The following is a 50,332-nucleotide window of genomic DNA, read 5'->3' as shown; positions in this document are numbered from 1 at the left end:
CTTTATCGCACACGCACCACATTCATAGCGAAAGGAGAGAATGGATAACTTAAATATTATCAATTTGTGTCTTGACAAAGGGGTGCATTACAATAAAGGTATGAAAACGTTCTACAATTATTTACTATTCAGACAGAAATCCTATGTATATTACAAATTTAATAGATTAATTATTCCCTTTAAAACTCTTAAAGCAGTATTAATAGGGATATTCATTTTGTTGTTTATTGGTAGCATTTTTCTTTTCTATCAATTGAACACAAATATATTAAGTGATACATCAAAAACCTACTTAGTACTTGTATTAGTATTTACTTTTTTGTCATCTGGAATAAATACAGCATTGGTTAGTTCTAATAAAAAACAAAAAGTAAATAATGATTTAAATTTTTTACTAACTAAACCATTATCTCCAAAGCTAATATTGTTGTTAAAGTACTTTGAAAGAATTATACTCATTGAATTGTTCATAGCTATAACAGTTACAATTGGAATTGGAATGTATTTATATTCTATAGGAATTCGATCACTAATTAGTATTATTCTTTCTGTTAATCTAATTATAGGAATTCTTCTCTTGAAACTGATATTTTTTTACTATTCCTTTATAAAACAGACATTTGTAAATTTTATAATATTTTGTTTATCACTCATTAAAAATCTTTTTACTGTATTACTATTCTTACACTTTATTTTCGTTGAAAGTAATGCACTAAATAATATATCAATATCATCTACAGTCCAGAAATATCTATTATTGGTCCCAATTCAGAAAGTTACTTTAATTTTTGAGAACCAAGTATTCTTATATGTAATCTCACTTATTATTTTATTTATAACTCTTATAATTATATATAGCAGTGAGTACATTAAAAGAGATATTTTTTTAGATAATGTAAAGAAAAAAAAGAAATTTACTTATAAAACTAATCATTTTACAAACAAAAACAAAAAGATTAACATTATGAAAATAATCTGGCTATATATGATGAGGCAAAAAAAACAGGAGATCGCTATAACTTATATACCTCTTATTAGTACTATTGTTAGCATCACGATTATCACAATTATATTAATGTTTCAAATACCCGAAACAATATATGAATACTCATTGATTTTTTATTTGATTTTAACAGGTTATATCGTAAAGATGGTAATTGACACATATTGTTTTTTAGTATGTGTTGATTTTTATGGTGAAAGATTCTTCTTATTCAAATTGTCGGGAATAAAATATTCAGAGGTAATATTTAGTCAAATTTTTTTAACGAGCATATTTAATATAATTTTAATAATTTTCATAATACCGTTCTTTTTATTAATAGTCCCTATTGATTTCATCTATTTTATTTTTATACTAATCATCATTATCGGGCAAGTTATACTATTTAACTTAATTTACTACTTGAGTAGTGTTACTTATCCAAAATTTAAAAGACAACAAGTTACATTACTACCGTCTACAAAGGCTAAAATTTCAGCAAATATATTAACATTCATAAGTCTAGGGCTGGAAGTAGTATTATATCTATTGATAAAGAATATATACTTTTTCTTCACTATTACAATATTAATTAACCTAATCTATTCCCTATTAGTTTATAAATTAATCAAACTTAAATTACCTTACATTCGATTAAATGTTTTTAGAGTTGACGAAAGAGAGAGTGAGCAAGTTGTTAAAAGTTAGAGATATTAGCTTTTCAATTGATGGAAATCTGATTTTACATGATATTAATCTAACTGTAGATAGATATCAAATTGTAGGTTTAGTAGGTAAGAATGGTGCAGGGAAAACTACATTATTTAATATTATATGTGGACTAATAAATTTTTCTGAAGGTGAAGTTACTTTTAATGATAGAACTCCAAATGATGTAAAATATTTTAACGAATTATTTTTTATACCAGATACTATGTTAGTTCATGAATATTTAAAAGGAATAGAGTATATCGAATTTGTTTCATCTCTTTATTCTAAAGAAATCTCAAATGAAGAAATTCAATCAATGCTTAATTACTTTGATTTAAAAGATAATGCGGATATGTTAATTAGAGACTACTCTAAAGGGATGAAAATGAAAATTGCCATAATAGTAGCTTTATTATTAAAACCTAAATTAATTATTCTTGACGAACCATTTAATGGACTAGATCCTACTAGCTGTATTAAATTAATGGATGCTTTAAAATACTATTCCGAGAAATATGGTAGTGTTCTATTTTCTTCTCATACCTTAGACTTTGTAGAACAAATAAGCGATAAAATATATTTTCTAACAGATAAAACTTTAAGAGAAGTAACAGATAAAAACTTAATGGAGTTATTTAAAAATGAATAAAAGAATCCGAAACTATCTAACTAACATTTGGATATTTAAATGGCTGTTTTTAGTGTCGGCTTTTATTTTTAATTTTGGATTAATTGTAGGTTATATATTTACTGATTATTCAGTTACAGAAATTGAACGTATAAGTAATGATAGACCAAAAGAGTTCTATGATTATTTTTTTAATAATTTAATGATTAGCTATTTAAATGTTATTGGAATGATAAGTTTTGGGCTATCAAGTATTTATGTATTATTCATTAATGGAGTTGTTTTGGGCGGAGCTATAAAAGTTTCTATGAATTATTTAGGTGATTTTTGGAAGACTTTACTCTTAGTATTGCCACACGGAATTACTGAGTATTTAGCAATTATAATTTCGGGTGGATTAGGTTTTCTATTTCTAAGAAACGCAATTTTAATGTTTCGTCAAAAAAAGAAAAAGTTTATTAATATGCAGGAAATAAAAGGAGTACTTGTTGGGCTTATTTTAATTTTTATTTTACTTGGAGTTTCAGCTCTAATAGAGTTTTACATTACTCCAGATATTACAGATTTTTTAGTTTATAAAAAAATATGGAGATAGGAAGGATTTTTAAGAATATTTCACTAGCAAAAGAAAGATGTTTTGAGTTGAACGAAAACACAATCATAACGGAGGGTTTATCAATGGCTCAATTCCATTCTATCACAGTTAAACGTCGTTTTAAACATCTGACATCCTTTGACCACGGAAAGATCGCTGCGCTGCGTGCAGAGGGAAAGTCCATGCAAGCCATTGCTGATGCAGTAGGCTGCCATAAAAGCACGATCTCCCGGGAATTGAAGCGAGGCACGGTTGCCCAAATGAAAACAGATGGTAAAAAGTTTGAAGCTTATTTTCCAGATACAGGCCAGTAATCTACGAGAAAAATAGGAAATCCTTTGGTGCCAAGTATAAATTAGATAACGCTATGGAATTCATCCAGTTTGTCGAGGCAAAGATCCTTCAAGAAGGATGGTCACCCGATGGCGTCTCTGGTTATGCTAAACGCCATGGACTATTTGAAGGAAACAGCGTTTGCACCAAAACCCTTGACAACTATATTGATATGAACCTTCTGGGCGTTAAAAATATTGACTTGCCCATGAAAGTCCGGCTAAACACCAAGAAGCAGCGTTCCCGTCAAAACCAAAAGGTTCTAGGCAAGAGTATTGAAGAACGTCCCCGGCTGAAGTGGCTGATCGCCAGGAATTCGGTCACTGGGAGATCGATACAGTCATTGGCCAAAATTCAAATGATCAAGCCCTATTGACTCTTACGGAGCGCAAAACACGCCATGAGATCATCATAAGAGTCAATGCCAAAGACGCTCCATCCATCCGTGGGGCCGTTTACGATTTGAAGAAGAAGTATGGTGAGCAGTTCACAAAGATATTCAAAACCATTACGGATGACAATGGCTCTGAATTCGCCGACCTTAGTAAAATCGTTGAAAAAGATGAGACTAAAAATCTATTTCACCCACCCCATACCTCCTGTGAAAGGGGTGCGAATGAGCGCTACAATGGACTAATACGCCGTTTCATTCCAAAAGGGAAAGCCATTTCCGCTGTCTCCGATCAAACCATTTCCTATGCAGAAACATGGTGTAATCAACTTCCACGGTGGATTCTAGGATATAAAACACCTCAAGAATGCTTGGAGGAGGAGTTGGCTCTGTTGGCCTCTTGATATTTAAACAGGGGGATCCGATAGGAAAGTGGTTAGCAACTTGACATGGAGCCTCTGCGGGCATGATTCCTTAGCCGAGAAGCCAGATGTCACAACATCGGCATCGCCTAACAAGGCTATCATGCCCGCCACTCCAAGTGATGTTGCCCGAAGTTCCCCATTTTATTTAATCATAGGTTTTCTGGCTTTTTATTAAGTGTTGCATTTAATATTGCAATTTACGGAAATTTTGTTTTGAAAAATTTTTTTATAAAAAGTGTTGACATCGATATTGATAATCATTATCATTATAAATGTAAGACGAAGTAGTTCACAGACGTCTTGAAGTGAAACATCGCGGCTAAACCCCCGCTCCCCCTTTGTTACACATTCGGACGAGAAACCCGGCTTTGGAGGCCGGGTTTCTTCTTTCTCTAAAAAAAATGATAATTGACAAGGAGAATGGGTGGTATTATATTATATTTGTATAAGAAAATGATAATCATTATCAATTTGGAATAAATTGGAGGTTTTCCATGATCCGCCTATACACAGATCATTTACAAATTTCCTATGGCAATCGACTGATTGTGAAAGATATGAAAATTGAAATTCCTGATAAAAAAATTACAACGATAATCGGTTCCAACGGCTGTGGAAAATCCACTTTGTTGAAAGCGATAACTCGGATTATCCCGCACCAATCCGGTCGAATTATTCTTGATGGCGAGAGTATTTTAAAGCAGGATACGAAAGAACTGGCGAAAAAAATGGCCATACTTCCTCAATCACCAGAAAGTCCAGCCGGCCTTACCGTTGGAGAGCTTGTATCTTACGGCCGCTACCCATATCAAAAAGGCTTCGGCAGATTAACAAAAAAAGATCTTGAGGTCATAAACTGGGCTTTAGAAGTTACGAAAACGGCCGATTTTAAACACCAGCCAGTCAATGCGCTGTCAGGCGGTCAAAGACAGCGTGTCTGGATAGCGATGGCGCTCGCTCAAGAAACGGACATCATCTTTTTGGATGAACCGACCACTTATTTAGATATGGCGCATCAGCTTGAAGTACTAGAGCTTCTACAGCAGTTAAACAAAGAGCAGGGGCGGACAATCGTCATGGTGCTTCATGATATCAATCAAGCAGCTCGTTTTGCCGATTATATTATAGCGTTGAAAGACGGACAAATTATCAAAGCCGGGACGAGTGACGAAGTAATCGACTGCAACGTGCTGAAAGAAGTATTTCAAATTGATGCTGTAATAGGACGGGATCCTCGAACAGATAAACCAATATGCATCACGTACAATCTAATAAAAGGAGAAGAAAAACATGAAAAAACGTCTTATTCCAATTCTGTTCTTGTTGGTTCTCATAGTTAGCGCTTGTGGTAATAAAAAGGAAGACAGCGCTGAAAAGAAAGAAGAAAAACCTGAAACGATTACATATCAATCGGAAAACGGTCCTGTTGAAGTCCCGGCTAATCCTAAAAGAGTCGTTGTTCTCTCGTCATTTGCCGGAGATGTGATGTCTTTAGGAGTAAATCTCGTTGGTGTTGATTCATGGTCAAAAATGAATCCGCGCTGGAAAGACAAATTGAAAGATGTTGCAGAAGTATCTGATGAAGATTTAGAAAAAATCATTGAACTAAATCCGGATTTAATCATCGGATTATCGACGATTAAAAATGTAGATAAACTGAAAAAGATAGCGCCTACTGTTACGTTTACTTATGGAAAAGTCGATTATTTAACACAGCATATAGAAATTGGCAAGCTTTTAAATAAGGAAAAAGAAGCAAGAGAGTGGGTCGAGGATTTCAAAAAAAGAGCTGAAGAAACAGGAGAAGAAATTCGCGCGAAAATTGGAGAAGATGCAACTGTTTCAGTCATTGAAAGTTTTGATAAGCAATTATATGTGTTTGGGAACAACTGGGGAAGAGGAACAGAAATTTTATACCAAGCCATGAAGCTAAAAATGCCTAAAAAAGTGGAAGAGAAAGCTTTAAAACAAGGTTATTATGCTTTATCGACTGAAGTGCTTCCAGAATTTGCAGGGGATTATTTAATCGTCAGTAAGTATTCGGATGCTGATAACTCTTTCCAAGAAACAGATACTTATAAAAACATACCGGCTGTCAAAAACAATCGCGTGTTTGAAGTAAATGCTAATGAATTTTATTTCAATGATCGACTGACATTGGAATATCAGCTTGAATTCTTTCGAGAAAAATTTCTTGGAAAAAAATAAGTAATAAGAAGAAGCGAAATTCAGCAGGCATGAATTTCTCTTCTTTCCATCTATAAAATAGAAAAATAGAAGAGATGAGATGTATGCTAAAAAACGATTCCGCTTCATTTTTCTTTAAATTCATATTCGCAGTCATTTTGCTGATTGGTTCGTTTTTTTTAGCGATGGTGTTTGGAGCGGCAGACACAAGTGTAAAAGATGTTTGGCTGGCGCTAACGACAAATGAGGCTGGTAAGACGATTGATATGATTCGGGAAATTCGTCTTCCGCGCGAAGTCGGCGCTATTTTTGTCGGCGCTTCTTTATCAGTAGCTGGAGCAATCATGCAAGGATTGACTCGCAATCCATTAGCAGATCCAGGATTATTAGGGCTGACAGCCGGAGCAAATGCTGCACTCGCTTTGACAATTGCCCTTTTTCCGAACGCAAATTACTTTAGTATGACCATTGCGTGCTTTATTGGAGCAGCAGCTGGCGCCTTTTTAGTTTTTGGAATCGGTGCGGTAAAAAAAGGAAGGATTTCTCCTTTTCAAATCGTTTTAGCTGGGGCTGCTGTGTCTGCTTTTCTTTTTGCCGTCGCGGAAGGAATCAGCTTATATTTTAATATTTACAAAAATGTTTCGATGTGGACAGCTGGAGGACTTGTCGGTGCAACATGGAAACAGCTCAAGATCCTCATACCGATTGCTCTCGTTGGGATCACCATTTCTCTTTTTTTCTCAAGGCAGCTGACCATTGTAAGTTTAAATGAAGAAGTGGCAGTCGGGTTAGGTCAAAAAACGGCACAAATAAAAATGGTGCTGTTTATCATCATTATATTGCTTACTGGTGCATCTGTCGCCCTTGTTGGGAATATGGCATTTATCGGTTTAATGGTTCCGCATATCGTCCGTTCGGTCGTAGGGGCCGATTATCGTTATATTCTCCCAATGTCTGCGATATTCGGCGCCTGCTTTTTATTAATCGCTGATACGCTTGCCAGAACGATTAATGCTCCTTACGAAACACCAGTGGCGGCCATTGTTTCCTTTTTAGGTTTGCCTTTCTTCCTGTTCATTGTGCAAAAAAGGGGGAAAGCTATCACATGATCATACATCCGGCAATTGTAAAAAAGCAGCGGCTGATCATACTTGTTCTGATTCTTTTAATTGCTGCAACGGCCATCATCGGAATGGGATTAGGCACCTCCTCCGTCTCGATGAATCGCTTGCTTCCAACTATTCTCGGCCACGGGACGTTTAAAGAGGAGTTCGTTTTATTTTCCGTCCGCTTGCCGCGGATCATTGTGACCTTATTGGCAGGAATGGCTTTGGCGGTTTCCGGGGCGATCTTTCAAGATATTTCTAGAAACGATTTGGCTGAGCCGGGGATCATTGGGATTAATGCCGGAGCAGGAGTAGCTATTGCAGTGTTCTTTTTATTTTTTCCAATTGATGTCGGCTCATTTGTGTATTTACTGCCAGTCGCAGCTTTTATCGGCGCTCTTTTAACGGCAGGGGCTATTTACGTTTTTTCTTATGATCGAAATGCCGGTTTAAACCCCGTTCGATTAGTCCTTATCGGTGTCGGCTTCGCCATGGCTTTATCAGGAACCATGATCGTCATTATTTCTTCTGCAGAACGGCAAAAAGTTGATTTTATCGCCAAATGGCTGGCAGGGAACGTTTGGGGGGCAGATTGGCCGTTTATTTTGGCAATTTTACCTTGGATTGTCATTTTGATTTCGTTTATTGCTTCCAGAGCTCAACAATTAAATTTATTAAGTTTAAACGATCCTACTGCTGTCGGGGTTGGCTTGAAGATTGAGAGGGAGCGAATTACGCTTCTATTGGCTGCTGTCGGGCTTGCCGCAGCTGCGGTTTCTGTAACGGGAGGTGTAGCGTTTATCGGTCTTTTGGCACCCCATTTAGCACGGTCACTGATTGGTCCCCGCAATCAACTTTATCTTCCGATTGCGATTTTGTTGGGAGGGTGGCTTCTACTACTAGCCGATACAATCGGGCGAAACATCGCACTTCCGGACGGCATCCCAGCGGGCATTATGACAGCTTTAATCGGGGCGCCCTACTTTATCTATATTTTATTGAAAAAATCATCATAATCGAGGCACATTTCGTTTAGAAAAGAATGAGGAAAGGAATAAAATAGCTGATAGTAATTTAGAAATCTTCCATTACTCCTATGTGTCGGCTGGCTGTTCATCCTTTTTTAGCTAGACGGCATCTATTTGCTTACATGATACTCGTAATACATCTGGCTGGAAGTAAGACAAATTGATGCCTTATTTAATAAAAATTGGGCGGCAGGAGGGCTGAGATCTCCCTCCGCCGTTCCTGCCTTTGTCAGTGTGAAAAAGTTTGCCTCATAGACTCTCTTTAAATGCTCATTTTTTAGCAGAATTCAAGAAGTTTGGCAGTTGATCGCACATTTTACTGAAGGTAATGACAGCTTCTTTTTCTTCTTCGTTTTATGTGCAGCCTTTCATAAAGAGTATTTTTGTCTACAAGAGCTTCAACCGTGATGATTTAAAATTGAACATTTTTCCCACCTAATGACGCATTGATTAGCATCTTTCAACTCTTTGTCCTAATTCGAGCTGTCTGACGTACAGAATGAACGGAAATACAGCTCTACATGATCTTTTGCTCTAGCTCAACTATTTTTGAGAAAGTTTGGCTGGCTTCATTGTTCGCTTCCGCCTCAAAGATGCTCTTAAGTTCATGCGATTTATTGAGCAATGGGTCCATGTTTCCCATTTCATTTCAATCAAATCTTTTCATATAACAGAGAGAGCATACGGTTTCAAAGGGGAGAAGTCCTCGCATCAGTTCCAACACTTTATTGGCGAAGAAACGTATCTATCATTTAGAATCAGTGTAAATAAACACAATTGCCGGAGCCAGAGGAACTGAATGCAGCGGTTCGAACGGTGATGTCATTTAATCGACTTGGTTAATTAAACAAAAAACAATCTGCACATGCTCCAGCTTCGGGCTTCTGATTCGATTTCCAGCTTCTTGTAATTGAAAGCTGCGAAAAAAGGAATATTATTTTTCATGATGTAAGCAAATTTCGACATAATTTTAAAGCTGCTCATTATATGTTATGGTTAGGATGTTTTTTAAAATGAAGGCACTGGAGGATGAATAACGATGCGAGCTGTTCAACCGGTATTGTCTCTAGAAGAAAAGCAATTGCTTGTCGCAATTTTGTTTCGCAACCATTTTGCGATTGAATTGGTTGTGAGCGAAATCAATGATATTGAATGCGGAAAAAAAGAGTTTGATTTATGTACATACAAAAAATTAGTGGAGCTTTATGACAAAATCCGTTCGCATACGTAACCTGTATCCTTGTGAGGACCAGTTTTTGAGTATGAGAGGCATCTCAACGATGCTCTTTGCAAGAGCATCGCTTTTCGCAGAAATGTAAGTTTATCACGTGATAAAACGCTTACATAATGATATCATAAAATAGGAAGTTTCTTTTTGGTAAATGGAACACATTTTCCAGATCATATGTTATGATTAAAATGAAATGTCAAAGTGAGAGGAAGAAACGAATGACAAAAGTTTTTTCTGAAGAATTTACAAATATTTCGATTAAAGATTTGATGATACCTGCAGATAAAGTGGCTCATGTCCAAATGGGAAATAACTTAGAGCATGCATTATTAGTGTTGACGAAAACAGGCTATACAGCTGTTCCGGTTTTGGATGCTCAATATCGCTTGCACGGGCTGATTACGACGAATTTGATCATGGATTCAATTTTAGGATTGGAACGAATCGAATTTGAGCGTTTGCAAAATATGAAAGTAGAAGAAGTAATGAACAAAGATGTTTCCAGATTGAATGTATCGGATGATTGGATGAAGGCGCTGAAGCTCGTTATTAATCATACGTTTGTATGTATAACGAATGAGGACGGTGTTTTAGAGGGGATTTTTACAAGAAGGGTCATCTTAAAAAAGCTCCATAAACAACTAATGATATTAAATTCCAGGTTTCCCAAATAAAAACGCCCTTGCCGGCGTTTTTATTTCATATTGGCTCAATAGTTTCGAATCCATCCAACCTTCAAATAATGAAAATATAGATATTGTTTTTTTGGGAAAGCAATTGAACGAATGCGAATGCTATGGCAAAATGAATTCATGCTTACAAACGATTGAAAGTGATTTTCAAATGAGGTGATCGTGATGAAAGAGGCGCTTATTGAAAAAGATAGGGGAAAACTAGACCATAAAGAAACAAAGCGTCCGTTCGTTTTAGCTGCCGTCATGCTGGCGATGTTTATGGCTGCAGTTGAGGCAACGATCGTTTCCACAGCAATGCCTGCCATTGTCGCAGAAATTGGCGGTTTTTCAAAATATAGCTGGATTTTTTCTTCCTATTTATTAATGAATTCCGTAACGATTTTAATATATGGTAAATTGGCGGATTTGTTTGGAAGAAAACCGATTTTTGCTTTTGGCATCATTATTTTTTTAATTGGCTCTGTGCTTTGCGGTCTCGCCGATTCGATGGAAACTTTAATTATATACCGATTTATACAAGGGATTGGAGCCGGAGCTGTGATGCCAGTCGCCACAACAATTGTCGGCGATATTTATACAGTAGAAGAAAGAGCCAAAATACAAGGATATTTGTCCAGTGTATGGGGAATTTCTGCAATAATCGGTCCCGTTTTAGGTGGCTTGTTCGTTGAGTACATAAGCTGGAAGTTTGTATTTTGGGTGAATGTTCCTTTAGGCATTTTATCAATGGCAGGAATCGGTCTGTTTTTGAATGAACGCATTGATAAGAAAAAGTCGAGCATTGATTATGCAGGCGCCATGTTCATGCTTATTGCGATCAGCTTGTTGATGATCGTCCTTGTCGAAGGAGGAGTCCGCTGGTCTTGGACTTCCTGGGAGGTTGCGGCGTTATTAGCTGTTGCATGCTGCTTCTTTATATTGTTTATTTTTCAGGAAAATCGGGCCGATGATCCGATGATGCCGCTTTCGCTTTGGAAAAATCGCTCCATTTTGCTTGCGAATGTAACGTCCTTGACGACCGGGATGATGCTTATGGGCATTTCCACCTTTTTGCCGACATTTGTGCAAGGTGTTATGGGAAAATCGGCAATGGTGGCTGGATTCACGCTGACAACGATGTCAATCGGATGGCCGATTGCCTCAACAGTAGCGGGGAGGATTTATTTAAAAGCCGGCTTTCGTGCCACATCAATTTTAGGAGGCATTTTTTTATTGGCCGGCAGTCTTGTCTTTGTTATGCTTTCAGCAGATGACGGACCTGTTCACGCTATGATCGGCTCTTTTTTACTCGGCGTCGGAATGGGGCTGACATCGACCTCGTTCATCGTATCCATTCAATCGGCAGTTGATTGGAAAGAACGCGGAATTGCCACCGCCACCAATATGTTTATGCGAAATCTCGGCAACACCGTCGGCGCCGCTTTGCTCGGCGGGATTTTAAACAGCAAGCTGCAAACATATTTGGAGGAGCATAGTGCTGGAAAAAACTTAAACATTGATTCGGCCAACAACCTTTTGAATCCAGAATCAGATCTTTCCGGTCCTATAAAAGAGGTTCTTGAGTCTGGTTTGAGCATTGCTCTTCACCATGTTTATTTCGTCGTCTTTTTATTAGCAATTTTGAGCGTTCTTTTTATTTTCTTTCTTCCTAAGAGAGAATTAAAATGAATGTTTTTTGCTAAACTTGTTATGACGGAAAAGCAAAAATATTTTATAATGTTTTTGAACTATTGAATCCACTAAGGAAAGGGTTTAGCGATGCAAATTTCGGAATTGCAAATCCTTGTGACTTTGTCTGAAGAAAAAAATATGAGAAAAGCGGCTGACCGACTTTTTGTTTCCCAGCCTGCTTTGTCGCAGCGTCTTCAGTCGATCGAAAAAGCATGGGGATTTAAAATTTTTTTGCGCTCACAAAAGGGATTGACTCTTACACCGGCAGGAGAAAAAGTTGTCCAGTTTGCAAAAGAAATGATTGAAAAGGAAGAGAAGGTAAGAGAGGAAATCTCTGTTTTGGAAGGAGAAGTGTACGGGACGTTAAAGCTTGCAGTGGCATCTATAATCGGCCAGCACTGGCTTCCAAAAGTTTTGAAAAAATATGTACAAAAATACCCTCAGGCGGAAATTTCACTTATAACCGGGTGGTCAAGCGAAATATTAAAATGTTTATATGAAGATGATATTCATATCGGAATCATACGCGGAAACCCTGATTGGAAAGGTTTTAAACAGCATTTGCTGGAAGATACTTTGTATTTAGTTGACACAGAAATTCAAAGCATCGATGATTTAGTACACACAGAGCGGCCTTTTATACAATTTAAAAGTGATTCTACATACTATCAAGAAATACAAGAATGGTGGCACAGGCAATTTAAAAACCCGCCAAAAAGGACAATTGTCGTTGATCAGATCGAGACGTGCAAGCAAATGGCGTATCATGGTATCGGCTTTGCGATTTTGCCTTCTGTCAGCATTGATGAAAAGGATGGTTCGATCTTTCGACTGCCGCTCATTGATCATGAAGGAAAGCCGATTAAAAGGGATACTTGGTTGATCGGGCATGAATCATCGTTAAAGCTTAAACAAGTGCAGGCGTTTATGGAAATCGTCCATCAATTTATTAATGAATGATAAATTTGCTTGTCAATTGATTCTTTTCTTTGATACAGTAATGGGGGTACAGAAAAACAGAGAGGAGTATTACGATGAAAATGATGGATGCAAACGAAATTATTTCATTTATACAAAACAGTAAAAAAACGACTCCTGTAAAAGTTTATGTAAAAGGTCAATTAGAAGGAATCAACTTTGGAGAACAGTCCAAAACATTTATTACTGGAAACACAGGCATCATCTTTGGAGAATGGTCTGAAATTGAACAAGCACTAGCAGAAAACAAAGATAAAATTGAAGACTATGTTGTTGAAAATGACCGCCGGAACTCAGCGATCCCGCTTCTTGATTTAAAAGGCGTAAAAGCGAGAATTGAACCAGGTGCAATCATCCGTGATCAAGTGGAAATCGGCGATAATGCGGTCATCATGATGGGGGCAGTGATCAATATCGGCGCCGTCATTGGTGAAGGAACGATGATTGACATGAATGCAACATTGGGCGGCCGTGCAACGGTTGGTAAAAACTGTCATATTGGTGCCGGAGCGGTTTTAGCTGGTGTAATTGAGCCGCCTTCTGCAAAACCTGTCGTAATCGAAGATGATGTTTTGATCGGAGCAAACGCCGTCATTTTAGAAGGTGTAAGAGTAGGAAAAGGCGCGGTTGTTGCAGCTGGTGCTGTTGTAGTGGAAGATGTTGAACCGTACACAGTTGTTGCAGGTGTTCCTGCGAAAAAAATTAAAGATATTGACGAAAAAACGAAAGCGAAAATTGAAATTAAGCAAGAATTGCGGCAGCTCTAAATTCGAAGCGTGGACAGCGTCCACGCTTATCCTTTAGGAGGGGACTCATATGAATAAGGATGCGCTTATTGCCATTCGCCGTGATTTGCATAAAATACCTGAACTCGGATTTCAAGAACATAAAACACAAAAATATTTATTAGATTATATTCATTCGCTGCCGAACGAAAGGCTTGAAGTGAAAACATGGAGAACAGGTATTTTCGTGAAGGTCCATGGAACAAATCCTCGAAAAATGATAGCCTACCGGACAGATATTGACGGATTGCCGATTGAAGAAAAAACGGGGCTTTCATTTCAATCAGAACATCCAGGCTTGATGCATGCTTGCGGTCACGACTTTCATATGACGATCGCTTTGGGGGTTTTAACTCATTTCGCCTATCATCCGATTCAAGATGATCTGCTATTCATCTTTCAGCCGGCAGAAGAAGGGCCTGGCGGTGCAGAGCCGATGCTAAACAGCGAGATTATGCAACAATGGATGCCGGATATGATCACTGCGCTTCATATTGCTCCGGAGCTTCCGGTTGGAACTATCGGAATGAAGCCTGGACTACTTTTTGCCAATACGTCCGAGTTGTTTATCGATTTAACCGGGAAGGGAGGCCATGCCGCTTTTCCGCACACGACACATGATATGGTCGTCGCTGCTTGCGCCCTTGTCACCCAGCTGCAATCCATCGTTAGCCGCAATATAGATCCTTTGGATAGTGCTGTAATTACCATTGGAAAAATTGCAAGCGGCACGATACAAAATATAATTGCGGATCACGCCAGATTGGAAGGAACGATTCGCACATTTTCTGTCGAATCGATGGAAAAAGTGAAAAAGCGGATTGAAGACATGGTCAAAGGTATAGAAATCGGCTACCAATGCAAAGCAGAAATTGACTGGGGTTCGATGTATTATCAAGTGTGGAATGATGAAGCGTTATCAAAAGAATTTATGGAGTTTGTCCAGAATGAAACAGAAATTCAACTCCACGTATGCAAAGAAGCGATGACTGGGGAAGATTTCGGCTATATGCTGGCGAAAATTCCGGGATTTATGTTTTGGCTTGGAGTTGATTCTCCTTACGGCCTTCATCATGCGAAGCTTTCACCAAATGAACAAGCAATCTTTAAAGCGGTCGATCTTATTTGTCAATATTTTGAATGGAAAGGTAATAAATAGAAGATTCATAGCCTCCTGCATAAAGCAAGAGCAAAAAAATTAGCAATACGTTCTATACAAACACGAAGTCATAATTAAAAAGGAAAGGGGATGAGATATCATCCTCTTTCCTTTTGCTGCTCGTTCTTATGAATCATCACTTGATGAGGGAACGGAATTTCGATGCCGTTTTCATCAAGCACTTCTTTCAGCCGTTTCCGGAGCTTTCTTTCAACAGCCCACTGCTCCATGTTTTTCGTTTTGGCGATGATGCGGATGATCACATCAGACGTGCCGAAATTTTGCACGCCTAAAACGTCCGGACCTTCCACAACCTCTTCAGTTTCTTTTGCAAATTGGTCGCAAGCTTCTTGAAGAATGGACATGACCCGATTTAAGTCTTCATTATACGATATGCTGATATCAACGAGGGCTTGCATATTTCCTCTAGAATGATTGGAAAGGCCGACAATCTGCCTGTTTGGAACATAATGCAATGTGCCGTCAAAGCCTCGGATTTGCGTCGTTCGTAAACCGACAGCTTCCACAATGCCTGAATAATTGCCTGTAGTGACATAATCTCCAACATCAAGTTGTTTTTCTAGGAGAAGGAAAAATCCTGTCACAACATCGCTGACGAGCCCTTGAGCTCCAAAGCCGATCGCAAGACCAACAACCCCAGCCCCGGCTAAAAGCGCTGTGACATTGTAGCCAAACACTTGAAAAACGGTAACAATAAAAATGAAAAACAGGGCATAATGAAAGAAATTCAAAACTAATGTTTGCAGCGTTTTAGCCCGCGTGGTGGAAATTTCCTTCCGATTCTCAAGCCCCTCAAACATTTTGTGAATAATTTTATTGCCGATTGATTTGACGATAATATATGCAATGTAAATTCCAATAAGCTTGGCCAAAACTTCTCCTGATTTTAAAGCCAGATCAGCCCAATCAATAGATTCAAAAAAGTTCAAAACCATTTCCCCTTTCTTTTCAAGCCAATCATTTGGTTATTTGACGGGATCGTGTTAAACTGAATGTACAGTTGAAAGTTTAGCATAGAAAAAGGAATTTTCAATGATTGTTACATTTTTTTAATGATAGCGGCGAAAATTGGAAATAGTATTATTGTTCTCTTCACCGCAATGAAAATGTAAAACAAATTATTTAAATTAATTATTACTTAAAATTGACTAAAATTTTGTTGTTATATATAATAGTAATCGGAGGAAGGACATTGAGAAAATACTCAATTCATTCTCATTTGTTTTTGAAGGAAACGATCAAAAAGTTTCCTTTAAAATAAAATTTTAAAATGGAGGGTTACATAATGGCAGAGCGTTTGGTTGGTAAACAAGCTCCACGTTTTGAAATGGATGCCGTTTTGCCAAACAAAGAGTTTGGTAAAGTAAGCTTGGAAGAAATCATGAAACAAGGAAAATGGACAGTTCTTTTCTTTTATCCAATGGACTTCACTTTCGTTTGTCCAACTGAAATCACAGCTATTTCTGACCGTTATGAAGAATTTGAAGATCTTGATGCAGAAGTGATTGGTGTATCAACTGACACAATTCACACACACTTAGCTTGGATTAAAACTCCTCGCGAAGAGAACGGTTTAGGCGATATTAAATATCCGCTTGCAGCAGATACAAATCATCAAGTATCAAGAGACTACGGCGTTTTAATCGAAGAAGAAGGAGTTGCTCTTCGCGGATTGTTCATCATCAATCCAGAAGGCGAACTTCAATATCAAACAGTATTCCATAACAACATTGGCCGCGATGTTGATGAAACATTGCGTGTACTTCAAGCGCTTCAAACTGGCGGACTTTGCCCAGCAAACTGGAAGCCTGGTCAAGAAACGCTTAAAGTATAATGAAGCTTTTCATTCAAAGGGCCTAGCAGTACGTTAGGCCTTTTTTCAAACGATTATTTTTTTGATATTCATTCTTCAAGGAGGAAACGGAAATGAAATTACGTGAGCCAATGCCTGAATTAGTCGGAGCAACAACTTGGCTGAATGGCGAAGTATCGAAAGAGCAATTAATCGGTGAAAAACCAACATTAATCCATTTTTGGTCAATCAGCTGCCATTTGTGTAAAGAAGCAATGCCGAAAGTAAATGAGTTCCGCGATCAATATAAAGATAAACTGAACGTAGTAGCTGTTCATATGCCTCGCTCCGAAAAGGATTTAGATATTGATGATATTAAAAAAGTAGCGGAAGAACACGGGATTACGCAACCGATCTTTGTTGACAACGAACATAAATTAACCGATGCTTTTGAAAATCAATATGTACCTGCATATTATGTTTTTGACAAAAACGGCATTCTTCGCCACTTCCAAGCAGGAGGAAGCGGAATGAAAATGCTGGAAAAACGTGTTAATCGGGTGTTAGCGGAAACAGAAAACGCTGAATGATTCAACCATCTGCAAAACATTGCAGGTGGTTTTTCATTTTAGAAAAATACCTTTCCGGCTTTGAAAGGACTTGTTTTTATTGCTTCGAAGCTTTCAAAAGATAAGCATCTCCATTTACCATTCATCTGACATCCTTTTTCCAGCTCTCAATCCTAAAGAAATGATTCACATTCCAAATCACAACATGCTATAATAAATGATGCTAGTTTGAACAAAAAGGAGCATAGGTGGATGGCAAAACAATCACAAACTTTTTCCATTATGAATCTATTAAAGGTGCTTTTGGCTGTCATCGTTATCCTTTTCCTATTTTATTTGCTTGCATTTAACGACGTCGTCGTGCGTTTTATATCTCTGCTATTAAATGGATGTTTAGTTGTTCTCGCCTTCCTTGTCTATCGGAAAATAGACTATATGATAAAGATGAAAGAAGAACGAAAAGAGCCTATTCAAACCGAAAAGCTGCCTGATGAAACAGAAATGGCGCGAAAAGAACAGCAATTAAATAAACTGGAGCTTGATAAAACGCAATTGTTGGAGGAGCTATTAACAAAAGCCGGTATCGAAGAGGAAGAAAAACAAAAGTACCGAGCCAAAATTAGAGAAAAAGAGGATGAAGCTTCAAAGCTTCAACAAGAGCTAGCATTCATGAAAGGCCGGATTGCCAACTTGATTTTAAAAAGAGATCCTGAGATCGAGCGGATTGTCCTGCTGCTTGATGCGGATTTTATATTAAATCATTCGTTAGTGGAAATTAATCAAAGGTTTCAGGAAATTAGCGGCAGTTTTTCCGAACAATCCATCGAGCATTTGAAAAAGGCTAATTATATTGATCAACATTTGCAATTTACTCGAATTGGTTATCGTGAATTATTAAAGACAGCAAAAAGGATCAATTAACCGTTAGCTTGTATTTTTCTATATTTTATGATTTAATGAAATTAAATGAAAATTTCATAATATTAACATACCACTAGGGGAGCCGAAAGGCTGAGAAAGGCGTGTGCCTTGACCCTTTGAACCTGATCTAGATCATACTAGCGTAGGGAAGTGGTGCAGTAATATCGAAACCTGTCTATGGGTTTTGTATATACTTGCCCGTTCCCTTATATTGGGAACGGGCTTTTTGCATTACAAGGCTGGTTGGCAAACCATTTTTCAAAACAAAATGTTAAGAAAGGGGAGACAACGTGTTACAAACGCTATTTCAGCAAATTGATGAAAGGGAAGAAGAACTTCTGAATCTTCTAAAAACACTCGTATCGTTTGAAACGCCGAGCCCTCCGGCAAGAAATGCAAAAGAGGCTCAAAAGTATGTCGCCTCATATTTGGAAGACATCGGCTTTTCCATTGATCAATGGGATTTATATGAACAAGATCCAGTCGTAGTAGGAACGAAAAAAGGAAAAGATCCAGAAAATTACCACAGTTTAATTATTAACGGGCATATTGATGTCGCTTCAATCGAAGAGGGAGAAGAATGGCTAACGCCTCCTTTTGAGGCAACGGTTAAAGGGGATTACATATATGGACGCGGTGTAGCGGATATGAAAGGGGGAATGGCTGCCAGTCTGTTTGCATTAAAGCTGCTGCAAGAAAAGGCATTGAGCCGGGAGGGGATATCATTTTTCAGTCCGTCGTCGGTGAAGAAGTAGGCGAAGCAGGAACAAAATCGTGCTGCGACCGGGGATATCGAGCTGATTTTGCCATCGTTGTCGATTCAAGCAACTGTGAAATACAAGGGCAGGGCGGGGTGATCACGGGCTGGATTACGATTGAAAGCCCCGAGACATTTCACGATGGCACGAGAAGACAAATGATTCATGCCGGCGGGAAGCTTTTTGGGGCAAGCGCGATTGAAAAAATGATGAAAATTATTGAAGGACTGCGAGAGCTTGAACAGCATTGGGCAGTGATGAAAACGAGCAAAGGCTTTCCGCCTGGTTCTGCCACAATTAATCCAGCAGTGATTGAAGGTGGAAGGCACGCCGCTTTTGTGGCCGATAAATGTTCCCTTTGGATTACCGTTCACTATTACCCGGAAGAGCATTATGTAGAGGTGATCCGGGAAATTGAAGAACATATCCATCATGTTGCAATGGCTGATCCATGGCTTCGGAAATATCCTCCGAAATTTAAATGGGGCGGCACATCGATGATTGAAGATCGAGGAGAAATTTTCCCAGCTTTTTCATATGACGAACATTCACTCGGAGTGAAAACATTACAAAAAGCACATAAACTGGCATTTAATGAGGAAGCAAAGCTGACGATGTCCCCTACTGTGACAGACGGCGGCTGGCTGAGTGAAGCGGGAATTCCCGTCGTTTTATATGGACCGGGCACGCTTGAAGATGCACATTCGGTGAATGAAAAGCTGTCCATCCCCCAATTAAAAACATTTACAAAATCGCTGATCGCGTTTTTATTTGATTGGTATCAGAAAAAACGATGACAATTACAAAAGCTGCGAAAGGGGTAATTCAAATGTTTACAGACCGATTGTATAAAACTGCAAAACCGATTTGGGAAGCGAGTTACCATCATCCGTTTGTTCAAGGAATCGGCAATGGGACGCTGGATATCGACAAATTTCGCTTTTTTATGGAGCAGGATTATCTTTATTTAATCGAATACTGCCGCCTGTTTGCCCTTGGAAGCTTAAAGGCTCACAATCTTCAAACAATGACAGTTTTTGCTGATCTTCTACATTCGACGTTAAAAGTGGAAATGGATTTGCATCGTCAATACGCTGAAAGAATAGGAATAGAGAAGGAAAAATTAGAACAAGTTCAGCCTGCTGCTACAACCGTTGCATATACGAGCTATATGTTAAATGTGTCGCAGCGAGGATCATTGGCAGAACTGGTTGCCGCAGTCCTTCCATGTACATGGAGCTATTATGAAATCGGCACACGCTTACATGAGATTCCTGGTGCCAGTGAACATGAGTTTTACGGCGAGTGGGTAAAAATGTACGCATCAACAGAATTCGGTGAATTGGCAAAATGGCTGAAAGATTTAATGAATGAGCTTGCAGAAGGAAAACGGGAAGAAGAATTGAAATGGCTGGAAGATATTTTTGTCACAACGAGCAAATACGAATATATGTTTTGGGAAATGTCTGAACGAAAAGAAATGTGGCCAATCGAAATCAATTCTTAATATAGGAGAGAATGAACATGAAATTTTCTGAAAAAATTCGAACAAAAGCAGATCCGATATGGCAGGCCAGCTTCGATCATCCATTTGTAAAAGGTATTGCCGATGGGAGTTTGCCGCTTGAATGTTTTCGTTATTACGTTTTGCAAGATTCGTATTATTTAAGCCATTTTGCAAAAGTGCAATCGTATGGAGCGGCAAAAGCAAACGATTTATATACGACATCGCGAATGGCTCAGCATGCACAAGGAACATTTGAAGCGGAATTATCTCTTCATGAAACATTTGCCAAACAGCTGGGAATCACAGAGGAGGAGAAGGCGAATTTTAAGCCGGCCCCAACGGCGTACGCCTATACTTCCCATTTATATCGAGCGGCGATCAACGGTCACTTAGGCGATATTATTGCTGCAATACTTCCGTGCTATTGGCTATATTACGAAATTGGCGAAAAATTAAAAGATGCGAAGCCAAAAGAACCGATTTATCAACAATGGATTGCGGCTTATGGGGGCGATTGGTTTAAGCAGCTTGTCGAAGAACAAATTGACAGGCTGGATGAAATCGCACAACAAACGATAGAAGCCGATCTAAAAAGAATGGAAGAGCATTTTATCATCAGCAGTCAATATGAATTAGCGTTTTGGGAAATGGCTTACCGTTTAGAAAAATGGGAAGTGGAACCAAAAATCAGTCAATAAAGGAGTTTGATCATAATGAAAGGATTAAAACTGACAGACATTCTAGTAACAATTGTTATTTCGATCGTTTTTGGAATTGTTTATAAACTATGGGGACCGCTTTACTATGCGGTCAAGCCGATCGGGCTGCATGTCGACCAGCTCATATACGGTATGTGGTTTATTGCTGCGACGGTCGCCTTTCTTATTATTCGCAAGCCTGGAGTAGCGCTGATAGCGGAAACAGCAGCGGCATCTGCAGAATTTATAACCGGCTCTGAATTCGGCATAGAGGTTCTTCTTTACGGAATCGTCCAAGGACTATTTGCAGAGATCATTTTTGCGATTTTTCGATATAAAAAGTTTAATATCGGTGTTGTCATGCTGGCTGCAGCCGCTTCAGCAGCTGGTTCGTTAATTATGGATCTTTATAAAGGCTATATAGATGACTTAGTATTTTGGAACTTGCTATTATTCATTGGAGCTCGATTGATTGGCTCAATCATTATTGCTGGCGCGTTTGCCTATTATCTAGTGAAATCTTTGGAAGCAACAGGAGTGACTAATTTAGTAAGACCTGCGTCGCATGAAGATTATGACGCACTGAACTAGAGGTGGCAAACATGGATCTAGTATGCGAAGTGAAAAATTTACGATTAAAATATCCTGGAGAGGAATCCTTGCTTTTTAAGGATGTATCCTCTTCTTTCTGTAAGGGAGAAAAAGTCTTGCTTCTTGGTCCTTCCGGCTGTGGGAAATCGACGTTTTTGCAAGTGCTAAGCGGTTTAATTCCAAAATCTATTGAAGTTCCGATGAAAGCAGAAAAAATCTTGACTCCGTCATCTTGGGGATATGTGTTTCAAGATCCTGACACGCAATTTTGCATGCCGTATGTAGATGAAGAAATGGCTTTTGTTTTGGAAAATTTGCAAGTGAAAAGAGAACAAATGCATGAAAAAATGCGAGTTTACCTGAAAATGGTCGGCCTTCATTTTGATGATCTTCATATCAGCATTCAATCATTATCAGGCGGCATGAAGCAACGGCTGGCGATCGCCACTGTTTTAGCATTGCATCCAGACGTGTTATTTTTGGACGAGCCGACTGCAATGCTGGATCCGGAAGGGACAAAAGCGGTATGGGACACGATGAAACAAGCAGCTCAAGATAAAACAGTTATCATCGTTGAACATAAAATTGATCATGTTCTTGACTTTGTCGACCGCATACTTTTATTTAATCAAAAAGGACAAATCGTCGCAGACGGTCCGAAAGAACAAATTTTTTCTCGGTATCGGAAAGAAATTCGCGAAGACGGCATTTGGTATCCCGGTGTATGGGAGGATTATCTTCGTGATAAGCAGGGGTATTACAAAAAGACCCCTTTAAAAGAACAGGTCGTGATTGAGCTTGAGCAATTTAAAGGATATCGAAAGAAGGAAGTCAAAATCGATGTACCATATGGAAAGGTTCATGCAGGTGAATGGATTGCGATAGTGGGGAAAAACGGCGCCGGAAAGAGCACTTTGTTACATTCATTGATGCAGTTTATACAAACGACCGGCACTTATTTGCTGTTAGAAAAAGAAGCAAAGAAAATAAAAAAGCTTTCCAACATGCTGTCGTTCGTTTTTCAAAATCCGGAATTTCAATTTGTCACCAATTCAGTTTACGATGAAATTGCTTATTCGTTGAGGATTGAACGGATGAAAGAAGAAGAGATACGAACAAAAGTAGAAGAAATGCTCGAATTATTTCATTTACAGAAGCACCGGCATCAACACCCGTATCAGCTTTCAATGGGACAAAAAAGAAGATTGAGTGTTGCCGCTTCAATTGTCAAAAAACAGCCGATCATGCTTTTAGATGAACCGACTTTTGGGCAAGACTCATCCAATACATTTCAGCTTCTGGAGCTTTTAGAACATTATCGCAAACAAGGGTCTACCATTTTGATGGTGACACATGATGAGCAAATAGCAAAACATATGGCGACAAGAATTTGGCGGATCGAAGGCGGGAAGCTCGTAGAGGATGAAATTCATTCTTGTGAGGATGAGCAGATGTATGTTCAGATATAGGGGGATCTACAATGGATTTTGACATAAAAGAAACATGGCTGCATAAAATCAACCCGAGCTTAAAGCTATTGTTTCTTATCGTTTTATTTATTAGTGTTCTGTTTATTCACAACATTAATTTTTTAATCAACTACACAGTTGCCGCCTTTCTTTTATTTGCTTTTTTTACCGGTCATCCGATGAAGCGCATACTTTTATTGCTGATTCCATTCGTGCTTATTTTTGTGTCGACTGCTACCTCCATGATCTTTTTTGGAAAAGGTGAGACAACATGGTGGAAATGGGGGCTGATCCATATTACAGAAGAAAGCTTTTATCGCGGTCTTCATTTAGGATTTCGTGCCCTTATCTTCGCTCTGCTTGGGTTAATGTTTTCGTTAACGACAAGACCGGTTTTTTTATTTTATTCGTTAATGCAGCAATTAAAGTTGAAGCCTAAATATGCTTACAGCTTTATGGCAGGCATTCGTTTAATCCCTATTATGATCGAAGAGTTTCAAACAATACGGCAAGCGATGATTGTAAGAGGTGTTGAACAAAGAAAAGGCTTAGCGAATTTTTTTCATAAATTGAAAGCATACTCGATTCCGCTGCTATCGCAAAGCATTCGCAGAGCGCACAGAATTGCTGTAGCGATGGAGGCGAAAAGATTTTCGAATGACACAAAAAGAACGTTTTACTACGAAATCGGGTTTTCCAAATACGATCTTTGCTTTGTCCTTTATTTTATAATCGCTATTTTGTTAAGCTACTATGCAGCTAAGATGCTTCCGTTTTTCCCGGTTACAGATGTAAGGTATATTGAATAAATGGCAGCCGGCTGCAAAATGCTTTTTCATAATCGCTGCATGGTAGATTTAAATGATTGAATAGTCCCGAAAGCATCCAAGTAAAGTGATTGTCCCAACTTACGAAACGATGGACAGTGTCAAACAATTTTTTCTGAAAAGGAACAAGAAGTAAACCATTTTGAAGTAAAAAGTGAATGAGTTTGTTTGATTAAAAAGAGCCTCTAGGGGAAACACCTAGAGGTATTTTTTTGAAAAATCATGTTAACATTTTTTCCGTATTTGTTGTATGAAGGAAAGAGAATCGGTATTTTTGTTATATAAAATTACATAAAGTGTTAAAAAAGGGGGACAATAATGAAAAAAATTTTTTTATTTCTAACGATTTTCTCTGTAATTTTCGCAAGTGGATGTGCCATGTCTTCTGCTTTAGAGGAAAAGGAATCAAGCGATGGACAGAATAGCGAACAAAATGAAACGGATGTTGTGAAAGTCGGTATTCTCCATTCATTAAGCGGCACGATGGCGATCAGTGAAGTTTCTTTAAAGGACGCAGAATTAATGGCGATTGAAGAAATTAACAACTCAGGCGGGCTTTTAGGGAAGAAAATTGAACCGGTTATTGAAGACGGCGCATCTGACTGGCCGACTTTTGCTGAGAAAGCAAAGAAATTACTGCAACAGGATAAGGTAGCGACGATTTTTGGCGGCTGGACTTCCGCAAGCAGAAAGGCCATGCTGCCGGTAGTCGAACAAAATAAAGGCTTGCTTTGGTACCCCGTTCAATATGAAGGAATGGAATCTTCTCCGAACATTTTTTATACGGGGGCGACCACCAATCAACAAATTGTGCCTGCTGTCAGCTGGCTGTTAAACAATAAAGGGAAGAAGTTTTTTTTAATTGGCTCGGATTATGTGTTTCCGCGCACGGCAAACAGTATTATTAAAGCACAATTAAAAGCTGAAGGCGGAGAGGTAGTTGTCGAAGAATATACACCTTTAGGACATACTGATTACAGCACGGTCATCAATAAAATGAAAAAAGTGAAACCTGACGTAGTCTTTAATACATTAAATGGAGACAGCAATGTCGCCTTTTTCAAACAATTGAAGGATGCCGGAATCACATCGAAGGATGTTACTGTGATGTCGGTCAGCATTGCTGAAGAAGAAATTCGAGGAATCGGCGGTGAAGTATTAGCCGGCCACTTAGCGGTATGGAATTATTTCCAGACAACGGATACACCAGAAAACAAAGCGTTTGTTGAAAAATATAAAGAAGCTTATGGTGAAGAGCGTGTAACGGATGATCCGATTGAGGCGGCTTACATAGCTGTTCATTTATGGGCAGAAGCAGTAAAAAAAGCGGGATCTTTTGAGGTTGAAAAGGTCAAGGAAGCTGCGAAGGGAATCGAGTACAAAGCTCCGGGCGGCACGGTAAAAATAGAAGGGGAGAATCAGCATCTGTGGAAAACAGTAAGAATCGGCGAAATTCAACAGGACGGCCAATTTAAAGAAATTTGGAATTCTGGTGAGCCGGTGAAGCCGGATCCGTATTTAAAAAGCTATTCTTGGGCGAAAAAATTATCTAAAAATGATGAATAATCTAAATTGATAGGAGTGAACAGCTTGTCAATTTTCGTCAGTCAACTGTTTAACGGGTTGAGCCTTGGGTCGATCATGTTATTGATCGCCCTTGGCTTAGCTATAACGTTTGGCTTAATGAATGTCATCAACATGGCCCACGGTGAATTAATTATGGTCGGTGCGTATGCAACCTATGTAATGCAGCTCATTTTTTCTAAATATTTGCCGGAAAGCTTGTTTAATTATTACTACTTTATTGCTATACCGATTTCATTTCTCGTTGCTTCGTTTATCGGTTATCTGCTTGAAAAAGGAATCATTCGTTTTCTATATAATCGACCAACAGACAGTCTTTTGGCCACTTGGGGAATTAGTTTGATTTTGCAGCAGATTGCCAGATCCATATTTGGCGCTCCGAATGTTGCGGTTGTTGCACCTGCTTGGATGGATGGAGGCTTGCAAATATTTGGCATTACATTGCCTTATAAAAGGTTGTTGATTTTAACTCTGTCAATCGTTTGTATTGCTTTGCTTTATTATTATTTAAACAAAACGTCTACCGGTTTGAGAATAAGAGCGGTCACGATGAATAGAAATATGGCCTCTTGTTTAGGAATTTCTACAAGAAAAATAGATTCTCTAGGCTTTGCTCTCGGAGCTGGATTAGCCGGAATCGCTGGTTGTAGCTTAACTTTATTAGGACCGATCGGCCCTACAATTGGAACGTACTATATTGTCGATGCGTTTATGGTTGTCATTTTAGGAGGAATTGGCGGATTGAAAGGGACGATTATCGGCGCATTTGGCATTGGAATGCTTAGCACTGTTGTTGAATATTCCTTCGGTGCCACGATGGCAAAAGTCATTGTATTTGCAGTGATCATTTTATTTTTGCAGTGGAAACCGTTAGGTATTTTCTCTTATCGCACAAGGGCATTGGATTAGGAGGACGGATTATGCGCAAAAAACAAATGATTTATCTGTTATTTTTCCTGATTTTACTTCTGGCCCCGTTTTATTTAACCGAATTCCGCTTAGCGTTGCTCGGAAAGTTTCTTTGCTATGCGATCATTGCAGTAGGAATCTGTCTTATTTGGGGGTACACCGGGATATTAAGCTTAGGTCACGGCGTGTATTTTGGGATTGGAGCTTATTGCATGGCGATGTATTTAAAATTGGAGGCTTCAAAAGGAGCGTTGCCGGATTTTATGGAATGGAACGGAGTGCAGGAGCTCCCGTGGTTTTGGAAGCTCTTCTTTAATCCTTTCTTTTCCATAATGGCAGCAATTTTCGTACCAGCTATGCTGGCAGCGGTTTTGGGAATGCTTACGTTTAAAAACCGGATCAAAGGCGTCTATTTTTCTCTTTTGTCACAGGCAGTCGTTGTAGTCGTCGTCACACTTTTAATTGCCAAACAGGATTTTACAGGCGGTACAAACGGATTAACCAATTTTAGCACCGTTTTTGGGTTTTCTTTATCCTCACCAATGGTTCAAATTGTTTTATATGCTATTACCGTTTTCGCTTTGTTTGCCATTTTTATGTTATCTGTTTGGATTACCAAAAGCAGACTTGGCCATGTATTAATTGCCATTCGGGACGGCGAAAACCGCCTTCGGTTTTTAGGATTTGATCCGGCTGTTTTTAAAGTGTTTATTTACAGTTTATCGGCTTCGTTTGCCGGAATAGCTGGCGCGTTGTTTGTTTTGCAGGTCGGTCTCATTTCTCCTTCGATGATGGATATTATCCCTTCAATTGAAATGGTTTTATGGGTAGCCATCGGCGGCCGTCATTCGTTATTCGGCGCCATAATCGGAGCGATTTTAACAAACGGAGCCAAAAGCTTTTTCAGTGAAACATATCCGGATGTTTGGCTTTTCTGCTTAGGCATTCTATTCATTTTGATCGTTGTTTTTTTCCCGAAAGGAATTGCCGGGTTGTTCGAAGCTTTTCCAAAGCGTTTTACGAAATTTTTTGAAAAAGGTGTGAAAAAAGGTGAATCCGATTCTGTCGTGTCATGATATTATTGTTGATTTTGACGGCTTTAAAGCGCTTCAAGGTGTCAATTTAGATGTTCATCACGGAGAAATTCGTTTTTTAATTGGTCCGAATGGTGCGGGCAAAACGACTCTTCTTGATGTCATCTGCGGCAAAACAAAAGCAGCAGATGGAAAAGTGATGTTTCAAGGAGTAGATTTGACAAAGCGGAGAGAGCACGAAATCGTTCGGCATGGAATCGCTAGAAAATTTCAAAATCCGTCCGTTTTTACTGAATTAACCGTATTTGAAAACATGGAATTATCGATCAAACAAAATAGAAATCTTTTTTCCGTTATGAAGGCGAAATTAACCGCGGAAGAAAAAGACGAAATTACGGTAATGCTAGAGAGAACCGATCTTTTAGATCGAGCTTATGACCCAGCAGGCTTGCTGTCCCACGGCCAGAAACAATGGCTTGAAATCGGCATGCAGCTGCTGCAAAAACCGGAAGTTTTACTTCTTGATGAACCGATTGCCGGCATGACTGGGGCGGAAAGGGAAAAAACCGGCTTGTTTATTCAAGAAATAGCTGAGAAATGCGCAGTGCTGATTGTTGAACATGATATGGATTTTGTTCGGAATTTTGCTGAACAGGTAACAGTTATGCATGAAGGGAAAATTTTGTGTGAAGGTTCCATGGAGGAAGTGCAGCAAAATGAGCTTGTTGCAGAGGTTTATTTAGGAAGGGAGGCAAAGGTGTGCTAAAAATATCTAGTTTGAAAGCAGGATATGATGAAACGATGGTGTTGAATAATGTCCATCTTGAAGTTGAAAAAGGAAAGGTCGTTTCCATTCTTGGAAGAAACGGGGCGGGAAAAACAACATTGATCAAAACAATTATTGGATTGTTAAAGCCGATGGACGGGACTATTTATTGGAATGATCAGGAGATTACACATGAGCTTCCGGAAAGGAGGGCAAAAAAAGGAATCGGATATGTTCCCCAAGGCAGGGAGATTTTCTCTTCACTGACTGTGGAAGAAAATCTCATTTTAGGCTTTGAAGCTGTTTCGAAAAAGATAGAAAAAACGCTTGTTTTAGAGGGAATTTTCGAGCTTTTTCCTGTTTTAAAGGAAATGTTGAAGAGAAAAGGAGGAGATTTAAGCGGCGGGCAGCAGCAGCAATTGGCCATTGCGAGGGCTCTTGCCGGGCAGCCCGAGCTATTATTGCTGGACGAACCGATGGAAGGGATTCAACCATCTATAGTAGAGCAAATACAGGAGGTCATTGTAAAAATTGCGTCAGAAAAAGGAATTGGCGTCGTTTTAGTTGAGCACAGCATAGATTCAGCATTTGCCTGTTCTGATGAATACTATATTTTGGACAAAAGAACTGTTGTATCAAAGGGTGTAGTAAAAAACACAAATATTGAAGACATTCAACAATATTTAGTAGTTTAATTTAAAACTTCCTCCTCCCCCTAGAAAAATTTTTTTAAATTTTCCATGTTAAAAAATGTAACATAACACTTGGTGTTTCACATAGTGTGAATTATATTTGTAATAAAAAATAACATAAAAACACACCTTTTATCTTCAAACCATTGAGGGAAATGGAATGTAAGAAAATCGTGTTATTTTTGATTGTCTGTTAGAAAGGGAGGGTGTTATGAAGCTGACAGCCCGAGAGCAGGAAAAATTGATGGTCGTTGTTGCTGCAGATTTAGCGCGCAGAAGGCAGAGAAAAGGCTTGAAGCTGAACTATGCGGAAGCAGTGGCCATCGTCACATATGAGATTATGGAGGGCGCAAGGGAAGGACGGACGGTTTCGGAGTTGATGCAATATGGCACAAAAATTTTAACTAGAGATGATGTGATGGAAGGCGTTCCGGAAATGATCGAAAATATCCAGGTGGAGGCAACATTTCCAGACGGAACGAAGCTTGTAACCGTCCATGATCCGATCCGGTAAAAGAGGTGAAAAAATGATTCCAGGGGAATATCGATTAAAATCAGCTCCGATTGTTTGCAATAAAGGGAAAGAGGCGATCAAGCTCAATGTTGTCAATAGAGGGGACCGTCCAGTACAAGTCGGTTCGCATTTTCATTTTTATGAAGTAAACAGGGCGCTCGAATTTGACCGGCAGTTGGCGTTCGGCAGGCATTTAAACATTCCGTCCGGAACGGCGGTAAGGTTTGAGCCGGGCGATGCGAAAATCGTAGAGCTCGTTGAATTTTCGGGAAAAAAAGAAGTGTACGGTTTAAATAATTTGACGAACGGACCGTTGACAAAGGAGGCGGACAAATGAGTTTTCAAATGCCGCGCAAACAATATGCCGATATGTTCGGCCCGACAACTGGAGACAGCATTAGATTGGCTGATACGGAACTCTTCATTCAAATCGAAAAAGATTTTACCGTATACGGAGATGAAGTAAAATTCGGCGGTGGGAAAGTGATTCGCGACGGAATGGGACAGCATCCATTTGCCGAAAGGAAAGACGTGATGGATCTTGTTCTCACAAACGCCATTATTATTGATTATACAGGTATTTATAAAGCGGATATCGGCATTAAGGATGGGAAAATTGCCGCGATCGGAAAGGCGGGAAATCCATTATTGATGGATGGCGTCACAATGGTAATCGGAGCTTCAACCGAAATCGTTGCGGCAGAAGGAATGATTGTTACGGCAGGCGGAATCGATACCCATATTCATTTTATATGCCCTCAGCAAATTGAAACAGCTTTGACATCTGGAATTACAACAATGATAGGAGGAGGAACGGGGCCTGCAACAGGGACAAATGCAACGACTTGTACACCGGGTGAATGGAATATTTATAGAATGCTGGAGTCAGTTGAACATTTTCCTATGAATTTCGGCTTTTTAGGGAAAGGAAATTCATCCGGAAAAAAAGCGTTAGAGGAGCAAATCAAAGCAGGTGCAGTTGGTTTAAAACTGCATGAGGACTGGGGTTCAACACCGGCGGCGATCGATCAGTGTTTATCCGTAGCTGACGAGTATGATGTGCAAGTTGCCATCCATACAGATACGCTAAATGAAGCCGGTTTTGTAGAAGACACCATTGCAGCGATTAAAGACCGGGTCATTCATACATACCATACGGAAGGCGCAGGTGGGGGACACGCCCCGGACATTATGAAAATGGCCAGCCTGCCAAACGTTTTGCCTTCTTCGACAAATCCGACAAGACCGTTTACAGTCAACACGCTCGAGGAACATTTAGATATGCTGATGGTTTGCCATCATTTGGATCCGGCTATTCCTGAAGATATCGCCTTCGCCGATTCCCGCATTCGCAAAGAAACGATTGCGGCGGAAGATATTCTTCATGACCTTGGCGCATTCAGCATGATCAGTTCCGACTCGCAAGCGATGGGAAGGGTCGGCGAAGTGATTACGCGGACATGGCAAACCGCAGATAAAATGAAAAAGCAGCGGGGCTCCTTAAAGGGAGACGGCCAAGATCATGACAATTTCAGAGTGAAAAGATATGTGGCAAAATATACGATCAATCCTGCGATTGCCCACGGAATATCTGAATATGTCGGCTCTGTAGAAGTCGGCAAATTGGCGGATTTAGTTGTTTGGAATCCGGCCTTTTTTGGGGTGAAGCCGGAAATGATCATCAAGGGCGGAATGATTGCCTATAGTTTGATGGGAGACCCAAATGCATCCATTCCAACTCCGCAGCCTGTTTATTACCGTCCGATGTTCGGATCATTTGGCAAAGCTGTCTCACAAACATCGATCACATTTTTGTCAAAAGCAGCAATAAAAGCCGGCATTCCCGAAAAGTTAAAGTTGCAAAAAATCGTGAAACCCGTCAAAGGAGTTCGTACATTGACGAAAAAGGACATGGTTTTTAATGGTGAAACTCCTTCTATCGAAGTCGATCCACAAACGTATGAGGTAAAGGTGGACGGTGAATTGATCAATTGTGAGCCGGTTGAAGTTGTTCCGATGGCGCAAAGATATTTTCTGTTTTGAGGTGAAGACGGATGATTATTAAAGAAATACTTGGAAATATTTATGCAAAAGCAGTAAAGGAAAAACATGTGGAGCGCGTCTATTTAAGAAGCGATGATCTGCTCAAAAGAATTCAACGAGTGAAAACAGACCACGGGAACGAAATAGGGATTCGTTTAAAGGAAGAAAAGAAGCTGGAAGATGGTGACATTTTATATGAAGATGAAAACAATATGATCATTATTTCTGTCCTGCCTGAAGATGTCCTTGTCATTTGTCCGGCTACGCTGAAAGAGATGGGAGAAATTGCACATCAAATCGGCAACAGACATTTGCCGGCTCAGTTTGAAGGAAATGAAATGATCGTGCAATACGATCATCTTGTAGAACAACTTGCAAACGAGCTGAACATTCCTTGCAAACGGGAGAAACGAAAAATAAAACAACCTTTTCGATATGTCGGACATCATCACCATGATTGATTGGCTGCCTTTATTGCAGATATGCGATTCAAACTTTCCTTCCGGAGCCTTCTCCCACTCGTTCGGATTCGAAACATATATTGTTGAGCAGAAAATAAAAGATGCAAGTACATTTAAAAGTTTTTTAAAAACGTACATTGACAAGCAGCTCGTCTATACGGACGGACTGGCTTGCCGGCTTGCATATCAATTTGAAAAAGAAGGGAAACAAGAGGAGCTTTGGAAGCTGGATGAGATTCTTTACGCCAGCTCAATGGCTAAAGAAACGAAAGAAGGAAACCGAAGAATTGGCGAGCAAATGCTGAAGCTTTGTTTAAATATTTACCCTCATCCAACACTGCAACAATATGCTCAAAAAATAAAAGCGAAGGAGCTTTACGGACATGCGGCTCTCGTTTTTGCCATTGTCGGGATAAAAATAGGAGCGGATGAAAAAACAACGCTTGTAACGTATTTGTATTCCACTATTCAAACGCTTGTACAAAACGGAGTCCGCGGCATTCCGATCGGTCAAAAAGAAGGGCAGCTGCTATTAAAAGATTTGCAGGAGGATGTGAGGAGAGCTGTTTTAAAAATTGGCAAACTATCGATCGACGATTTAGGTGCGCAATTACCTGGCCTTGAAATTGCACAAATGAGGCATGAGCAATTGCATGTAAGACTTTTTATGTCTTAACAGACTGTTTTCAGAGTTTCATTATTTTTACAAACTCTCTGCATGCTTGGCTGAAGCGAAAAGGTTGGAAAGCGTAAGAAGCGATCTGCTTCTTTTCAAAAAAAACTGCAAAGCTTGATCAAAAGTTAAGGGGGGAAAGATTTGGGGCTAATCCCGAATCAGTCGAAATGGAACCTATACGAATCGGAATTGGAGGGCCAGTAGGAGCCGGCAAAACGCTGCTAGTGGAAAAATTGACTCGCTATTTGTCAAAGGAATTCAGTGTTGCTGTTGTCACTAATGATATTTATACAAAAGAGGATGCCTTATTTTTAATAAAAAACAGCGTTCTTCCGGAGGATCGGATTATCGGCGTCGAAACAGGCGGCTGTCCCCATACGGCCATTCGTGAGGATGCATCGATGAATTTTGCGGCAATTGATGAGTTAAAAGAAAGACACGAGGATTTAGATATGATTTTTGTTGAAAGCGGTGGAGATAACTTAGCGGCAACCTTCAGCCCGGAATTAGTCGATTTCTCCATTTATATTATTGATGTTGCCCAAGGGGAAAAAATCCCAAGAAAAGGGGGACAAGGGATGATTAAGTCTGATTTGTTTATCATCAATAAAATCGACCTCGCTCCTTATGTCGGTGCAAGTCTTGAAATCATGGAACAAGATACGAAAATGATGCGGGGGGAGCGGCCGTTCTTTTTTACTAATTTAAAGGAAGAAATTGGTTTGGATAATGTGATCAATTGGATTAAACGAAATGCGCTGCTGGCAGGGTTGTAGAAATGGAAGGAATTTTGCAGATTCGCGCGGAGCAAAAAGGGGAGCGGACCGTAATTACGGATCACTTTTTTCAGGGAGCTTTGAAAATGACAAAGCCGGTCTATACGGAATCGTCGATACCGATCGTTTATGTGATTCATGTCGGCGGCGGATGTGTAGACGGGGATGAATACGCACAAGAAATTTCCTTAGGTGAAAAGGCAAGGCTTGCGGTGACGTCACAATCTTCAACGAAAATTTATAAAACACCGAAAAAACCTGTCAAGCAGAAATTCTTGTTTACATTGCAAAAAGACAGCGTGCTGGAATGTTTGTCAGATCCGTTGATCGTTTATGAACAGGCTCGCTTTGAGCAGGAAACCATCGTCCATATGGAAAAGGGTGCAGCCTTTTTGTACAAAGAAATTATTACGCCGGGCTGGTCTGAAACCGGGCAGCCGTTCTGTTTCGATGCAATTCGGCTAAAATTAAAAGTTTATAAGGAAAATCGATTGATTTTGTTCGATCATTTTTATCAACAAGGGGATCGGGGAATTGATCAATTATTGAATATGGTAGGCTATACACATTACGGTTCGTTCCTCGTTATTTCTGACGAAGTGGATGATAAATTAATGGAAAAGATTTCATGCCATTTGCAGGGAGGACCGTTTGATGGACGGATCGGCATTTCAAGATTTTTGCCATCTGCCTTTATGATTAGAATTTTAGGAAACCATACCGATCACATTGAGGGGCTGTTTTTGGAAGTTCACCGATTGGCGAGAGCTTATCTATTAAAAGAACCTCCAATCCTATTACGAAAATATTAAAGAGATAAATAGAAGAGGTGAAAAATGTGTCAGTCAATTTTTTATCCGTGCTTTTTTTCGGATTGATTCTCGGGATGAAACATGCAACTGAACCGGATCATGTGATTGCTGTGTCCACAATTGCCAGCAGGACAAAAACTTTAAAGAAATCCAGTTTAACAGGAGTATATTGGGGAATTGGACACACCGCTACCCTTTTGTTGATCGGGATGATCGTGATCGGATTAAAAACAGCTATTCCGGAGAAGGTTTCATTGACATTGGAATTATTCGTCGGGATTATGTTAGTGATTTTAGGAATTTTAAGTCTTCGCGATGGTAGGCACAAACTGGCGCGAAACGATGAAACGGAATATACAAATATTAAATCATTGATCATCGGTTTTATTCACGGTTTGGCAGGAAGCGCGGCAATGGTGCTGTTAACGATGACAACTGTTGAAAGCTATTTTCAAGCGTTTTTATACATCTGCATTTTCGGAGTCGGGACGATCATCGGCATGTTTTGTTTTACAACCATTCTCGGCCTGCCGTTTATTCTCGGAAGCAAAGTGAAAAAATATGTTCCGTTCATTTGCTCGCTTGCCGGAGCAATTAGTATATTATACGGCACCTTTTATATTTATGAAATCGGCTTTAAAGACGGATTGTTTATATAAATCGATTAATTGCTTAAAACCTCGTTTGGATCACTCCATCCAAATGGGGTTTTTTCATGTGTATTGGGATTATTTACTAAATCATTAAAGTATTGTATTCTTTTAATAATCATCCACATTTTTTGTAGAAACTGGTTCGTAAATCAAATATATGTAAAGAGGCGAAAAATCGCCAACCTAAAAAATCCGCGAAACTGTGAGATAGAGGTGGTTAGATGAGCTCAGCCGTTCAATTTCAAATCCCCTTTCCCTATTTTGTCATGTCCCCCAACGAAGAAATCCTCTTTGGCAACGAAGTATTCAATGAATACGTCCGTACTTCTACTAAACATAAAAAAATACACGACATATTTCATATATGGGAAGAATTCAAACATGGAAAAGTTGTGCGAACGGAGGTGGAAGGGAAAAGCTGCATGTTTCTGAAAACGAAAATAGAAGAATCTCAACATTTCTTTTATATAGGGACTTTTTCCTTAGATTTAATTTCATTGCTTGATGAGTTAAAAGAGACCCATCGCCTTAACCGTGAATTAGACGCCATTATCGAAAACTCTTACGACGGCATTTATATTACGGATAAAGAAGGTGTTACGATTAAAACGAATTCGGCAATCGAACGAATTACTGGAATTCCAAAAGAATACTATATTGGGAAAAAGGTAGATTATCTCCAAAAGAGAGGGATTTTAAAAGACTCTGTAACTCATAAAGTTTTGAAAACAAAAAGAACGGTGTCAGTTGTCCAACTAAACTATTCAGGAAGAGAAACATTGTTAACAGGCAATCCGATTTTTAACGAAAACGGCGAAGTTGAGGGAGTTGTCACAAATATTCGCGACTTGTCCGAATTAAATGAGCTCCAGAAAGCCTTAAAAAAAGCAAATGAATTAAATGAGACATATAAAAAAGAGATTGACCGATTAAAAAGAAACAAGGAAGATGAGCATGATGTCGTTGTCAATAGCCAGCAGATGAAATTCATTTACGACACTGCCAATCGAATTATCAATGTAGATGCAACCGTATTGATTTTAGGCGAAACGGGCGTTGGGAAGGATGTGTTGGCTCGGCATATTTATGACAATAGCGAAAGAAGGTTTAAAGGGGAATTTGTTAAGGTCAATTGCGGAGCCATTCCCCCTGAATTATTGGAATCTGAGCTTTTTGGATATGAAGGCGGCGCTTTTACCGGAGCGAATGCAAAGGGAAAACAAGGTTTGTTTGAGGCGGCTGACAAGGGCGTGCTGTTTTTAGACGAAGTGGGAGAATTGCCATTAAACTTGCAAGTCAAATTATTGCGCGTGATTCAAGAAAGAGAAGTACAAAGGTTGGGTGGTACGAAAACAAAAAAGGTAGACGTGAGAATTATTGCAGCAACAAATCGTGATTTGAAAGAAATGGTCAAAAAAGGGGAGTTTCGAGAAGATTTATTTTATCGTTTAAATGTCGTCCCGATTCACATCCCTCCTCTAAGAGAAAGAAAAGAGGACATTTTGCCATTAGTAGAAGTGTTTTTGCGAAATGTAAACAAAAAATATCGGAAGCAAAAGAAAATAGACCCTGAATTAAAAGACTTTTTTTACCATTACCATTGGCCGGGAAACATTCGCGAGCTGTCCAATTTGATTGAAAGAATTGTGCTCGTAAATCGGGATCAATTGTTAAAGGTTCATCATTTGCCGCCGGAATATCAAAATGAAAATACGTTCCATTCGAATATTCCATCTTTAAAGGAAGCGATGGAGCAAGCTGAAAAGAATATTTTAAGAATGGCTTGTAAAAAATATAAAACGACGTATGAAATAGCGGAAGCACTGCAAACGAGTCAGCCAACAGTGGTTCGAAAGCTGAGAAAATACAACTTAAATATAAATGGTCATGAAAACTAGCATGCAAAGATCATTTATACTCCTCTTAAACAATGCTGATAAAAATAAATTTACTCCAATCTTTTTCAAGAAAGGATTGGAGTTTTTTTGTGAATCAAAACTGATTTGATCGATTCATATTTGAATCAAATATTTTTCCGAGAAATAAAGACTTTTCTACAAAGTGATTTATTTATGAATTATTTTCCCCCGCTGCATTTCGGAAAAAAGCAATAAAACGATCATGTGCCATTGGCACGCTTATTGCTTATAAAAAAATGAAAACTTGTTGAGGAGGAAGCTGCATGCTTGAAACAACGATACAGGAAATCGACCAGATGAAGCAAATGGTGAAGCAGTTTGTGGACAATGAAGTAGAACCATATGCTCAACAAATAGAAGAAGAGGATCAAATTCCCCAACATATCATCGATCAAGCGAAAGAACTGGGCCTGTTCGGAATCAGTATTCCTGAGGAGTACGGCGGGATCGGTTTAAATACGCTTGGTAAAGCGATCGTTCTTGAGCAGCTTGGTCGTACGCATAACGGCTTTGTCAGCATGATAAGTGCACATACAGGAATCGGTAGCACAGGATTAGTGAAGCTCGGTTCTGATGAATTAAAAAGAAAATATTTACCAGCAATGGCGGCCGGAGAAAAAATAGCCTGTTTTGCCTTGTCCGAGCCTGGGGCTGGTTCGGATGCTACAAATATTTCAACAAGGGCGGAAAAGAAGGGAGATTACTGGGTTTTAAACGGAATCAAACATTTTATAACAAATGCCCCGATAGCTGATATTTTTACCATTTTTGCGGTAACGGATAAGGAGAAAGGAGCGAAAGGCGGGATTACAGCCTTTGTCGTTGAAAGGGATTTTCCTGGATTAATCATAGGGAAAAAAGATAAAAAAATGGGATTAAGAGGATCTCATACAGCACAAGTCATTTTGGAAAATTGCATAGTTCCAGAAGAAAACGTTATTGGCGAGGTTGGCAAAGGATATATATCAGCCTTAAAAATTTTGGCAGAAGGACGGATTGGGCTGGCGGCCAGGTCGGTCGGCTCGTGTGATAAGCTTATTGAGCTGTCAGCTGCCTATGCAAAAGAAAGAATCCAGTTTGGGAAGCCGATTGCTCATTTTCAAGCGGTTCAATGGATGCTTGCGGATATGGCGACAGAAACAGAAGCGGCTCGAACGTTAACGTTAAAGGCCGCACAGATGGTGGACGAAGGGAAAAATGTGATGAAAGAAGCAGCAATGGCCAAACTATTTGCTTCTGAAGTCTTTAACCGTGTTGCAGATCGCGCTGTCCAAATTCATGGCGGGATGGGGTATGTATCGGAATATCCAGTTGAACGGTACTATCGGGATGCCAGAATTACAAAAATATATGAAGGAACCAATGAGATTCAAAGAATCATTATCGCAAGAAAAATTCTCGAAGAAGTTTAAGGAAAGGCAGTGAATGGCTTGTGCTAAATAAACTTTTTCATATTCGCGATCAAGTGGCCGTCGTTACCGGCGGCGGGACCGGGCTGGGAAAACATATGGCAGAGGCTTTAGCAGCATCAGGCTGTCATGTGGCGATTTGTTCCCGAAAGGTTGAAACTTGCAGGCAAACAGCTGAAAACATTCAAAAACAATACAATATTCACGCGAAAGGGTATCAATGCTTCGTTCAAAATGAAGAAAGCGTCCGGCAATTTATAACCGAGGTGATCAATGATTTTGGCAAAATCGATATTTTAATCAACAATAGCGGCACAACTTGGGGAGCCGATGTTGAAGACATGCCGCTTGAGGCTTGGCAAAAAGTGATCGATGTGAATATAACAGGTACTTTCCTCATGTCGAAAGAAGCAGGCAAGCATATGATTAAACAACAATATGGAAAAATTATCAATATTGGTTCTGTTGCCGGATTAAAAGCTGAATCTCCTGAAATTTTAAATGCGACCGGTTACAGCGTAAGCAAAGCAGCCATTCATCATTTTACAAAAGAGCTAGCCCGTAAGTGGGCAAAGCACAACATTTATGTTAATGCGATTGCTCCGGGATTTTTCCATACAAAAATGACAGATTATACCCTTCGCCAAAAAGGAGACGAAATAAAAAAACGCAACCCGTTAGGAAAAATCGGGGATACGGATTCATTAAAGGCATTGGTGCTCTTTTTTGCAAGCCCTGCCAGCAATTATGTGACAGGCCAAATTGTCGCAATTGATGGAGGCAGTTCTCTGTAAGAACGGGGAACTGTTAGATGCTTTGGTTGAATCGGATTCAGGTGGGAAGCTTTTGGCAATTTTGTTTCGAGATAAGAGGAAAAGAAGTGCCTTCTAACGAATTAATTTTATGAAAATTCAGAAAAAATAACGGCATAGATGTGAACAGTTTTGAACGTTAAGGGTCATAAACTGAAAAGAAGCTATTTGTCTTCAATAAAAAGCGCAGGAGGTTGCAATTTTGGAATTGCTAGAAGGACGCCCGTGGAGCAAATGGTATAAAGATCAACCGTCAACATTCAATTTTCCAGAAGTATCTTTATACAATTTTTTGGAGCAAACTTCAAAGCGATTTGGCAAAAACATTGCCGTCATTTTTGAAAATGAAGAAATCACTTATAACGAGTTAAAATGCCGAGTCGATCAACTAGCTGCAGCATGGAACGAAATGGGGCTTCAAAAAGGGGAAAGAATCGGGTTAATGCTTGCCAACCATCCTCATTATATTATCTCATATTACGCAGCACTTGCATTAGGTTTAACCGTTGTGCAAATTAACCCATTTTACACGGTTAGGGAGCTTTTGCAAATTATTGTTGATTCACAAATCTCATATATAGTGGCTGATGAAAACGCTTTAATAAAAATAAAAGAAGCAAAACACATATATCCTTTTAAAAAGATCTTCGTTTCTCAAAAAAACACGGAAGAAAAAGATCGGCAATTTATCGATTTGAAAGCCTTAATAGATTATTCTAAACAGCTTGAAAAATGTACGGATGTCCAAGCAAAAGAGGATGTGGCAGTGATTCAGTATACTGGCGGGACTACAGGGAAAATGAAAGGTGCGATGCTGACACATTATAATTTAACCTCCAATGTCATTCAAAGTTATTTGATGTATGGCGATAAAATGATTTTCGGAGAAGAAATCATTTTGACGGCAATCCCTTTGTATCATGTTTATGCGATGACATGTGCGATGAATTTAGGGATTTACATTGGTGCCAAAATACTGTTGTTCCAAAAGTTTGACGTTCAAGATATTCTTGAAAAAATACAGAAATATCGGCCAAGTCAATTTCCAGGCGTTCCGAAGATGTATAACGCATTTGTCAATCACCCTGACATCGATCAATATGATTTAAAAAAACTAAAAGTTTGCACTTCAGGTTCAGCACCTTTGCCGGTGGAGGTGTTAAGACGTTTTGAAAAGCTGACAGGAGCGGCAATTGGTGAAGGGTACGGCTTGTCCGAAGCTTCGCCGACCACCCACCGCAATCCGCCATTTGGAAAACGGGTAGTTGGAAGCATCGGCATTCCGTTGCCGGCTACAGATTGCAAAATTGTCGATGAAAATGATCATGAGCTAGGTCCGAAAATGATCGGGGAGCTCTTAATTAAAGGGCCGCAAGTGATGAAAGGGTACTGGAACAATGAGGCGGAAACCAAACAGGCTATTCAAAACGGATGGCTTTATACAGGGGATTTGGCCATGATGGATGATGAAGGATATTTCTATATTGTCGGCAGAAAGAAAGAAATGATCATCGTTGGCGGATTTAATGTATATCCGCAAGAAGTCGAAAGCGTTTTATATGAGCATCCAAATGTAAAAGAAGCAGCAGTTGTCGGGATTCCTCATCAAAACGAAGGGGAAATCGTGAAGGCGTATATTGTTCCGAAACATAATAGCGAAATGGACATTGAAGAATTAAAAGGATTTTGTTATGCCAAATTAGCAAGATATAAAGTGCCAAAAGAATTCGAGATTCGTGACAGCCTTCCGAGAAATTCGGTTGGAAAACTATTAAAAAGAATATTAGTAGAAGAGGAAAAATCACAGAAAAGAAATGTTTGAAGCTTTTTAAAAAACGATCAGCTGAAAAATTGGCAGCGGTCAGCACATTAAGTTCTAAAAAAAGACTGGAGTGATAAATATGAACATATGCGTTTTGATCAAACGAACGTTTGATACGGAAGAGAAAATTATATTGACTGATGGAATCATTCAGGAGGAAGGAGCAGAATTTATCATCAATCCATATGACGAGTACGCCATTGAAGAAGCCATTCAAATTCGCGATGAACAAGGCGGAGAAGTAACAGCTGTTATGGCTGGAAATGAAGACGGTGAAAAGGAATTGCGTACAGCTCTTGCAATGGGGGCAGATAAAGCAGTTCTCATTAATCTTGAGGAGGATGTTGAGGATGGAGACCAATGGACGACAGCAAAAGTTCTTTCAACCTATTTAGAAGGAAAGAACTATGACCTTATTTTAGCCGGTAATGTAGCGATTGACGGCGGAAGCGGCCAAGTAGGACCTCGCGTTGCCGAACTGCTTGGAATACCTTATGTAACAGCGATCACAAAGCTAGAAATTGACGGAAGAAAAGTAAAAATTGAGCGTGATGTCGAAGGGGATGTAGAAGTGATTGAAGCGTCGCTTCCTTTGCTGGTCACCGCTCAACAAGGATTGAATGAGCCCCGTTATCCATCTTTGCCAGGCATTATGAAAGCAAAGAGAAAGCCGCTGGAGCAATTAGAATTAGATGACTTGGATTTGGAAGAAGATGATGTCGAGCCAAAAACGAAAGTATTAGAAATCTTCTTACCTCCTAAAAAAGAGGCGGGCAAGATATTAAAAGGTGAATTAGAAGATCAGGCAAAAGAACTTGTTTCATTATTAAGAAGCGAAGCAAATATCATTTAATCACGACAAAGGGGAGATGAGGATGGCAAGAAAAGTAATCGTTTTAGGAGAGATCCGCGATAAAGCGCTGCGCAATGTTTCGTTTGAAGCAATTGCAGCTGCAAAAGTGTTAGCAAACGGAGGAGAGGTTGTTGGAATTTTAATAGGTGAAAAAGCAGCAAATCTTGCTTCAGACATGATAGCCTATGGAGCGGATCGGGTGGTAGTGGCGGAAAATGAAAAATTTAATCATTATACTCCTGATGGGTATGCTCAAGCGCTGATGGCAGTGATTGAGGAGGAAAAACCAGAAGGAATTGTCTTCGGTCATACGTCACTAGGAAAAGATCTTTCACCGAAAATTGCCGCAAAATTAAACGCAGGGCTCGTCTCTGATGTAACAGCTATTGAGGCAGACGGTGACAATATCACCTTTATACGACCCATCTATTCGGGAAAAGCATTCGAAAAGAGAGTGGTAACAGAGGGGATTATGTTGGTTACTGTTCGACCAAACAATATAGCGCCATTGGAGAAAAATGAGGAAAGAACAGGTAAAGTTGCTTCCATATCGGTTGAAATAAAAGACTTGCGCACGATCGTAAAGGACGTCGTTCGAAAAGCTGCTGAAGGTGTTGATCTTTCAGAAGCAAAAGTAATTATCGCCGGAGGTCGTGGAGTGAAAAGTGCAGAAGGCTTTAAACCGCTCCAAGAGCTTGCGGAAGTATTGGGAGGAGCTGTCGGGGCATCCCGCGGAGCTTGTGACGCTGGATATTGCGATTATTCGATGCAGATCGGCCAAACTGGCAAAGTAGTTACACCTGATTTATATATTGCCTGCGGAATATCTGGAGCGATTCAACATTTAGCCGGCATGTCCAATTCAAAAGTGATTGTCGCCATTAATAAAGATCCGGAAGCAAACATATTTAAAGTGGCGGATTACGGAATTGTCGGTGACTTGTTTGACGTGGTCCCAATGTTGACAGAGGAATTTAAAAAGTTAAAGGTCCTCAGTTTCTAAACCGCATTAAAAATTTGGTTTTCCTGAAGATCGGAATTTCCATTCAAAAGTCTTGTGCTGTTTTTAGCAAAGCTGCCATGAAGAGAGAGAGGATTAGGGAAAATCTCTATATGCTAGATAGTTATTCGGAAAACGGGTGCGATTCGCAGCATGAAAGGAAAGCGTTTTTAAAATGTTGAAAGGTTTCCCTCATGGAATGAATTTGTCTTGTCGGCACTTTTGATCAAACGGCTAACTTGTTTACATGTATTGCAAGCATCTTGGGTGAACCGTTTCTATGACAGAGTGAGGCGGACAGAGATGGACGATTCGGCATCATCCAACCGGTTTGCTCGAATAAACCATCAGTGAAGCAAGCTTTAAATTGGGGACAAAAGAGGTGAAAAAATGGATTTTCAGCTGGATGAAGAGATCGAATTGTTAAAAAGAAATGTGCGAGATTTTGTTCAAGCAGAAGTCGAAGCAGTTGCGAAACAAATTGAAGAAGAAGATAAAATCCCCGAACATATTGTGGAAATGTCCAAGGAACTGGGCTTGTTTGGATTAAGCATCCCCGAAGAATACGGCGGGCTTGGAATCGGGATGGTGGGGAAATGTGCTTTATATGAAGAAATTGGCGCCACCCATAACGGTTTTACAACATTAATCGGAGCACACACTGGCATCGGCACAGTCGGAATTGTCGAAATGGGCAATGAAGAGCAAAAGAAAAAATACTTGCCAGCCATGGCGCGGGGGGAGAAAATAGGAGCATTTGCTTTGACGGAGCCAAGCGCTGGTTCCAATGCAACCAACTTAAAAACGACCGCGATCAAAAAAGGAGAAAAATATATTTTGAATGGCACAAAGCATTATATAACAAACGCTACGGTAGCGGATGTTTTCACCGTCATGGCCGTAACAGACGCATCTAAAGGATCAAAGGGAATCACTTCCTTTATCGTAGAAAAGGACTTCCCCGGCTTTCGTGTTGGAGCAGTTGAAAAGAAAATGGGGTTGAAAGGCTCTCATTCTGCTGAAATTATTTTAGAAGATTGCGAGGTTCCAGCTGAAAATATTTTAGGGGAGGAAGGCCAAGGATATGTGAATGCATTAAAAATTTTAGCGAATGGCCGAGCCGGATTAGCAGCCAGAAATTTAGGATCTTGTCAAAAGCTTTTAGACTTATCCGTTCAATATGCAAAAGAACGCATTCAATTTGATGTTCCGATTATTGAACACCAGGCTGTTGCTCACATGCTTGCAGAAATGGCAATGGAAATTGAAACATTGCGTTCATTTACCTACCGTGTTGCGTGGATGGTAGATCAAGGAATGAAAGTGATAAAAGAGGCAGCAATGTTAAAGCTATACGGGTCGGAAGTGTATAACCGTGTCGCAGATAAAGCTGTTCAAATTCATGGCGGTATTGGCTATATTTCAGATTATCCAATTGAAAGATTTTATCGAGATGCCCGGATTACGAGAATTTATGAAGGAACATCGGAAATTCAAAAAAACATCATTGCCCGCCAATTACAAAAGGAATACGGCCAATAACCATTATGGTCATGCTGTAAATGCAAGTGTTTCGAAACGGATAACAATAGATTACTGGAAAAATAATATAAAAAAAATTAAAAAGCTGCTCTCTGGGGAGGAACGTACATGGAGAACATAGTCATTGCCAGCGCTGTTCGAACAGCGATCGGCCGGTATGGCGGAGCATTAAAGGATATCAATTCCGGATTTTTGGCTAGTCATGTTATCAAAGAGGCAATAAATAGAGCAAAAATCGGGCCAACCCAAGTAGATGAAGTGATTTTAGGCGAGGTAAGGCAAACGACGGAATCTTCAAATGTTGCCAGAGTCGCCGCATTGCGGGCAGGAATCCCTGAAACGGCAACCGCCTTTACTGTGAATCGTTTATGCGCCTCAGGAATGCAGGCAATCGCTTCAGCTGTACAGCAAATTTTAACAGGCCATGCGGAAATTGTCGTTGCCGGCGGCACGGAAAATATGTCAAGGGCGCCTTTCTATTTAAGAGGTGTTCGCTTTGGCACGGGACAGCCGTATTTGGTAGATTCCAATACTGAGGCAGGTCAGCAGCCGAATGAAATCTATGGAGATCAGCTGGGAATGGGCATAACCGCAGAAAATGTTGCGGAAAAATATAATATTTCACGGAAAGAACAAGATTTATTTGCATTAGAAAGCCAAAAGCGCGCAGAGAGAGCCATCCAAGAAGGGAATTTTCAAGCTGAAATTGTTCCGATTGAAATAAACAGCAAGAAAAATTCGTTCATTTTTCATACAGATGAACATCCGCGCCCGAATACAACCTTGGAAAAATTGCAGCAATTAAAACCGGCCTTTCGTCATAACGGAACGGTGACAGCAGGTAATGCGTGCGGCAGAAATGACGGCGCGAGCGCATTGGTCATCATGAGCGAAGAAAAGGCAAAAAGGTTGAACATTCAGCCATTAGCCCGGATTGTAAATTGGGCGCAATCAGGCGTATCCCCGGAAATTATGGGGATCGGACCCGTTCCAGCGGTGCAAAAATTGCTGGAGCGAACAGGAAAAAAGATGGAAGATATCGATTTAATCGAACTGAATGAAGCGTTTGCTTCTCAGGCGCTTGCAGTCATTCGCGAACTAAACCTTGACTATGACAAAGTAAATGTGAATGGAGGGGCGATCGCTCTCGGCCACCCTTTAGGTGCGACCGGAGCACGGATTGTCACGACATTGCTTTATGAAATGATGCGAAGAAATAACCGATATGGTATAGCAACTCTTTGTGTAGGCGGTGGACAGGGAATGGCCATGCTGATTGAAAATTTGATCGTTTAAAAATCAACCGCTTCAAAGCCCCTGATCAAAATCCGCTGCAAAGGGATATACATTCTGGCCGGTAGTATAGGAGAATCAATAGTTCATCTTAATTGGAAAAGGGTGGAGAGATTAACATGAACTTACGTCTATCTGAAGAACAAAAAATGGTTCAAAAAACGATAAAAAAATTTGTTGAAAAAGAGTTAATGCCTTTGGAAAATGAAGTGCTCAGAAATGAAAGGGAAGGAAAGCCCAGCCTTCCGCCTGGCAAGCTTGAAGAGCTTCAGCTGAAAGCGAAAGAAGCTGGTTTTTGGGGAATTAACACACCAGCCGAATACGGAGGAGCAGATTTAGGAAATGTTATGCTGGCGATCGTCTATATGGAGGTTGCGAAAACGTTTGTACCATTTAAATTTGGCGGTTCAGCAGATAATATTCTTTACTATGCAAATGAAGAGCAAAAGAAAAAATATTTAATACCGACGATCAATGGGGAGAAGAAGTCATGCTTTGCCATGACTGAGCCAAGTGCAGGGTCAGATACACGAAACATAAAGATGACTGCCGTAAAAGACGGCGATGAGTGGGTGCTGAACGGTGAAAAAACGTTCATCACTGGCGGAAACGAAGCAGACTTTGTCATGGTCATTGCCATTACAGATAAAGAAAAGCATAAAGAATCCAATGGCCGTGAAGGGGTTACATGCTTCATTGTTGATCGAGAAATGGGGTGGAGATCAGAGTATATTCATACGATGGGAGAATGGGGACCGGCCGGGCTGGTGTTTGAAAATGTTCGCGTCCCGGAAGAAAATATTTTAGGTGGATTGCATAAAGGCTATAGCCTTGGACTGGAATGGATCGGCTTTGCTAGATGGGTTGTCGGAGCAAGAGCAGTCGGCGCAGCTGAGCGTCTTTTGCAAATGGCGATCGACTACGCAAAAGAGCGCATTACTTTTGGAAAACCGATTGCTGAAAGACAGGCCATTCAATGGCAAATTGCTGATTCAGCTGTTGAAATCGAAGCGGCAAAATGGCTGGTATTAAATGCTGCCTATACTCTTGATCAAGGAGAGGATAATCGGCATTTAGCTTCGATGGCGAAGCTGTTTGGCGCAAATATGGGGAATCGAGTAGTGGATCGAGTTTTACAAATTCACGGCGGAATGGGATATACAAGAGAATTGCCAATTGAAAGATGGTACCGGGAAGCAAGGCTTTGGAGAATTTATGACGGTACAGATGAAATTCAACGTATGATCATTGCAAGAAACCTTTTAAAAGGACATGTAAAAATCGGTCAATTTATTTAACCATTCATGAAACGTCACTTTAATACAAATTTAACCGGAAATGACGAAATTTTTCGAAAATATGGTTAGGAGGAGCAGAAATGGCTGGTCGATTTGATGGGAGAGTTGCTTTTATAACAGGAGGAAGCCGTGGGATCGGCAAAAGTATTGTCGAGCTTTTCGCTGAGGAAGGAGCAAAAGTGGCATTTATTGATCTAAATGAGGAAGCGTTAAAGGCCACAGCAAATGAACTGAAAGAAAAGGGATTTGAGGTTTTTGCAAAAGCGGCGGATGTGACTGATCGAGAACAAGTGGAAGGTACGATGGAAGAGGTCGTGAATACCTTCGGTTCCATAGATATTCTTGTCAACAATGCCGGTGTCATTCGAGATAATTTATTGTTCAAGATGACAGATTCTGATTGGGACACCGTGATGAATGTTCATTTAAAAGGTTCTTTTTACTGCGCACGGGCTGCTCAAAAATATATGGTTGAAAAAAAATACGGACGGATTGTTAATATTTCATCGACTTCCGCTCTCGGCAACCGCGGCCAAGCAAATTATGCAACAGCAAAAGCAGGGATCCAAGGATTTACCAAAACGCTTGCCATTGAGCTTGGCAAGTTTGGGATTACGGTAAATGCGGTTGCGCCTGGATTTATTGAAACTGATATGACGAAGGAAACAGCTAGAAGAATCGGCGTGCCGTTTGAGCAGTTTGTAAGCGCTAGAGCTGCCAATATACCTGTAGGCAGAAGTGGAAAGCCGTTTGATATTGCAAACGCGGTAGCATTTTTTGCAGATGAAAGATCGTCTTTTGTGAACGGGCAAGTGTTATATGTAACCGGGGGCCCGAAAAACTAGAAATCGACGGGGGTGGTTCCAAATGTTTGAACAGCATATCGGAAAGTGTTCTAACAAGGTAAAAAATATCGTTGAAAGTGGTGCTGTAAAGAAATTTGCCGAAGCTATCGGAGATCCTCACCCGATTTTCATCGATGAAGAAACAGGAAAAAAATCACGCTATCAACGCAATATTGCACCGCCGACATTTCCGAGAGTATTTGATTTTGGGGTAATTGCCGGATTGAATCTGCCGAAAAAAGGGCTAATTCATGGTGAGCAGGTGTTTCATTATGTACGGCCGTTAATAGTAGGAGAAGAAATTTTTTGTTGGTTAAAAGTGGAGGATTATGTTGAGAAAATGGGAAAGAGCGGTAAAATGGGATTTTTAGTCCTCAAAGGCTTTGGAGAAGATCCAACCGGTGAAATAATTTTTACTTCTAAACAAACGATTATTATTACGGAAGCGGTTCGAAAGGAGATGATCGTTTGAACAGCCTGTCTGATTTACAAGAGGGGAAGTCATTACAAGTCATTCAGCTCAAACCTGTTTCAAGATTAGATTTAATTAAATACGCTGGAGCTTCAGGCGATTATAACCCGATTCATACAATAGATGAAGAAGCAAGAAAAGCTGGTTTGCCGGGCATTATAGCACATGGCATGTGGACAATGGGGAATCTGGCAAAACTTTTTACCCCTTATTATCATGAAGGGTTTGTGAAGGATTATTCTGTAAGATTTATAGGGAAAGTGTTTCTAAATGATGTGATCACGTTGAAAGCGACATTAAAAGAAAAATTCGACCAACAATACCGTTTTGATGTGGCGGCCGTAAATCAACATGACAGCGAAGTCGTAAAAGGAGAGGTCATCTTTTCGAAATATTAAGGAGAAAGTTTGAGGGGGCCCTACATTACTGTCAAAAAGTTCACTATTGTTGGGATCAGCAGACCAAAACGTATTAATGTAAGTTTTCGCTTGATCTAAAAGTGCAGTACGTAAACTTCTAGTGCATGAGGAAAAAGCTGCCGTAATACGTTTTTACAATCTAAGCTGGACGACATAGATTCAAGTTTTTTCAAAAGCTTTAAACTGCAAGGTGAAAGAAAGCATATAAAGGAGGCGCGAGATTAGTGAAGAGAGATGCCGTGATTGTTTCGGCTGTACGTACAGCAATAGGAAAACAAGGCAGTGCACTTGCTTCCGTTCCGGCACACGTGCTTGGAGCTGAAGTGATAAAAGAAGCGGTAAGACGGGCTAATATTCGACCAGATATGATAGATGATGTGATTTTTGGGAATGTATTAAGCGGCGGCGGAAATATTGCCAGGCTGACTGCACTGCAAACAGGTTTATCGATTGAAATTCCCGGCGTAACCGTTGATCGGCAATGCGGTTCTGGCATTAATGCGGTAAACCTTGCCTCACAGGCAATCCGGGCTGGAGATGGGGATGTGTATATTGCCGGCGGAACCGAAAGCATGAGTCGAGCGCCATATTTAATGGACCGACCGGAAAAACCATATAGTCCGAAGCCCCCAAGCTTTCGGAAGTCCCAATTGTCACCAAAGGAAATTGGTGATCCGCCAATGGGAATTACTGCAGAAAATCTTGCGAAAAAGTATGGGATCAGTCGTGAAGAACAGGATGCATTCGCTTTTAAGAGCCAGCAAAAAATGGCCGCCGCCATGAAGGAGGGGCGGTTTGACGAGCAAATTGTTCCGATAGCCATCCCTGTCAAAAAAGGAGAGCCGATCGTTTTTCAAACGGATGAACATCCTCGTCCTCAAACGACGATGGAGGCTTTGTCAAAGCTGCCGCCGGCTTTTTTAGAAGGCGGAACAGTTACGGCTGGAAACAGCTCTGGTTTAAATGATGCCGCTTCAGCATTAGTTGTTATGTCAAGGGAAAAGGCAGAGGAATTAAGTTTAACCCCGTTGGCAGCCATTCGCGAGTATGCTGTCGCTGGAGTAGATCCAAATATTATGGGGATTGGCCCCGTTCCAGCAACAAAAAAGGTGCTGAAAAAAGCAGGACTGACTTTGGACGATATCGATCTCATTGAAATAAATGAGGCGTTTGCCGCTCAAGTCATCGCATGCGACAGGGAGTTAAATATAAACCCTGAAAAATTAAATGTAAACGGCGGAGCGATTGCTCACGGCCATCCGCTTGGTGCGACGGGCGCGATCTTAATCACAAAAGCTGTCTATGAACTGCAGCGAACAGGAGGAAGGTATGCTTTAATAACAGCCTGCATCGGCGGGGGACAGGGAATTGCAACGATTATCGAACGGGAATAACAAAAGTAAAAACTGCCTCTCTTCGCCTCTTAATAGAAAATAGAAAAATTTTTAAGATAATAATCAAAACAAGTATTAAAGAAACGGTTCATTTGATAGGTGTGGCAATGAGATTATTTTGTTTACAAAGAAAAAATTGTTAAAAATATTTGCATCAGTTCCATTGAAAATCTATTGAAACCTGTAGTTGAGCAATTTTCATTACAATAATTACCATGTAAAAAGAGACAAACGGAGTACCCCTTATGCCACATGAAGCTGTTTTTTAACGACATC

The 50,332-nt window shown here is 39.9% G+C and carries 47 protein-coding genes, 2 pseudogenes and 1 riboswitch; of the genes and pseudogenes, 48 read left to right on the top strand and 1 reads right to left on the bottom strand.

Annotated features, from left to right (window positions below):
* Positions 1-1,676: 1,676 nt before the first annotated feature.
* The 13 genes and pseudogenes from FB379_RS15590 to FB379_RS15530 all read left to right on the top strand — a co-directional run bounded on the left by FB379_RS15590 (position 1,677) and on the right by FB379_RS15530 (position 14,905).
* The gene (locus FB379_RS15590; protein ID WP_144598350.1) at positions 1,677-2,342 is read left to right on the top strand and encodes an ATP-binding cassette domain-containing protein; all 666 of its coding nucleotides are present in this window, start codon (positions 1,677-1,679) and stop codon (positions 2,340-2,342) included.
* A complete protein-coding gene (locus FB379_RS15585; protein WP_144598349.1) occupies positions 2,335-2,916 on the top strand; it encodes a stage II sporulation protein M in 582 nt (193 codons plus the stop codon). The genes FB379_RS15590 and FB379_RS15585 overlap by 8 nt, the downstream gene beginning before the upstream one ends.
* 83 nt (positions 2,917-2,999) lie before the next feature.
* Positions 3,000-4,044: pseudogene (locus FB379_RS15580) on the top strand (IS30 family transposase).
* Positions 4,045-4,559: 515 nt separating this feature from the next.
* Complete coding sequence (locus tag FB379_RS15575; RefSeq protein ID WP_144598348.1) at positions 4,560-5,405, top strand: ABC transporter ATP-binding protein; 846 nt, start codon at positions 4,560-4,562, stop codon at positions 5,403-5,405.
* Positions 5,356-6,273 carry an iron-hydroxamate ABC transporter substrate-binding protein gene (locus FB379_RS15570; protein WP_144598347.1) on the top strand — a complete coding sequence of 306 codons (918 nt, stop codon included), beginning with the start codon at positions 5,356-5,358 and terminating at the stop codon, positions 6,271-6,273. Before FB379_RS15575 ends, FB379_RS15570 begins: the two co-directional genes overlap by 50 nt.
* A gap of 83 nt (positions 6,274-6,356) precedes the next feature.
* The gene (locus tag FB379_RS15565; RefSeq protein WP_144598346.1) at positions 6,357-7,361 is read left to right on the top strand and encodes a FecCD family ABC transporter permease; all 1,005 of its coding nucleotides are present in this window, start codon (positions 6,357-6,359) and stop codon (positions 7,359-7,361) included.
* Entirely contained in the window at positions 7,358-8,374 is a 1,017-nt protein-coding gene (locus FB379_RS15560; RefSeq protein WP_422386934.1) for a FecCD family ABC transporter permease, read from the top strand. The genes FB379_RS15565 and FB379_RS15560 overlap by 4 nt, the downstream gene beginning before the upstream one ends.
* Positions 8,375-9,425: 1,051 nt before the next feature.
* Entirely contained in the window at positions 9,426-9,617 is a 192-nt protein-coding gene (gene abbA, locus FB379_RS15555) for an antirepressor AbbA (protein WP_066247994.1), read from the top strand.
* 218 nt (positions 9,618-9,835) lie between these two features.
* Positions 9,836-10,291, top strand: coding sequence for a cyclic-di-AMP-binding protein CbpB (gene cbpB, locus FB379_RS15550; protein WP_063386842.1), 456 nt, complete (start codon positions 9,836-9,838; stop codon positions 10,289-10,291).
* A gap of 183 nt (positions 10,292-10,474) precedes the next feature.
* Positions 10,475-11,980, top strand: a complete 1,506-nt coding sequence (locus tag FB379_RS15545) for an MDR family MFS transporter (RefSeq protein WP_094245559.1) — start codon at positions 10,475-10,477, stop codon at positions 11,978-11,980.
* 90 nt (positions 11,981-12,070) lie between these two features.
* Entirely contained in the window at positions 12,071-12,943 is an 873-nt protein-coding gene (locus FB379_RS15540; protein ID WP_063386844.1) for a LysR family transcriptional regulator, read from the top strand.
* A gap of 74 nt (positions 12,944-13,017) precedes the next feature.
* The gene (gene dapD, locus FB379_RS15535) at positions 13,018-13,728 is read left to right on the top strand and encodes a 2,3,4,5-tetrahydropyridine-2,6-dicarboxylate N-acetyltransferase (protein ID WP_063386845.1); all 711 of its coding nucleotides are present in this window, start codon (positions 13,018-13,020) and stop codon (positions 13,726-13,728) included.
* Between the two features lie 49 nt (positions 13,729-13,777).
* Positions 13,778-14,905, top strand: coding sequence for an N-acetyldiaminopimelate deacetylase (locus FB379_RS15530; RefSeq protein ID WP_144598345.1), 1,128 nt, complete (start codon positions 13,778-13,780; stop codon positions 14,903-14,905).
* A 98-nt stretch (positions 14,906-15,003) separates the two neighbouring features.
* Here the strand turns inward: FB379_RS15530 and FB379_RS15525 are convergent, their stop codons facing one another.
* Positions 15,004-15,861 (bottom strand): mechanosensitive ion channel family protein, encoded by an 858-nt coding sequence (locus tag FB379_RS15525; protein WP_066248002.1) that lies wholly within the window; start codon positions 15,859-15,861, stop codon positions 15,004-15,006.
* A 350-nt stretch (positions 15,862-16,211) separates the two neighbouring features.
* On the opposite strand from FB379_RS15525, the gene FB379_RS15520 reads away from it, so the two are divergent.
* The 35 genes and pseudogenes from FB379_RS15520 to FB379_RS15350 all read left to right on the top strand — a co-directional run bounded on the left by FB379_RS15520 (position 16,212) and on the right by FB379_RS15350 (position 50,056).
* Positions 16,212-16,760 (top strand): peroxiredoxin, encoded by a 549-nt coding sequence (locus FB379_RS15520; protein ID WP_063386848.1) that lies wholly within the window; start codon positions 16,212-16,214, stop codon positions 16,758-16,760.
* Positions 16,761-16,852: 92 nt separating this feature from the next.
* Positions 16,853-17,308 (top strand): TlpA family protein disulfide reductase, encoded by a 456-nt coding sequence (locus FB379_RS15515; protein WP_144598344.1) that lies wholly within the window; start codon positions 16,853-16,855, stop codon positions 17,306-17,308.
* Between the two features lie 231 nt (positions 17,309-17,539).
* Positions 17,540-18,208 (top strand): hypothetical protein, encoded by a 669-nt coding sequence (locus FB379_RS15510; RefSeq protein ID WP_063386850.1) that lies wholly within the window; start codon positions 17,540-17,542, stop codon positions 18,206-18,208.
* Positions 18,209-18,273: 65 nt separating this feature from the next.
* Positions 18,274-18,374, top strand: a riboswitch (TPP riboswitch).
* A 124-nt stretch (positions 18,375-18,498) separates the two neighbouring features.
* A pseudogene (locus FB379_RS15505) lies at positions 18,499-19,763 on the top strand (acetylornithine deacetylase).
* 32 nt (positions 19,764-19,795) lie between these two features.
* Positions 19,796-20,473 (top strand): thiaminase II, encoded by a 678-nt coding sequence (gene tenA, locus FB379_RS15500; protein WP_063386916.1) that lies wholly within the window; start codon positions 19,796-19,798, stop codon positions 20,471-20,473.
* Positions 20,474-20,490: 17 nt separating this feature from the next.
* Positions 20,491-21,171: a thiaminase II gene (tenA, locus tag FB379_RS15495; protein ID WP_144598343.1), complete on the top strand. Its 681-nt coding sequence runs from the start codon at positions 20,491-20,493 to the stop codon at positions 21,169-21,171.
* Positions 21,172-21,186: 15 nt separating this feature from the next.
* Positions 21,187-21,762 (top strand): ECF transporter S component, encoded by a 576-nt coding sequence (locus tag FB379_RS15490; protein WP_063386853.1) that lies wholly within the window; start codon positions 21,187-21,189, stop codon positions 21,760-21,762.
* 11 nt (positions 21,763-21,773) lie between these two features.
* A complete protein-coding gene (locus tag FB379_RS15485) occupies positions 21,774-23,231 on the top strand; it encodes an ABC transporter ATP-binding protein (RefSeq protein ID WP_144598342.1) in 1,458 nt (485 codons plus the stop codon).
* A gap of 11 nt (positions 23,232-23,242) precedes the next feature.
* Positions 23,243-24,040 carry an energy-coupling factor transporter transmembrane component T family protein gene (locus tag FB379_RS15480; RefSeq protein WP_094245563.1) on the top strand — a complete coding sequence of 266 codons (798 nt, stop codon included), beginning with the start codon at positions 23,243-23,245 and terminating at the stop codon, positions 24,038-24,040.
* 336 nt (positions 24,041-24,376) lie between these two features.
* Positions 24,377-25,624 (top strand): urea ABC transporter substrate-binding protein, encoded by a 1,248-nt coding sequence (gene urtA, locus FB379_RS15475; RefSeq protein WP_144598341.1) that lies wholly within the window; start codon positions 24,377-24,379, stop codon positions 25,622-25,624.
* 24 nt (positions 25,625-25,648) lie between these two features.
* A complete protein-coding gene (gene urtB / locus FB379_RS15470) occupies positions 25,649-26,551 on the top strand; it encodes an urea ABC transporter permease subunit UrtB (protein WP_144598340.1) in 903 nt (300 codons plus the stop codon).
* 11 nt (positions 26,552-26,562) lie between these two features.
* On the top strand, positions 26,563-27,627 hold the full coding sequence (urtC, locus tag FB379_RS15465) for an urea ABC transporter permease subunit UrtC (protein ID WP_144598339.1): 1,065 nt from the start codon (positions 26,563-26,565) through the stop codon (positions 27,625-27,627).
* A complete protein-coding gene (gene urtD, locus FB379_RS15460) occupies positions 27,602-28,351 on the top strand; it encodes an urea ABC transporter ATP-binding protein UrtD (protein WP_144598338.1) in 750 nt (249 codons plus the stop codon). The genes urtC and urtD overlap by 26 nt, the downstream gene beginning before the upstream one ends.
* Positions 28,345-29,046, top strand: a complete 702-nt coding sequence (gene urtE, locus FB379_RS15455) for an urea ABC transporter ATP-binding subunit UrtE (RefSeq protein WP_144598337.1) — start codon at positions 28,345-28,347, stop codon at positions 29,044-29,046. Before urtD ends, urtE begins: the two co-directional genes overlap by 7 nt.
* A 208-nt stretch (positions 29,047-29,254) precedes the next feature.
* Positions 29,255-29,557, top strand: a complete 303-nt coding sequence (locus FB379_RS15450; protein WP_144598336.1) for an urease subunit gamma — start codon at positions 29,255-29,257, stop codon at positions 29,555-29,557.
* 13 nt (positions 29,558-29,570) lie between these two features.
* On the top strand, positions 29,571-29,894 hold the full coding sequence (locus tag FB379_RS15445) for an urease subunit beta (protein ID WP_144598335.1): 324 nt from the start codon (positions 29,571-29,573) through the stop codon (positions 29,892-29,894).
* Entirely contained in the window at positions 29,891-31,600 is a 1,710-nt protein-coding gene (ureC, locus tag FB379_RS15440; RefSeq protein WP_144598334.1) for an urease subunit alpha, read from the top strand. Before FB379_RS15445 ends, ureC begins: the two co-directional genes overlap by 4 nt.
* Before the next feature lie 11 nt (positions 31,601-31,611).
* A complete protein-coding gene (gene ureE, locus FB379_RS15435) occupies positions 31,612-32,061 on the top strand; it encodes an urease accessory protein UreE (protein WP_144598333.1) in 450 nt (149 codons plus the stop codon).
* Entirely contained in the window at positions 32,054-32,737 is a 684-nt protein-coding gene (locus FB379_RS15430; RefSeq protein WP_144598332.1) for an urease accessory protein UreF, read from the top strand. Before ureE ends, FB379_RS15430 begins: the two co-directional genes overlap by 8 nt.
* A gap of 167 nt (positions 32,738-32,904) precedes the next feature.
* The gene (gene ureG / locus FB379_RS15425; RefSeq protein ID WP_063386865.1) at positions 32,905-33,513 is read left to right on the top strand and encodes an urease accessory protein UreG; all 609 of its coding nucleotides are present in this window, start codon (positions 32,905-32,907) and stop codon (positions 33,511-33,513) included.
* Between the two features lie 2 nt (positions 33,514-33,515).
* Entirely contained in the window at positions 33,516-34,325 is an 810-nt protein-coding gene (locus tag FB379_RS15420) for an urease accessory protein UreD (protein WP_144598331.1), read from the top strand.
* A 26-nt stretch (positions 34,326-34,351) separates the two neighbouring features.
* Positions 34,352-34,984 carry a HoxN/HupN/NixA family nickel/cobalt transporter gene (locus tag FB379_RS15415; RefSeq protein WP_130158577.1) on the top strand — a complete coding sequence of 211 codons (633 nt, stop codon included), beginning with the start codon at positions 34,352-34,354 and terminating at the stop codon, positions 34,982-34,984.
* Positions 34,985-35,199: 215 nt separating this feature from the next.
* Positions 35,200-36,876 (top strand): sigma-54 interaction domain-containing protein, encoded by a 1,677-nt coding sequence (locus FB379_RS15410; protein WP_144598330.1) that lies wholly within the window; start codon positions 35,200-35,202, stop codon positions 36,874-36,876.
* 284 nt (positions 36,877-37,160) lie between these two features.
* The gene (locus tag FB379_RS15405; RefSeq protein WP_144598329.1) at positions 37,161-38,309 is read left to right on the top strand and encodes an acyl-CoA dehydrogenase family protein; all 1,149 of its coding nucleotides are present in this window, start codon (positions 37,161-37,163) and stop codon (positions 38,307-38,309) included.
* Positions 38,310-38,329: 20 nt separating this feature from the next.
* Complete coding sequence (locus tag FB379_RS15400) at positions 38,330-39,100, top strand: SDR family oxidoreductase (protein ID WP_144598328.1); 771 nt, start codon at positions 38,330-38,332, stop codon at positions 39,098-39,100.
* Positions 39,101-39,320: 220 nt separating this feature from the next.
* Positions 39,321-40,940, top strand: a complete 1,620-nt coding sequence (locus FB379_RS15395; protein WP_066248718.1) for a long-chain-fatty-acid--CoA ligase — start codon at positions 39,321-39,323, stop codon at positions 40,938-40,940.
* Between the two features lie 79 nt (positions 40,941-41,019).
* Positions 41,020-41,793 carry an electron transfer flavoprotein subunit beta/FixA family protein gene (locus FB379_RS15390; RefSeq protein ID WP_063386871.1) on the top strand — a complete coding sequence of 258 codons (774 nt, stop codon included), beginning with the start codon at positions 41,020-41,022 and terminating at the stop codon, positions 41,791-41,793.
* Positions 41,794-41,815: 22 nt separating this feature from the next.
* Entirely contained in the window at positions 41,816-42,796 is a 981-nt protein-coding gene (locus tag FB379_RS15385) for an electron transfer flavoprotein subunit alpha/FixB family protein (RefSeq protein ID WP_144598327.1), read from the top strand.
* Positions 42,797-43,183: 387 nt separating this feature from the next.
* Entirely contained in the window at positions 43,184-44,335 is a 1,152-nt protein-coding gene (locus FB379_RS15380; RefSeq protein WP_144598326.1) for an acyl-CoA dehydrogenase family protein, read from the top strand.
* Positions 44,336-44,443: 108 nt separating this feature from the next.
* Positions 44,444-45,631, top strand: a complete 1,188-nt coding sequence (locus FB379_RS15375; protein ID WP_144598325.1) for a thiolase family protein — start codon at positions 44,444-44,446, stop codon at positions 45,629-45,631.
* Positions 45,632-45,747: 116 nt separating this feature from the next.
* A complete protein-coding gene (locus tag FB379_RS15370) occupies positions 45,748-46,926 on the top strand; it encodes an acyl-CoA dehydrogenase family protein (RefSeq protein WP_144598324.1) in 1,179 nt (392 codons plus the stop codon).
* An 80-nt stretch (positions 46,927-47,006) separates the two neighbouring features.
* Positions 47,007-47,771: a beta-ketoacyl-ACP reductase gene (locus FB379_RS15365; protein WP_130158406.1), complete on the top strand. Its 765-nt coding sequence runs from the start codon at positions 47,007-47,009 to the stop codon at positions 47,769-47,771.
* Between the two features lie 22 nt (positions 47,772-47,793).
* Positions 47,794-48,243: a MaoC family dehydratase N-terminal domain-containing protein gene (locus FB379_RS15360; protein WP_144598323.1), complete on the top strand. Its 450-nt coding sequence runs from the start codon at positions 47,794-47,796 to the stop codon at positions 48,241-48,243.
* Positions 48,240-48,641 (top strand): MaoC/PaaZ C-terminal domain-containing protein, encoded by a 402-nt coding sequence (locus FB379_RS15355; RefSeq protein WP_130158402.1) that lies wholly within the window; start codon positions 48,240-48,242, stop codon positions 48,639-48,641. The genes FB379_RS15360 and FB379_RS15355 overlap by 4 nt, the downstream gene beginning before the upstream one ends.
* Before the next feature lie 245 nt (positions 48,642-48,886).
* Positions 48,887-50,056, top strand: coding sequence for a thiolase family protein (locus FB379_RS15350; RefSeq protein WP_144598322.1), 1,170 nt, complete (start codon positions 48,887-48,889; stop codon positions 50,054-50,056).
* The last annotated feature ends 276 nt before the right edge of the window (positions 50,057-50,332 follow it).

Source organism: Aeribacillus composti (assembly GCF_007827555.1).
GTDB lineage: Bacteria > Bacillota > Bacilli > Bacillales > Aeribacillaceae > Aeribacillus > Aeribacillus composti.
Note: the sequence above shows the minus strand (reverse complement) of the source record. Positions and strands in the feature narration are given on the sequence as shown.

What these genes read in the sequence shown, in the direction of transcription:
- FB379_RS15585 (WP_144598349.1), top strand. Translation starts at nt 2,335, where the DNA reads ATGAATAAAAGAATCCGAAACTATCTAACTAACATTTGGATATTTAAA.
- FB379_RS15575 (WP_144598348.1), top strand. Translation starts at nt 4,560, where the DNA reads ATGATCCGCCTATACACAGATCATTTACAAATTTCCTATGGCAATCGA.
- FB379_RS15570 (WP_144598347.1), top strand. Translation starts at nt 5,356, where the DNA reads ATGAAAAAACGTCTTATTCCAATTCTGTTCTTGTTGGTTCTCATAGTT.
- FB379_RS15565 (WP_144598346.1), top strand. Translation starts at nt 6,357, where the DNA reads ATGCTAAAAAACGATTCCGCTTCATTTTTCTTTAAATTCATATTCGCA.
- FB379_RS15560 (WP_422386934.1), top strand. Translation starts at nt 7,358, where the DNA reads ATGATCATACATCCGGCAATTGTAAAAAAGCAGCGGCTGATCATACTT.
- abbA (WP_066247994.1), top strand. Translation starts at nt 9,426, where the DNA reads ATGCGAGCTGTTCAACCGGTATTGTCTCTAGAAGAAAAGCAATTGCTT.
- cbpB (WP_063386842.1), top strand. Translation starts at nt 9,836, where the DNA reads ATGACAAAAGTTTTTTCTGAAGAATTTACAAATATTTCGATTAAAGAT.
- FB379_RS15545 (WP_094245559.1), top strand. Translation starts at nt 10,475, where the DNA reads ATGAAAGAGGCGCTTATTGAAAAAGATAGGGGAAAACTAGACCATAAA.
- FB379_RS15540 (WP_063386844.1), top strand. Translation starts at nt 12,071, where the DNA reads ATGCAAATTTCGGAATTGCAAATCCTTGTGACTTTGTCTGAAGAAAAA.
- dapD (WP_063386845.1), top strand. Translation starts at nt 13,018, where the DNA reads ATGAAAATGATGGATGCAAACGAAATTATTTCATTTATACAAAACAGT.
- FB379_RS15530 (WP_144598345.1), top strand. Translation starts at nt 13,778, where the DNA reads ATGAATAAGGATGCGCTTATTGCCATTCGCCGTGATTTGCATAAAATA.
- FB379_RS15525 (WP_066248002.1), bottom strand. Translation starts at nt 15,861, where the DNA reads ATGGTTTTGAACTTTTTTGAATCTATTGATTGGGCTGATCTGGCTTTA.
- FB379_RS15520 (WP_063386848.1), top strand. Translation starts at nt 16,212, where the DNA reads ATGGCAGAGCGTTTGGTTGGTAAACAAGCTCCACGTTTTGAAATGGAT.
- FB379_RS15515 (WP_144598344.1), top strand. Translation starts at nt 16,853, where the DNA reads ATGAAATTACGTGAGCCAATGCCTGAATTAGTCGGAGCAACAACTTGG.
- FB379_RS15510 (WP_063386850.1), top strand. Translation starts at nt 17,540, where the DNA reads ATGGCAAAACAATCACAAACTTTTTCCATTATGAATCTATTAAAGGTG.
- tenA (WP_063386916.1), top strand. Translation starts at nt 19,796, where the DNA reads ATGTTTACAGACCGATTGTATAAAACTGCAAAACCGATTTGGGAAGCG.
- tenA (WP_144598343.1), top strand. Translation starts at nt 20,491, where the DNA reads ATGAAATTTTCTGAAAAAATTCGAACAAAAGCAGATCCGATATGGCAG.
- FB379_RS15490 (WP_063386853.1), top strand. Translation starts at nt 21,187, where the DNA reads ATGAAAGGATTAAAACTGACAGACATTCTAGTAACAATTGTTATTTCG.
- FB379_RS15485 (WP_144598342.1), top strand. Translation starts at nt 21,774, where the DNA reads ATGGATCTAGTATGCGAAGTGAAAAATTTACGATTAAAATATCCTGGA.
- FB379_RS15480 (WP_094245563.1), top strand. Translation starts at nt 23,243, where the DNA reads ATGGATTTTGACATAAAAGAAACATGGCTGCATAAAATCAACCCGAGC.
- urtA (WP_144598341.1), top strand. Translation starts at nt 24,377, where the DNA reads ATGAAAAAAATTTTTTTATTTCTAACGATTTTCTCTGTAATTTTCGCA.
- urtC (WP_144598339.1), top strand. Translation starts at nt 26,563, where the DNA reads ATGCGCAAAAAACAAATGATTTATCTGTTATTTTTCCTGATTTTACTT.
- FB379_RS15450 (WP_144598336.1), top strand. Translation starts at nt 29,255, where the DNA reads ATGAAGCTGACAGCCCGAGAGCAGGAAAAATTGATGGTCGTTGTTGCT.
- FB379_RS15445 (WP_144598335.1), top strand. Translation starts at nt 29,571, where the DNA reads ATGATTCCAGGGGAATATCGATTAAAATCAGCTCCGATTGTTTGCAAT.
- ureC (WP_144598334.1), top strand. Translation starts at nt 29,891, where the DNA reads ATGAGTTTTCAAATGCCGCGCAAACAATATGCCGATATGTTCGGCCCG.
- ureE (WP_144598333.1), top strand. Translation starts at nt 31,612, where the DNA reads ATGATTATTAAAGAAATACTTGGAAATATTTATGCAAAAGCAGTAAAG.
- FB379_RS15430 (WP_144598332.1), top strand. Translation starts at nt 32,054, where the DNA reads ATGATTGATTGGCTGCCTTTATTGCAGATATGCGATTCAAACTTTCCT.
- ureG (WP_063386865.1), top strand. Translation starts at nt 32,905, where the DNA reads ATGGAACCTATACGAATCGGAATTGGAGGGCCAGTAGGAGCCGGCAAA.
- FB379_RS15420 (WP_144598331.1), top strand. Translation starts at nt 33,516, where the DNA reads ATGGAAGGAATTTTGCAGATTCGCGCGGAGCAAAAAGGGGAGCGGACC.
- FB379_RS15410 (WP_144598330.1), top strand. Translation starts at nt 35,200, where the DNA reads ATGAGCTCAGCCGTTCAATTTCAAATCCCCTTTCCCTATTTTGTCATG.
- FB379_RS15405 (WP_144598329.1), top strand. Translation starts at nt 37,161, where the DNA reads ATGCTTGAAACAACGATACAGGAAATCGACCAGATGAAGCAAATGGTG.
- FB379_RS15390 (WP_063386871.1), top strand. Translation starts at nt 41,020, where the DNA reads ATGAACATATGCGTTTTGATCAAACGAACGTTTGATACGGAAGAGAAA.
- FB379_RS15385 (WP_144598327.1), top strand. Translation starts at nt 41,816, where the DNA reads ATGGCAAGAAAAGTAATCGTTTTAGGAGAGATCCGCGATAAAGCGCTG.
- FB379_RS15380 (WP_144598326.1), top strand. Translation starts at nt 43,184, where the DNA reads ATGGATTTTCAGCTGGATGAAGAGATCGAATTGTTAAAAAGAAATGTG.
- FB379_RS15375 (WP_144598325.1), top strand. Translation starts at nt 44,444, where the DNA reads ATGGAGAACATAGTCATTGCCAGCGCTGTTCGAACAGCGATCGGCCGG.
- FB379_RS15370 (WP_144598324.1), top strand. Translation starts at nt 45,748, where the DNA reads ATGAACTTACGTCTATCTGAAGAACAAAAAATGGTTCAAAAAACGATA.
- FB379_RS15365 (WP_130158406.1), top strand. Translation starts at nt 47,007, where the DNA reads ATGGCTGGTCGATTTGATGGGAGAGTTGCTTTTATAACAGGAGGAAGC.
- FB379_RS15360 (WP_144598323.1), top strand. Translation starts at nt 47,794, where the DNA reads ATGTTTGAACAGCATATCGGAAAGTGTTCTAACAAGGTAAAAAATATC.